This window comes from Latilactobacillus sp. VITA-14, from assembly GCF_046580785.1.
GTDB lineage: Bacteria > Bacillota > Bacilli > Lactobacillales > Lactobacillaceae > Latilactobacillus > Latilactobacillus curvatus.
This window is the reverse complement of record NZ_JBJKTM010000003.1, coordinates 1-57,671: the sequence shown is the minus strand read 5'-3', so window position 1 is coordinate 57,671 and position 57,671 is coordinate 1. Positions and strand designations below refer to the sequence as shown.

At 41.8% G+C, this 57,671-nt stretch carries 57 protein-coding genes and 1 riboswitch (1 of these 58 running past the window's edge); of the genes, 40 read left to right on the top strand and 17 right to left on the bottom strand.

The window, feature by feature from the left end; genetic code table 11:
- The 8 genes from ACF1X7_RS02225 to rfbB all read left to right on the top strand — a co-directional run.
- Positions 1-648 carry the 3' end of a YhgE/Pip family protein gene (locus ACF1X7_RS02225; RefSeq protein ID WP_411162391.1) on the top strand. It extends 2,277 nt beyond the left edge of the window, so the window shows 648 of its 2,925 coding nt (coding positions 2,278-2,925); its start codon lies off the left edge, out of view; it ends in the stop codon at positions 646-648.
- A 47-nt stretch (positions 649-695) separates the two neighbouring features.
- Positions 696-1,139 carry a MarR family winged helix-turn-helix transcriptional regulator gene (locus tag ACF1X7_RS02220; RefSeq protein ID WP_237023245.1) on the top strand — a complete coding sequence of 148 codons (444 nt, stop codon included), beginning with the start codon at positions 696-698 and terminating at the stop codon, positions 1,137-1,139.
- A gap of 125 nt (positions 1,140-1,264) precedes the next feature.
- Positions 1,265-2,122 carry a 4-(cytidine 5'-diphospho)-2-C-methyl-D-erythritol kinase gene (gene ispE / locus ACF1X7_RS02215; protein ID WP_039098098.1) on the top strand — a complete coding sequence of 286 codons (858 nt, stop codon included), beginning with the start codon at positions 1,265-1,267 and terminating at the stop codon, positions 2,120-2,122.
- A gap of 191 nt (positions 2,123-2,313) precedes the next feature.
- Positions 2,314-3,150 (top strand): pur operon repressor, encoded by an 837-nt coding sequence (gene purR, locus ACF1X7_RS02210; RefSeq protein ID WP_004270382.1) that lies wholly within the window; start codon positions 2,314-2,316, stop codon positions 3,148-3,150.
- Positions 3,151-3,290: 140 nt separating this feature from the next.
- Entirely contained in the window at positions 3,291-4,286 is a 996-nt protein-coding gene (gene dhaK, locus ACF1X7_RS02205; RefSeq protein WP_411162390.1) for a dihydroxyacetone kinase subunit DhaK, read from the top strand.
- Between the two features lie 12 nt (positions 4,287-4,298).
- On the top strand, positions 4,299-4,883 hold the full coding sequence (gene dhaL / locus ACF1X7_RS02200) for a dihydroxyacetone kinase subunit DhaL (protein WP_039098096.1): 585 nt from the start codon (positions 4,299-4,301) through the stop codon (positions 4,881-4,883).
- Positions 4,880-5,251: a dihydroxyacetone kinase phosphoryl donor subunit DhaM gene (dhaM, locus tag ACF1X7_RS02195; protein WP_039099616.1), complete on the top strand. Its 372-nt coding sequence runs from the start codon at positions 4,880-4,882 to the stop codon at positions 5,249-5,251. The genes dhaL and dhaM overlap by 4 nt, the downstream gene beginning before the upstream one ends.
- 245 nt (positions 5,252-5,496) lie before the next feature.
- On the top strand, positions 5,497-6,525 hold the full coding sequence (gene rfbB / locus ACF1X7_RS02190) for a dTDP-glucose 4,6-dehydratase (protein ID WP_411162389.1): 1,029 nt from the start codon (positions 5,497-5,499) through the stop codon (positions 6,523-6,525).
- 35 nt (positions 6,526-6,560) lie between these two features.
- Here the strand turns inward: rfbB and dhaS are convergent, their stop codons facing one another.
- Entirely contained in the window at positions 6,561-7,136 is a 576-nt protein-coding gene (gene dhaS / locus ACF1X7_RS02185; RefSeq protein WP_004270365.1) for a dihydroxyacetone kinase transcriptional activator DhaS, read from the bottom strand.
- A 48-nt stretch (positions 7,137-7,184) separates the two neighbouring features.
- Entirely contained in the window at positions 7,185-7,817 is a 633-nt protein-coding gene (locus tag ACF1X7_RS02180) for a L,D-transpeptidase (protein WP_004270357.1), read from the bottom strand.
- A 133-nt stretch (positions 7,818-7,950) separates the two neighbouring features.
- On the opposite strand from ACF1X7_RS02180, the gene glmU reads away from it, so the two are divergent.
- On the top strand, positions 7,951-9,339 hold the full coding sequence (gene glmU, locus ACF1X7_RS02175; RefSeq protein ID WP_064777459.1) for a bifunctional UDP-N-acetylglucosamine diphosphorylase/glucosamine-1-phosphate N-acetyltransferase GlmU: 1,389 nt from the start codon (positions 7,951-7,953) through the stop codon (positions 9,337-9,339).
- Positions 9,340-9,533: 194 nt separating this feature from the next.
- Here glmU and ACF1X7_RS02170 read toward each other — a convergent pair whose 3' ends face one another.
- The gene (locus ACF1X7_RS02170; RefSeq protein ID WP_039099613.1) at positions 9,534-9,872 is read right to left on the bottom strand and encodes a hypothetical protein; all 339 of its coding nucleotides are present in this window, start codon (positions 9,870-9,872) and stop codon (positions 9,534-9,536) included.
- A 274-nt stretch (positions 9,873-10,146) separates the two neighbouring features.
- On the opposite strand from ACF1X7_RS02170, the gene ACF1X7_RS02165 reads away from it, so the two are divergent.
- Positions 10,147-11,118, top strand: coding sequence for a ribose-phosphate diphosphokinase (locus tag ACF1X7_RS02165; RefSeq protein ID WP_004270350.1), 972 nt, complete (start codon positions 10,147-10,149; stop codon positions 11,116-11,118).
- Positions 11,119-11,215: 97 nt separating this feature from the next.
- Here ACF1X7_RS02165 and mscL read toward each other — a convergent pair whose 3' ends face one another.
- A complete protein-coding gene (gene mscL, locus ACF1X7_RS02160; protein ID WP_004270361.1) occupies positions 11,216-11,608 on the bottom strand; it encodes a large conductance mechanosensitive channel protein MscL in 393 nt (130 codons plus the stop codon).
- Between the two features lie 183 nt (positions 11,609-11,791).
- On the opposite strand from mscL, the gene ACF1X7_RS02155 reads away from it, so the two are divergent.
- The gene (locus tag ACF1X7_RS02155) at positions 11,792-12,532 is read left to right on the top strand and encodes a TerC family protein (RefSeq protein ID WP_221276320.1); all 741 of its coding nucleotides are present in this window, start codon (positions 11,792-11,794) and stop codon (positions 12,530-12,532) included.
- A gap of 51 nt (positions 12,533-12,583) precedes the next feature.
- On the opposite strand, the gene ACF1X7_RS02150 is transcribed toward ACF1X7_RS02155, so the two are convergent.
- The 4 genes from ACF1X7_RS02150 to ACF1X7_RS02135 are packed head-to-tail and all read right to left on the bottom strand — an operon-like array spanning position 12,584 to position 16,702.
- Positions 12,584-13,636, bottom strand: a complete 1,053-nt coding sequence (locus ACF1X7_RS02150) for a YdcF family protein (protein WP_039099610.1) — start codon at positions 13,634-13,636, stop codon at positions 12,584-12,586.
- 17 nt (positions 13,637-13,653) lie between these two features.
- The gene (yidA, locus tag ACF1X7_RS02145; protein WP_064777457.1) at positions 13,654-14,481 is read right to left on the bottom strand and encodes a sugar-phosphatase; all 828 of its coding nucleotides are present in this window, start codon (positions 14,479-14,481) and stop codon (positions 13,654-13,656) included.
- Positions 14,482-14,496: 15 nt separating this feature from the next.
- On the bottom strand, positions 14,497-15,846 hold the full coding sequence (locus tag ACF1X7_RS02140) for an HD domain-containing protein (protein ID WP_107504425.1): 1,350 nt from the start codon (positions 15,844-15,846) through the stop codon (positions 14,497-14,499).
- Between the two features lie 25 nt (positions 15,847-15,871).
- Complete coding sequence (locus ACF1X7_RS02135) at positions 15,872-16,702, bottom strand: biotin/lipoate A/B protein ligase family protein (protein WP_271260070.1); 831 nt, start codon at positions 16,700-16,702, stop codon at positions 15,872-15,874.
- Between the two features lie 165 nt (positions 16,703-16,867).
- On the opposite strand from ACF1X7_RS02135, the gene ACF1X7_RS02130 reads away from it, so the two are divergent.
- The gene (locus ACF1X7_RS02130; RefSeq protein WP_004270642.1) at positions 16,868-17,308 is read left to right on the top strand and encodes a DUF1934 domain-containing protein; all 441 of its coding nucleotides are present in this window, start codon (positions 16,868-16,870) and stop codon (positions 17,306-17,308) included.
- An 88-nt stretch (positions 17,309-17,396) separates the two neighbouring features.
- Positions 17,397-17,960 (top strand): DNA-directed RNA polymerase subunit delta, encoded by a 564-nt coding sequence (gene rpoE / locus ACF1X7_RS02125; protein WP_064777589.1) that lies wholly within the window; start codon positions 17,397-17,399, stop codon positions 17,958-17,960.
- An 83-nt stretch (positions 17,961-18,043) separates the two neighbouring features.
- On the opposite strand, the gene ACF1X7_RS02120 is transcribed toward rpoE, so the two are convergent.
- On the bottom strand, positions 18,044-19,000 hold the full coding sequence (locus tag ACF1X7_RS02120; RefSeq protein WP_411162388.1) for an ROK family protein: 957 nt from the start codon (positions 18,998-19,000) through the stop codon (positions 18,044-18,046).
- A 270-nt stretch (positions 19,001-19,270) separates the two neighbouring features.
- Between ACF1X7_RS02120 and ACF1X7_RS02115 the strand changes: the two genes are divergently transcribed.
- The 3 genes from ACF1X7_RS02115 to ACF1X7_RS02105 all read left to right on the top strand — a co-directional run bounded on the left by ACF1X7_RS02115 (position 19,271) and on the right by ACF1X7_RS02105 (position 23,043).
- Positions 19,271-20,863, top strand: a complete 1,593-nt coding sequence (locus tag ACF1X7_RS02115) for a CTP synthase (protein ID WP_039099603.1) — start codon at positions 19,271-19,273, stop codon at positions 20,861-20,863.
- 504 nt (positions 20,864-21,367) lie between these two features.
- Complete coding sequence (locus ACF1X7_RS02110) at positions 21,368-22,627, top strand: UDP-N-acetylglucosamine 1-carboxyvinyltransferase (protein ID WP_411162387.1); 1,260 nt, start codon at positions 21,368-21,370, stop codon at positions 22,625-22,627.
- Positions 22,628-22,779: 152 nt separating this feature from the next.
- Positions 22,780-23,043, top strand: a complete 264-nt coding sequence (locus ACF1X7_RS02105) for a type B 50S ribosomal protein L31 (RefSeq protein WP_004270647.1) — start codon at positions 22,780-22,782, stop codon at positions 23,041-23,043.
- An 81-nt stretch (positions 23,044-23,124) separates the two neighbouring features.
- Here ACF1X7_RS02105 and ACF1X7_RS02100 read toward each other — a convergent pair whose 3' ends face one another.
- Together ACF1X7_RS02100 and ACF1X7_RS02095 are read right to left on the bottom strand one after the other, a co-directional pair.
- The gene (locus tag ACF1X7_RS02100; protein ID WP_411162386.1) at positions 23,125-24,108 is read right to left on the bottom strand and encodes a chloride channel protein; all 984 of its coding nucleotides are present in this window, start codon (positions 24,106-24,108) and stop codon (positions 23,125-23,127) included.
- A gap of 4 nt (positions 24,109-24,112) precedes the next feature.
- A complete protein-coding gene (locus tag ACF1X7_RS02095) occupies positions 24,113-24,355 on the bottom strand; it encodes a hypothetical protein (RefSeq protein WP_411162385.1) in 243 nt (80 codons plus the stop codon).
- Positions 24,356-24,443: 88 nt separating this feature from the next.
- Here ACF1X7_RS02095 and ACF1X7_RS02090 point away from each other — a divergent pair, with 88 nt between their 5' ends.
- Positions 24,444-25,085 carry a TMEM175 family protein gene (locus tag ACF1X7_RS02090; RefSeq protein WP_411162384.1) on the top strand — a complete coding sequence of 214 codons (642 nt, stop codon included), beginning with the start codon at positions 24,444-24,446 and terminating at the stop codon, positions 25,083-25,085.
- A 1-nt stretch (position 25,086) separates the two neighbouring features.
- Positions 25,087-25,764: an Rnf-Nqr domain containing protein gene (locus ACF1X7_RS02085; RefSeq protein ID WP_056967022.1), complete on the top strand. Its 678-nt coding sequence runs from the start codon at positions 25,087-25,089 to the stop codon at positions 25,762-25,764.
- A gap of 166 nt (positions 25,765-25,930) precedes the next feature.
- Here the strand turns inward: ACF1X7_RS02085 and ACF1X7_RS02080 are convergent, their stop codons facing one another.
- A complete protein-coding gene (locus tag ACF1X7_RS02080; RefSeq protein WP_039099179.1) occupies positions 25,931-27,172 on the bottom strand; it encodes a multidrug efflux MFS transporter in 1,242 nt (413 codons plus the stop codon).
- A 26-nt stretch (positions 27,173-27,198) separates the two neighbouring features.
- Positions 27,199-27,933: an SMI1/KNR4 family protein gene (locus tag ACF1X7_RS02075; RefSeq protein ID WP_039099178.1), complete on the bottom strand. Its 735-nt coding sequence runs from the start codon at positions 27,931-27,933 to the stop codon at positions 27,199-27,201.
- A 145-nt stretch (positions 27,934-28,078) separates the two neighbouring features.
- Here ACF1X7_RS02075 and ACF1X7_RS02070 point away from each other — a divergent pair, with 145 nt between their 5' ends.
- The 10 genes from ACF1X7_RS02070 (at position 28,079) to ACF1X7_RS02025 (ending at position 37,295) form a co-directional block, all read left to right on the top strand.
- Entirely contained in the window at positions 28,079-28,642 is a 564-nt protein-coding gene (locus ACF1X7_RS02070; RefSeq protein ID WP_039099176.1) for a LemA family protein, read from the top strand.
- A gap of 13 nt (positions 28,643-28,655) precedes the next feature.
- Entirely contained in the window at positions 28,656-29,555 is a 900-nt protein-coding gene (htpX, locus tag ACF1X7_RS02065; protein WP_004270645.1) for a zinc metalloprotease HtpX, read from the top strand.
- A gap of 127 nt (positions 29,556-29,682) precedes the next feature.
- Positions 29,683-30,921, top strand: a complete 1,239-nt coding sequence (locus tag ACF1X7_RS02060; protein ID WP_271260075.1) for a DUF3114 domain-containing protein — start codon at positions 29,683-29,685, stop codon at positions 30,919-30,921.
- A gap of 122 nt (positions 30,922-31,043) precedes the next feature.
- A complete protein-coding gene (locus ACF1X7_RS02055; protein WP_056966363.1) occupies positions 31,044-32,423 on the top strand; it encodes a UDP-N-acetylmuramoyl-tripeptide--D-alanyl-D-alanine ligase in 1,380 nt (459 codons plus the stop codon).
- 250 nt (positions 32,424-32,673) lie between these two features.
- Positions 32,674-34,245 (top strand): DEAD/DEAH box helicase, encoded by a 1,572-nt coding sequence (locus tag ACF1X7_RS02050; RefSeq protein ID WP_004270638.1) that lies wholly within the window; start codon positions 32,674-32,676, stop codon positions 34,243-34,245.
- A 135-nt stretch (positions 34,246-34,380) separates the two neighbouring features.
- Positions 34,381-34,734, top strand: coding sequence for a holo-ACP synthase (gene acpS, locus ACF1X7_RS02045; protein ID WP_004270646.1), 354 nt, complete (start codon positions 34,381-34,383; stop codon positions 34,732-34,734).
- 4 nt (positions 34,735-34,738) lie between these two features.
- Positions 34,739-35,881 (top strand): alanine racemase, encoded by a 1,143-nt coding sequence (alr, locus tag ACF1X7_RS02040; RefSeq protein WP_411162383.1) that lies wholly within the window; start codon positions 34,739-34,741, stop codon positions 35,879-35,881.
- Between the two features lie 77 nt (positions 35,882-35,958).
- Positions 35,959-36,219, top strand: a complete 261-nt coding sequence (locus ACF1X7_RS02035; protein ID WP_004270625.1) for a hypothetical protein — start codon at positions 35,959-35,961, stop codon at positions 36,217-36,219.
- 21 nt (positions 36,220-36,240) lie between these two features.
- A complete protein-coding gene (locus ACF1X7_RS02030) occupies positions 36,241-36,606 on the top strand; it encodes a type II toxin-antitoxin system PemK/MazF family toxin (protein ID WP_004270641.1) in 366 nt (121 codons plus the stop codon).
- A 110-nt stretch (positions 36,607-36,716) separates the two neighbouring features.
- Positions 36,717-36,761, top strand: a riboswitch (PreQ1 riboswitch).
- A 6-nt stretch (positions 36,762-36,767) separates the two neighbouring features.
- Entirely contained in the window at positions 36,768-37,295 is a 528-nt protein-coding gene (locus ACF1X7_RS02025) for a QueT transporter family protein (RefSeq protein WP_004270765.1), read from the top strand.
- Between the two features lie 43 nt (positions 37,296-37,338).
- Here the strand turns inward: ACF1X7_RS02025 and cbpA are convergent, their stop codons facing one another.
- From cbpA to ACF1X7_RS02005, 4 genes are all read right to left on the bottom strand, one after another.
- Positions 37,339-38,016 carry a cyclic di-AMP binding protein CbpA gene (gene cbpA / locus ACF1X7_RS02020; RefSeq protein ID WP_039099627.1) on the bottom strand — a complete coding sequence of 226 codons (678 nt, stop codon included), beginning with the start codon at positions 38,014-38,016 and terminating at the stop codon, positions 37,339-37,341.
- 274 nt (positions 38,017-38,290) lie between these two features.
- Positions 38,291-39,670, bottom strand: a complete 1,380-nt coding sequence (locus ACF1X7_RS02015; protein ID WP_411162382.1) for a L,D-transpeptidase family protein — start codon at positions 39,668-39,670, stop codon at positions 38,291-38,293.
- Positions 39,671-39,806: 136 nt separating this feature from the next.
- Complete coding sequence (locus ACF1X7_RS02010) at positions 39,807-40,727, bottom strand: IS30-like element ISLsa1 family transposase (RefSeq protein WP_146955055.1); 921 nt, start codon at positions 40,725-40,727, stop codon at positions 39,807-39,809.
- A 153-nt stretch (positions 40,728-40,880) separates the two neighbouring features.
- The gene (locus ACF1X7_RS02005; protein WP_039099330.1) at positions 40,881-41,858 is read right to left on the bottom strand and encodes an L-lactate dehydrogenase; all 978 of its coding nucleotides are present in this window, start codon (positions 41,856-41,858) and stop codon (positions 40,881-40,883) included.
- Between the two features lie 229 nt (positions 41,859-42,087).
- On the opposite strand from ACF1X7_RS02005, the gene pth reads away from it, so the two are divergent.
- The 12 genes from pth to lysS all read left to right on the top strand — a co-directional run bounded on the left by pth (position 42,088) and on the right by lysS (position 57,157).
- Complete coding sequence (gene pth / locus ACF1X7_RS02000) at positions 42,088-42,645, top strand: aminoacyl-tRNA hydrolase (RefSeq protein WP_039099329.1); 558 nt, start codon at positions 42,088-42,090, stop codon at positions 42,643-42,645.
- A 154-nt stretch (positions 42,646-42,799) separates the two neighbouring features.
- On the top strand, positions 42,800-46,330 hold the full coding sequence (mfd, locus tag ACF1X7_RS01995; protein WP_146955054.1) for a transcription-repair coupling factor: 3,531 nt from the start codon (positions 42,800-42,802) through the stop codon (positions 46,328-46,330).
- Between the two features lie 22 nt (positions 46,331-46,352).
- Positions 46,353-47,945 (top strand): polysaccharide biosynthesis protein, encoded by a 1,593-nt coding sequence (locus tag ACF1X7_RS01990; protein ID WP_221276331.1) that lies wholly within the window; start codon positions 46,353-46,355, stop codon positions 47,943-47,945.
- A complete protein-coding gene (locus tag ACF1X7_RS01985) occupies positions 47,945-48,211 on the top strand; it encodes an RNA-binding S4 domain-containing protein (protein WP_004270760.1) in 267 nt (88 codons plus the stop codon). Before ACF1X7_RS01990 ends, ACF1X7_RS01985 begins: the two co-directional genes overlap by 1 nt.
- 155 nt (positions 48,212-48,366) lie before the next feature.
- Positions 48,367-48,753: an FtsB family cell division protein gene (locus ACF1X7_RS01980; protein ID WP_004270764.1), complete on the top strand. Its 387-nt coding sequence runs from the start codon at positions 48,367-48,369 to the stop codon at positions 48,751-48,753.
- A 131-nt stretch (positions 48,754-48,884) separates the two neighbouring features.
- Entirely contained in the window at positions 48,885-49,325 is a 441-nt protein-coding gene (locus ACF1X7_RS01975) for a S1 domain-containing RNA-binding protein (protein ID WP_004270775.1), read from the top strand.
- A 95-nt stretch (positions 49,326-49,420) separates the two neighbouring features.
- On the top strand, positions 49,421-50,791 hold the full coding sequence (gene tilS / locus ACF1X7_RS01970; protein WP_039099326.1) for a tRNA lysidine(34) synthetase TilS: 1,371 nt from the start codon (positions 49,421-49,423) through the stop codon (positions 50,789-50,791).
- 22 nt (positions 50,792-50,813) lie between these two features.
- Complete coding sequence (gene hpt, locus ACF1X7_RS01965; protein ID WP_004270773.1) at positions 50,814-51,359, top strand: hypoxanthine phosphoribosyltransferase; 546 nt, start codon at positions 50,814-50,816, stop codon at positions 51,357-51,359.
- Positions 51,360-51,447: 88 nt separating this feature from the next.
- Complete coding sequence (gene ftsH, locus ACF1X7_RS01960) at positions 51,448-53,544, top strand: ATP-dependent zinc metalloprotease FtsH (RefSeq protein WP_056966724.1); 2,097 nt, start codon at positions 51,448-51,450, stop codon at positions 53,542-53,544.
- Positions 53,545-53,617: 73 nt separating this feature from the next.
- A complete protein-coding gene (gene hslO / locus ACF1X7_RS01955) occupies positions 53,618-54,496 on the top strand; it encodes an Hsp33 family molecular chaperone HslO (protein ID WP_004270767.1) in 879 nt (292 codons plus the stop codon).
- An 88-nt stretch (positions 54,497-54,584) separates the two neighbouring features.
- Positions 54,585-55,574: a tRNA dihydrouridine synthase DusB gene (gene dusB / locus ACF1X7_RS01950; RefSeq protein ID WP_004270768.1), complete on the top strand. Its 990-nt coding sequence runs from the start codon at positions 54,585-54,587 to the stop codon at positions 55,572-55,574.
- 71 nt (positions 55,575-55,645) lie between these two features.
- A complete protein-coding gene (lysS, locus tag ACF1X7_RS01945) occupies positions 55,646-57,157 on the top strand; it encodes a lysine--tRNA ligase (RefSeq protein WP_039099321.1) in 1,512 nt (503 codons plus the stop codon).
- Positions 57,158-57,671 lie beyond the last annotated feature (514 nt).

Here is a 57,671-nt window from a genome sequence, read left to right as displayed (position 1 = left end):
CTTTCAACAGGTTCCGCAAATGTAGAACATTTCGTGCAACCAGTCAAAGATCAATTACTATCAGATACAAATCATGGCGCATTAATTAATACCTTCTCGCCATTAGTCTTAACACTTGTCTTCTTTGTTGGGGCAATGTTGACGCAATTAACACTTTATCGCTATGGTGAAACATTAGCACATAGTGGTCTTAAGCAACGGATGTTGGTTGTCGCTGGCGTAGTTGTCGCACAAGCCTTATTAATTGATATCTTTGCAAACCTTTTTGGATTGACGATTGCACAACCGTTCGCGTTCTTCGTCTTAAGCATGATGACGAGTGCGGTCTTTACCCTTGCATGTTTAGCATTGGATAAACTTTTTGGAACGATGGGAATTTTAATGGCCTTCGGGTTATTGTTCTTACAACTCATCATTACAGGGGGACTCTTCCCGAACGATATGTTATCAGGCTTCTATCGTGGCGTAGCAATCTTCTTACCAGGGACCTACACGATTAGTGGCTTTGAACAAGTCGTTAATGGTAACGGTGGTCAACTCGGATTAGTCTTGTTTATCTTACTTGTCTTTTGTGGGGTGTTCTTCGCAGGCCTATTCGGCGGAGAGTTAAAACAAAAGTTAACGCAAACACCAAATAGTCAAGCTTAAAGATTTGTGGTACAGTTAAGAAAATAAATAAAAAGGTGGGAAATATTGTGAAAGATAGTCAATTGTTGGATGAATACGTTGAACTTTACATGTCGTCAATTAAATATGTCGAAGACTTGGTTTCTGAACCAACGCAAGCTTACCAATTGTCTTTTGAACAATATCTGATTATGAAAGAGATTGCTGATGATAATTCAGTGAGTCTAATTGATATTGCTAAAAAACGAGGCGTAACACGCGGTGCAATTTCTCGACAGATTCGTGTTTTACTTAAATTAGACTATATTACACAAGAAATTGATCCCGATGATCGGCGCCGGTTGATTTTAAATTTAACGCCGTCTGGTCAAAAAACAGTTGAAGAATTAAATCCGAAGATCCATAATCGGTTTGCCTCATGGATGGAGACGTTTGGCAAGAAAAATGCCAAACAGATGCTTGATTTAATGAATGAATTTAGACATAAGATTATGGTAAAAGATAATCAATAATGTCGACTGAAGAGCACTGACAGATGATTGTCAGTGCTTTTTTGGATGCATTGTTAAAAGGTTGGTTTTTACAAGCAGATATGAGTATAATGAAACAATTAAATGCTAGGTAAAAGGTGAATGTGATGCAACGAATTGAAAAAGCACCTGCTAAAATCAATCTCAGCTTAGATGCACTCTTTCTACATGACGATGGGGAACCCGAGTGGCAGATGGTGATGACGTCGATTGATTTGGCAGACTATGTTCAGATAACATTACGCGATGATCCCGCAATTGAGGTCCGCACATCAAGTGGCTTTTTGCCAGAAGATCAGCGTAACCTGGCCTACAAAGCAGCTCAATTATTACAACACACCTATCAGATTCCAACCGGTGCTTTAATTGAAATTGATAAGCATATTCCAGTTGCGGCTGGCTTAGGCGGCGGAAGTTCTGATGCAGCCGCTGTTTTACGGGGGTTAAACGAACTATGGCAACTTGGTTTAACACGCGAACACTTGGCGCGATTAGGGCTACAAATTGATTCGGATGTGCCATATTGCGTATATGGAGAAACCGCCCTTGTCACTGGCAAAGGCGATCAGATCAAACCACTCGGATCATTACCGAATTTTTGGGTCGTTGTCGTGAAACCGGAAGTCAGTGTTTCGACGCCGCGGATTATTCGTGCATTGGATTGCGACCAGATTCAACAGCATCCACAAACTGAGGCGCTGGTTGCAGCCGTTGAAGCTGGAGATTTAAATGCAATGACTCGCAATATGGGGAATGTTTTAGCACCGATTACGACTGAACGTTATCCAGTTATCAAGCAATTAAGTGAGCGGTTATTGCAGTTTGGTGCGGATGTCGCTCAGATGAGTGGTAGTGGTCCAACGGTATTTGGTATCTGTAGTCAGTATTCACGGGCTCAACGGATTTATAATAGTACGTCCGGATTTTGCGCTGAGGTATATCTGGTTAAACCATTGAAACCATAATAAAACGCCGACAATCAAATGGTTGAGGCGTTTTTAATTGGCGTGGGAATCGCTTTAATGGGATAAAAGCGAACAATTAAGCTCTTTTTTTTTTAAAAGACTAGGATTTAACCGAAGATTTCTATATAATTGATTGGTAGACAGTTTTTTTCGGAAATAACAGTAAAGTAATATATAGAGGGGTATTCAACATGAAAGTTAGAAGAAGCGATCGATTAATCGATATGACACGCTATTTATTAGAAAGACCACATACGTTGATTCCATTGACATTCTTTTCAAACCGTTACGAATCAGCTAAGTCATCAATCAGTGAAGATTTATCAATTGTGAAGCGGACCTTTTTTAATCGTGGCACAGGGATCTTAGAAACGGTTCCGGGCGCTGCTGGTGGTGTGCGCTACATGCCAATGATTAAACAAGATGAAGCAGAAGCTTTTATCGCTGAGATGGCACAACGGCTTTCAGAAAATGATCGCTTATTGCCTGGTGGTTACGTCTATTTATCAGACTTACTTGGACGTCCAGAAGTATTACGGCAAGTTGGGCGTTTAATCGCCAACCAATATGTGGGTAAAGAAGTGACGGCTGTTATGACCGTTGCAACAAAGGGAATTCCAATCGCACAGAGCGTTGCGATGTACTTAAATGTGCCATTTGTAATTGTGCGCCGTGATTCAAAAATTACTGAAGGTTCAACGGTCAGTGTGAACTATGTTTCTGGTTCATCAGCCCGTATCGAAAAGATGGAACTTTCAAAGCGCAGTTTACCTGAAAATTCCAAAGTCTTAATTGTCGATGATTTCATGAAAGGCGGCGGCACCGTCAATGGGATGAAGAGCTTGATTGAAGAGTTTGATTCTGAAATGGTTGGCATTTCTGTCTTTGCTGAATCAGATTTCGAAGGCAATCGGATGGTTGATGATTACACATCAATCTTGAAGGTTGATAAAGTTGATATTGAAAATAAGACGTTAAGTGTTAGCTACGGTAATTACTTAACAAAGAATGCAGATCGCTTAGCTTAAACGATTTGATAGCACCCGGACAGGTTAATTGTGCGGGTGCTTTTTTTATTTGAAGTGCTTTCGGACAGTTTCCAAGCTTTGTCCGTTGCATAAATGACAGCGGTAACATAGACTGAAGTTATATTTAAGAGGAGGTTACTATGAAAAAAATAATGAATGATCCAAGCCAAATTGTAACGGAGATGGTCCAAGGTTTAGTGCGGAGTTATCCAGACCAACTCAAACAAATTCCAGGAACAGAAGCAGTGATGAAAATCGCCGATTTAAAACATCGGCCACAAGTCGGGATTGTCAGTGGGGGCGGTAGTGGTCATGAACCAACGCACGCTGGTTTTGTCGGCGATGGCATGTTGACTGCCGCTGTGTGCGGACAAGTCTTTACATCACCAACACCTGATCAAATTTATGAAGCAATTAAAGCAGCTGACGCGGGCCGTGGTGTGTTCTTAGTCATTAAGAATTATTCAGGCGATGTGATGAATTTTGAAATGGCGAAGGATATGGCAGCTATGGATGATATTGATGTCCGCTCAATCGTTGTTGATGACGACATTGCTGTTGAAAATAGTACGTATACGCAAGGACGCCGTGGTGTTGCGGGGACAATCTTCGTCCACAAGATTCTGGGTGCTTATGCCCGTCAAGGTGCTGGTATCGAAGCAATTGAAGAATTAGCGCACCAAATTACACCGAATATTAAGACAATCGGGGTCGCCTTATCTGGCGCAACCGTTCCTGAGGTCGGAAAACCGGGGTTTGAATTAGCGCCTGATGAGATTGAATATGGTGTAGGGATTCACGGTGAACCAGGTTATCGCCGTGAAAAATTACAAGATTCGAAACACCTAGCAACTGAATTAGTCGGCAAGTTAAAAGAAGCCCACCACATGACGGCCGGCGAACATTTTGCGGTCATGGTAAATGGCTTAGGTGCAACACCACTGATGGAACAATATGTCTTTATGAATGATGTCTTGGACCTCTTGGCCGCTGAAAATGTTGAAGTCGACTTCACAAAAATCGGCAATTATATGACCTCTTTAGATATGGCCGGTGTGTCATTAACAATTATGAAATTAATTGAACCTGGTTGGGTTGCTAAATTAGATGAACCAGTCACAACGATTGGTTGGTAAAGGAGAGATACCATGTTAACAGTTGAAAGTACATTGAAATGGCTTGAATTGTTTGATGCAAAAATCCAAGCTGAAAAAGATTATCTAAGTGAACTTGATACACCGATTGGTGATGGTGATCACGGTAATAACATGTCGCGGGGCTTGTTAGCTGTGCATGACGCATTGACCAAGCAACAGCCAACCGATGTACAAGGTATTTTGAAAACGACTGCGATGATGCTCATCAGCAAAGTTGGTGGGGCTTCTGGTCCACTCTATGGGACAGCCTTTTTAGAAATGGCAAAACTAAGCAGTACGACACTTGAAGTCGGCCCATTGTTGGCAGCCGGTTTAGAAGGAATTCAAAAACGCGGACATGCACAAGTTGGTGAAAAGACGTTGATTGACGTTTGGGCTCCCGTTGTCAAAGCGGTTGAAGATGGTACTTTAGATGTGGCTGCAATTGAAGCTGCCGTCGAATCGACCAAAGATATGCAAGCAACCAAAGGTCGGGCATCTTATGTCGGTGAACGCTCAATCGGACATGTTGATCCAGGGGCGGCTTCTAGTGGGTATTTATTTACTACAATGTTAATGGCGGGGGTATTATCATGAGTGAATATGGTGTTGTGATTGTTTCTCACGTACCAGAAATTGCGGCCGGTGTAGCGCGTTTAATTAAAGAAGTTGCCGCTGATGTTTCAGTAACGACTGCTGGTGGCACGGACGAAGGTGGTATTGGGACTAGCGCAATGAAGATTCAAAGTGCTTTTGAAGCCAATGCCGGGCAAGAATTGTTAGCCTTCTACGACTTAGGGAGCGCTAAGATGAACCTCGAATTGGCCCAAGAACTAACGGATAAAACGGTGCATCTATACGATGTTGCTTTAATCGAAGGTTGCTATACGGCAGCGGCATTGTTGCAAGCAGGGACGGATTTAGCTGCAATTGAAGCCCAATTAGCACCGTTGAAGATTAAATAAGAAGTAAAAACTGCTTAAAATGATGTCTGTTTTGGAGACTGAGTTTAAGCAGTTTTTTATATAGAATAATATTCAAAAGAAAAGATGATTTTTAATAATGTAACTAGTAATAACTTTAAAATATTGTTGAGGACGGTAATGTGATTTTAAAATACGGTAAGCTATGTATTAAATAGATATTGCTGTTATATTTAAATAAATTAAGAATGAATACTATGATTAACATATTATTAGGAGGATTCAGGTTGAAAAATATTATTGTTACTGGTGGGGCCGGCTTTATCGGTTCTAACTTCGTGCACTATGTGGTCAATAACCACCCAGAAGTTCACGTGACGGTTTTAGATAAATTAACTTACGCTGGGAACCGTGCGAACTTGGCCGGTTTACCCGCAGACCGTGTGGAATTAGTTGTTGGCGATATCTGTGACGCTGAATTAGTCGATAAGTTAGTTCAAAAGACAGACGCAGTGGTACACTATGCTGCCGAAAGTCACAATGATAACTCTTTGAAAGATCCTTCACCTTTTATTCAAACGAACATCATCGGTTCATATACGTTGATCGAAGCTTGTCGGAAGTATAATGTGCGTTATCATCACGTTTCAACCGATGAAGTATACGGTGATTTACCATTGCGTGAAGACTTACCAGGACACGGCGAAGGCGTTGGTGAAAAATTCACGCCTGAAACGCGTTATAACCCAAGTAGCCCTTATTCATCATCAAAGGTGAGCTCAGACTTGTTAGTCCGAGCTTGGGTCCGTTCATTCGGCTTACAAGCAACCATTTCAAACTGTTCAAATAACTACGGTCCTTATCAACATATTGAAAAATTCATTCCTCGTCAAATTACCAATACTTTAAGTGGGATTCGACCAAAACTTTACGGTTCAGGACAAAACGTGCGTGACTGGATTCATACGAATGATCACTCAAGCGCCGTTTGGGCAATTTTAACCAAAGGCAAAATCGGTGAAACCTACTTAATCGGTGCCGACGGCGAACAAAATAACAAAGATGTTTTGGAATTAATCTTAGAATTAATGGGGCAACCCAAAGATGCTTACGATCAAGTTAAAGACCGTCCAGGTCATGACTTACGGTATGCCATCGATTCAACGAAATTACGGGAAGAATTAGGCTGGCAACCAGAATTCACTGATTTTAAATCAGGCTTACAACATACCATCGACTGGTATCGTGACAATGAAGACTGGTGGCAAGCAGAAAAAGCAGCTGTGGAAGCCAACTACGCTAAGAATGGTCAATAAATATGAAATTAAATTTTGATGGGATTATCTTATAATTACCGTTGTTCATATAAGTGTCCTGTCCGTAATAATAAACCGTTAATTGTATCAGTTAATGTCATTTTTAGGGCAGTGATTACTTTTGAAACTGATTGGGGATGACGACTGCGGAGCCATTCAGCGGTGTAAGCAACTAATGCGTTGGAAAGAAAACTAAGTAAAAAGGCTTGGTAGTCGGTGGATAACGTAATGTGATGGGCGCTAGCAAGATCTTGAATAATCCGATTAATCAGTTGATGGACGTGATGAATAAAATGGCGTTCGAAGGCGTTTTGCCCTTCAATCGACAAAGCATTTTGATAGAAGGCGCGGTTAGCATCGAAGTAGTTAAATAGTTGCGCCAACACCTGTGTCCAATGGATATAGCTGAGATGCTCGTCGATGTAGACACCGATTTCTTGATCGTAAATCCAATCTAATAACGCATATTTATCAGGGAAATAATCATAAAAGGTTTGGCGTCGAATGCCAGTTTTATTCATGATGGTGGTGACGCTAGTTTTATTAAAAGGTTGTTCAACCATTAATTGTTTAAAAGCCGTGGCAATCGTTTGTTGGGTTGTCTGAGTCATCAGGGCATCTCCTTTTGAACGTTATTAAGTAAAAAGTCGTCATTCAAGCTAGTGAATGACGACTTTTGTATTATATGGAATTGCGGTATAGAACCATTGGGCATCAGCTACTGATAAACGGATACAGCCGTGTGAATTAGCTTTTTTGCCTAATTGCTCTGCTTCTTCTGGAATGAAATTGCCAGCTTCATCTGTGGGCACACTGTGAAAAAGATAAATACCATGATCTAGGAAAGAGCGCCAATATTTGGCACCTTCCCCGGAATTTGCATTGAAAAATGAGTCGCCGTGTTCAGCTTCGATATAGAAGGTACCAGTTGGTGTGGGTGACTCAGGGGAACCGGTCGAAGCATGCATTGTGTACAAAAGATCATTGCCATTTTTAAGGTAGACACGTTGCTGTGCAATTGAAACGTCGACCCATAAATCAGGTTGTTCGTCTAAATTAGGATATGGTTTGTTTTCGGAAGGCGCACGCCAGTCAATTGGTGTCGGGTGAGCCGCTTTTTTTGATTTTATCGATTGTTGCCTCGCATGCGATTGTGATTTGGTAGAGGACGTGACTGCGGCTTGGTGTGTTTGATGCCGAGCTGAGGTAGACCAATACCCACCAACTAGTAAGGCAATGGCAACAATGATGCTGCCGAGCATTAATCGAATGTTGTTTGTCAGTTTTGGCATGGCCGACTTCCTTCCGCAATAAAGTACCTCCAGTATACGGGATAAAGCGCTAAACTTCAATATGGATTAGCTTGCTCTAGCCTAGTATTTAAGCTAAAATAGACCAGTAATCACGAATGACGAGGAGCTTATGATGGTTAATAAAAATGCAATTATTTTAGCAGCGGGTAAAGGTACTCGCATGAAGTCAAAATTATATAAAGTATTACATGAGGTTTGTGGTCGACCAATGGTAGATCATGTTTTAACCCAAGTTGAAAGAACGCACCCAACCAATGTGGTCACAATTGTTGGGCACGGCGCTGAAAAGGTGAAAGATTATCTCGGCGACCGGTCACAATATGCATTACAAGCTGAACAATTAGGGACTGGCCATGCGGTTTTACAAGCTGAAGCTTTACTGAAAGATGAAGATGGCATTACGATTGTGGTCAGTGGCGATACGCCACTTTTAACCGCTGAAACGTTTGAAAAATTATTTGCATACCACCATGATAAAGGCGCAAAGGCAACGATTTTAACAGCAACGGCCCCAGACCCAACAGGTTACGGCCGGATTATCCGGAATGATATCGGGATTGTCGAAAAAATCGTTGAACAAAAAGATACTAATGATAAAGAAGCGGCTGTTAATGAAATTAATACGGGCGTTTATTGCTTTGACAACAAGACCTTATTCCAAGCTTTGCACGAAGTGACGAATGAGAACGCACAAGGTGAATACTACTTAACGGATGTGGTTGAAATCTTGAAGAAAAAAGGCGAAATTGTCGCTGCTTACAGAATGCCAAACTTTGAAGAATCAATGGGTGTTAATGATCGAGTTGCTCTTGCTGCAGCAACAAAAGTGATGCGTAAACGCATCAATACAGAACACATGCGTAATGGTGTGACATTAATTGATCCAGAAAATACTTATATCGAAGTGGGCGTTCAGATTGGTAATGATACAATTGTTGAACCTAACGTCGTCTTAAAAGGGAACACAACAATTGGTTCAGATTGTTTCGTTGGTGCTGGCTCAACTATTATTGATTCAACAATTGAAGACAACATTCAAATCACAAGTTCAACGATTGAATCAGCTATCATGCACACGGGGTCAAACATTGGGCCTAACAGTCATTTACGCCCAAACGCTGAAATTGGCGAAGACGTCCATGTTGGGAACTTCTGTGAAGTGAAGAATGCTAAAATTGGCGATCGCACGAAGATTGGCCATTTAAGTTATGTTGGCGATGCCACATTAGGCACTGATATTAATGTTGGCTGTGGCGTAGTCTTTGTTAACTATGATGGCGTGGCTAAACACCACGCAAATGTTGGCAGCCATGTCTTCATCGGTAGCAACTCAAACATTGTCGCACCGGTTGAAATTGCAGATTACACCTTCATTGCAGCTGGCTCAACGATTACGGATGATGTCCCAGAAAAGGCAATGGCCATCGCCCGTGCCCGTCAAACAAACAAAGAAAACTACTGGGCAAAACTACCAGTAGCAAATGACGAAGAATGGCAATAGAGTGCTGGCTGTGGCGGTTAGTAATTGAGCATTAATACGATGTTAGATTAAGCGGAAATTACGGTGACAAGAAGCACGTTTTGGATTAAAGTGTGTTTGTGACGATTAGCTTAGTGTTGTAAAGCACATCTTAAAATAAAAATCGTCCGTAATCTTATTTTTGAGATTACGGACGATTTTTTTGATACTTGTAGTTATTTTAAAGTTGAGAAATAATCGCGTATTAAGAAGGCGATTAGAAAAGCGGGCCAAATCCAAATTGAACCACTTGAAAATAAGATTAGAAGAAGTATGATAAGACACCCAACAGCGGTGGTTGCCCAGTCCATTTTTGTAATGCGATAATTTTTAGGATTATAGTTCGGGTGACTGGGGTAGAAAAAATGATACTGATAAATCAAAACGGCAACGAATAGAATAAGACCAAGAATAAAATAGGGCATGCTGAGGTGAAATAAGCGATCGGAAGTAATAATAATTACCAGAATTAAAAGATAGAGATTATTAAAAATAATGTATTTAAGGCGGGTCATAGTAACCTCCTTTTTCAATGAGTGTACCTTGTCTTGCGCTAAATGACAATTTAATCCATAATCCAAAATAAACAAGCATTTTTGGGGATATAATGGGATACTAAACGGGAGGTTCGATGGTAATCGCTATTAACTTTTTCTTTTTCTCTCACGTTTCTAATGAACAGCGCTTACTTTACAACATTTGTGAACTTTTTAAGTTTTAATCTTGATTTCCGGGGTGAAAATGCCTAAACTTTAAATAGGTACTAACATAAATTTTTTGGAGGCTGACATGTCTGAACAATATTTCGACCCTAAGTTGAAAATCTTTGCTTTGAACTCTAATAAGCCCTTAGCTGAGAAAATCGCGGCTGAAGTTGGGGTTCCTTTAGGAAAATCTTCTGTTAAACGTTTTAGTGATGGTGAAATCCAGATTAATATTGAAGAAAGTATTCGTGGCGACGAAATTTTCATTATTCAATCAACATCTGCACCAGTTAATGATAACTTGATGGAAATCATGATTATGATTGATGCATTGCGTCGTGCATCTGCTAAAACAATCAATGTTGTGTTACCTTATTACGGTTACGCACGTCAAGATCGTAAGGCTCGCTCACGTGAACCGATTACCGCTAAATTAGTGGCTAATATGTTAACGATGGCAGGGGCTAACCGAATTTTAGCATTAGACTTACATGCCGTACAAATCCAAGGGTTCTTCGATATTCCAGTGGATCACTTGATGGGTGCTCCTTTATTGGCTGATTATTTCTTGAGCAATGACTTGGCTGAAAATGCTGTTGTTGTTTCACCCGATCACGGTGGGGTTACACGTGCTCGTAAATTAGCTGATTTCTTAAAGACACCAATCGCAATTATCGACAAACGTCGCCCAAGACCGAATGTTTCTGAAGTGATGAATATTATCGGGAATGTTAACGGTAAACGCGCAATCATCATTGATGATATGATTGATACTGCCGGCACAATTACGTTAGCTGCGCAAGCATTGAAAGATGCTGGTGCAACAGAAGTATTCGCATGTTGTACACATCCAGTATTGTCTGGCCCAGCTATTCAACGAATCGAAGATTCAGTGATTAAGCAAATGATTGTTACAGATTCAATTAACCTTCCAAAAGAAAAATTAATCGATAAAATGGTACAAGTTTCTGTCGGGCCACTTATTGGGGACGCCATCAAACGAATCCATGAAAACAAACCAGTCAGTCCATTATTTGAAAACAGATTTAAAAGATAAGCGTGCTAACTTGAACGGGTTAGCTTTGGGGAAGCACATTTCAATAAGCTAACAATTAAAAACGCCTGAACAATTTGTTCAGGCGTTTTTTGTGGCTTTATTTTTCTTTGTTAGCTAATAAATCGCGAATTTCTTTTAAATAAACTTCTTCTTTCGTTTCGACTACTTGTGCTTCTTCTTCTTCGGTCTTCTTGCCCATGTCACGGAGCTTGTTGAATCCTTTGACGATTAAGAAGACAACAAATGCGATGATTAAGAAGTTAATCACATCGTTTAGGAAGTTCCCGATTTTAAAAACGGCCTTGGTGCCTGGAATGGTAAGCGCAATACCGGATAGATCAACTTGTCCAACGAATAATGAAATGATTGGATTGATTAAGTTCTTTGTTAATGAGTCCACGATGCTTTTTAAAGCAGCCCCCAAAATAACCCCGACAGCCATATCTAGCACATTACCACGCATAATAAATTCTTTAAATTCTTTAATCATGAAAACGACCTCCATTAATATTATTAATTATTGCTACAAAAAGTATACCGTATTTCCAGAGCCTATAAAATAAAAATGCTGTGCTAGTTACATAATTAACCAATAAATTTGTTATTTTCATGAAAAATCGTTAAGATAGTCACAGGAATTAAATAACAGAAATTAGAGATAGAGGAACCTTAGATGAATTGGATTGTACAATTGTATCAACCATTCTTTGAACTGAGTAATTGGCAAACTGTCATTACGTCGTCCGAAGATTGGCTTTTAATTTTAACGTTAGTGATTATGGAATGCTTACTCTCAGTAGACAACGCTGTTGTATTAGCGGCACAGACACAAACATTACCTACAAAAATTGAGCAAGAAAAGTCATTGGTGTATGGCTTATGGGGCGCTTATGTTTTCCGCTTCATTATTATTGGTGTCGGCACCTATTTAATTCATTTGTGGGAAATTAAAGTTGCCGGTTCATTGTATTTAATTTACTTAGTCATTGCTTATTTCAGAAAGAGTGGGCATCCGAAGCAGGCTAAAACACCGGAGGCGGGTTCTAAAATCAGTAGTCCGCATCGGTTCTGGCGCACAGTTGCTTCGATTGAATTGATGGACATTGTTTTTTCAATTGATTCCGTATTAGCGTCTTTAGCGATTTCTAGTAATCCGGTGATTGTTTTAATCGGGGGAATGATTGGGATTATCTGCATGCGGGGGATTGCCCAATTCATCGCCCAATTGATGAAGAAAATTCCGGAATTAAATCCGATGGCTTACATCTTAATTCTTTTCATCGCGATTAAATTATTCTTGTCGATTCCAGCCATTGACTATGAAATTCCTAGCCTAGTGTTTGCTGGGATTGTGTTTGGCGTTATTCTACTGACGCTCATCATTCATTATGTCCGTGCAGCACGGGCTAAATAGGCATCATAAAAAAAGCCGTTGTGGACAATTTGTCCACAACGGCTTTTTACGTTACATATGATTGAGTAAAACAGTTAAGGCTGCAAATGCGACACTTGCAAATGCGACTAAAATGAATTGATGCTGTTTCATTTTGAGAATTGCAATGAATTCACGGATGATTGCATTTGGTAAGAAGTAACGCGATGTTTTAGCGCCAATGCCATCTGCTTTCAAACGGGCTTGCTTTGCAAAAAGCCCAGCGCGGAATGTGTGGTAATTATTGGTTGCAAAAATAATTTTAGGATTCGATTTAGTGGTATCAGCCATGATAATGTCTTTTGAAAATTGCATGTTTTGTAAAGTGTTGACTGATTTTTCCTCGGTGAGGGTGTCTTTAATCGGAATCCCTTGCTCAATGGCGTAACGTTGCATGGCAACTGATTCAGGCAGCTTCTCATCCGGACCTTGGCCGCCAGAAAAGACCAGTTTTGGTGCAGGGCGGCCTTTTTTGACTTGTTTATCATAAAATCGAATGGCGCGATTAATCCGACTGGCCAGTAACGGTGGGACGAATTGACCATCGATTAAACCGCTACCCAAGACGATGATGTAATCTTGTTGATAACGGGGGCGGTTGAATTGATAGATAATCAGTGAAGTTAGATATAAATAGAAGAACAATGGAATATACAAAAGAAAAACCGATACAATTGTGCTGACAAATAATTTAACATCGGCGGGAATGTGTAACAAGCGCGTGATGATTGGGATGAAAAATGAGCCAATGATGGCTAACACAATGAGGAGGGTCAGCATGTTGGATAACGTGTGACTTTCTTTTTTCCAGACAATATACGCGTTCCACAGCAACAAGACAATACCGAATAAGTAGAAGAACATGACGATTAGAACGACAACAATTGCAGCAGCAATTGCAATGTTATTCAGCGTTTCGTTATTGAGGCGAATCACAATGAGCGCAGCATCCATTAATGCGCTGAAGAGGAAAAAGTTAAACACAATGCCGTTGATTAATTGGCGTTTTTCAAATCGCTGTAAACCAATGAATAAAATCAAAAAGAAAAGGGGTGACGCGTAAACGAGATCAATTAACGTAGTCATAATAACTCCCCTTATGATTAGGCTTGGCTTTCAAAGGCGTATGTTTCAATGGCGTATGCCACGCCATCTTGGCCTTCATGGTTACTCTTAGTAACAACCTTAGCAATTTTTTTCAATTCAGGAATGGCATTATCCATGGCAACTGGGAAGCCGGCGTATTCTAGCATTGATAGATCGTTACCTTGATCACCAATGGCCATTACTTCAGATTGATCAATATTTAAGGCATTTGCTAAATCGCGCAAACCATTTCCTTTACCGGCGTTCTTGTTGAGTACTTCGAGAAAGTAGGCTTCACTTTGAACAAATTGATAACGATCGAAAAAATCAGCAGGAATCTTGGTTTTGGCTTCAGCTAAGACGGCGGGTTCGTCGATTAACATCACTTTTGAAAAGGCCTTGTTAGGTGTGATTTCATCGACATGGCGGAAACGAATAGGCATGTTGACGAGGGCACTTTCACCGACTGTGTAAGGGCTGATATCGCGATTGGCGGTGTAGATGAATTGATCGTCTTCAGCGTGTAAATGAGAACCGATTTGGCGGGAGAGGGTTTCAAGTTCAAGATATTGGTCATGCGTAAGAGTGTGACGCACTAGAATTTCACCAGTTGCCGTATTTTGAACCAAAGCACCGTTGAACGTAATCACATAGTCAGTGGCTTCAGTTAAACCCAGTTCTTTTAGAAAAGGCGTGACCCCGGTGAGTGGTCGCCCAGTACATAGCACAACTTTAACGCTATGTTTTTTAGCAGCTTTGACAACTTTGATTGTTTTAGGGCTAAGGATGTTATTTTCATTTAATAGGGTGCCGTCCATATCGACAGCGACAAGTTTGATTGACATTATAAAAACTCCTTTTTAGTGGTTAGGATTGATTGCACCGTTACGCAAGTATGCTTTGAACTGGCGGTATATTGGTGCGAAGACTTCGATATCATTTTCGTTGAGCATTTCTTTAGGGAAATAGAAGCGTTCATCGCCGCTAAAACGGCCTGAGATGGCGGCCACCAAGTCACTTAATGATGATAACTCTTCAAGTTGACCATCAGATTGTATAATTTCAATCTGAGTTTTGGGTGATTTAGCGGAGGGATCATAGGCGTCATACGGCAAATCGAAACTGTTATTAACAGCAGTGTAATACTCACTGTTATAACCAGCTTGCTCGGTTAGCGCCCGTAATTCTGGTAAAACACGTTGGGTCTGTTGGCTAAAGGCAACCGATTTGAGTGGGCGGCGGCTTAAAAAGCGGTCGGCCAAATCATTGAGCACTGAATCCGGATAGTCTAACCAGTATAGAAAATAGGTATTCAAAACGCCATCATCTAATTTTAAATAGTCTTGTAAGGTGAAGTTCTGTTCGAAAAATGGAATCAATAATTGCGGTGCGAGACTCTGATGATGGTCAGGCTGTTGATAAAGAAATTTCGCACGTTGCAAGAGCTTTTGCAAGATAACTTCCATGCCGCGTGAAACAGGATGAAAATAAACTTGTTGATACATCTGGAACCGACTGACGATGTAATCTTCAACGGCGTGCATCCCGTTTGCTAAAAAGGCAATGCCCTTATCGTAAGGCCGCATGACTCGTAAAACACGCGTCAAATCGAATTCTCCGTATTTAGTCCCAGTATTGTAAGCATCCCGTAATAAGTAATCCATACGATCGGCATCAATCTGGCTGGAAATCATCTGGACAACTTGTGGATTCGGATAAGAATGATCGATTACACTAGCGACTTTCGCAGGAAAATCATCCGCAACTTGGGTTAAGACGCGATTAATGGCTGTCTCCGGGTTGGTGATAATTTGGCGCGTAATCAATTCATGATCAGTATTGAAGATGTGTTCGAAGGTATGTGAATAAGCGCCATGGCCGATGTCGTGCAATAAAGCTGCACATAAGGCGACTAACCGTTCATCATCGTTCCAAAGTCCATCACCGGCAACTTGACTAGGGTAGTTAAGTTGGAATTGATCACAGATCTGGCGTGTGATTTCATAAACACCTAATGAGTGGGTGAAGCGGGAATGTTCAGCGCCTTGGAAAACAGAGGAAGTCGTGCCAAGCTGTTTAATCCGCCGAAGATGTTGAAATTCGGGGGTGTCAATTAAATCGAGAATCACTTGATACTCGACGCGAATGTAGTTATGCACAGGATCACGGAATACTTTTTCACGCGATAGTTTAATAGCGGTGTTAGTCACAATATAATCTCCTTTTTGAGGCCCGTTAAACTTGATAACGGTGGAGTGCTGTTTGGTTTTTAAGTAGTAGTTGTTGATAAGCTTTCGTTTGTAATTGTGGTGTGAGGTCAACTAGTTGTGGTTGTTGAACCAATCGGCTAAAAGCGGTCTGTAGGTGCGTAATGGCTGTTGCAACAGTCATTGGTTCGTTTAATAGATCAGATAGGTTGGCCATGGTGTCCGGGATGACCACTGGGAAAGTCCACCGCGTTTGGCTTTGTGCTTGGCCAGCAGTGTAAAAACTGTGCATGAGTTTGCCACGTGCCTGTTGCTTGCCTGTAATGCTGGCGTATAAGAGTACGGCAATTCCGTTTTTGGCACGGCGTTGGGCAATACCGGCAAATTTTTGACCATTGATGCTGAGATCGTATTCGCCAGGGCAATAGGAGTGAGTGACTTCGAAATGGTCAATCGTGACGGGATAGTCTGCAAAGGCAGTTGTGAACAATTGGTGCATGAGCGCGTAAGCGGCATTAATGCTTAGGTGATCCGCCATATCAGGAAGATAGAAGCTAACGTTCAAAACGCCGGCATCCGTCACAATCCCCAAACCACCAGCGTTACGCACGAAATGGGCATAGTGTGCAACCTCTAATGTGGCAACCGCTTGTGGATAAGCAGGTAACTTTGTATCCATCATGCCCAAAATAACATTGTCAGCAAGCGTCCAAAAATGAATAATAGGTTGTTGTAATTCGCGGCTCAAAGCTAAGAGGCTATTAGCATGAGCAAAAGCGAGTGGTCCAGCCGCTTTTTCAAAATGTTGGGTTAAAATAGCCCATTCTTGATTGGCAGATAAAGTCGCTAAATCATCCATGGTAATCACCTCCGAAAATTAAAAACTCTTCTTAATTATAGCGTAAATTCTAGGCGCTGTCTGCAATCGGTACGTTGGTCAAAGAGAATTGGCGGATTATTCTGGCGCTCAAATTTTGAATGGCTTATAATAGAACTACTTAATTAAAATTAAAGGAAGTTATTTATGGCAAGTCAAAGCGGAATTCCGGTCAAGGTACACCTTGAAACGCAAATTCAACAAGATGGGCAACTTGAAAAACACGTTTTCGATGAGGATGGTCAAGTTGTCAAAATGGGAGAGTCACTTTACTTACGTTATCTGGAACACGGTGGTGAACAAGCCACCGCGGTACGGTTTAAATTGGCTGCTGACGGTCAAATTCAATTAACGCGGGGCACAGAAGAAGACGAGACGCAATTGCGGTTGTACTTTAAGCAAGGTGAAGACCTCGGATCAATTTACCAAACAAAATATGGCAACATGCCAGTGCTCACAACGACAACCCATTTATTATCGATGGTGAAGGAACAACCGTTATCAGGTGAAATTACGGTTCATTACCAACTTGCCATCAATAATCAAGCCGTGGGGGATTACAAATTACGATTGATTTTTACAGCTTAAGCTAGTATGATTAAGGATAGACTGTTGAAAGGACGTGTACTGGTTGAAATTAGACGTTTTTAAAGGCCAAAATAAAGAAGAACTATCAATGATTGAAGTCGCACATGCAATTTTAGAAGAAAAAGGCGACACGATTGCATTCGCTGACTTAACGAATGAAATTCAAAACTATTTAGGCAAAAGTGATGAAGAAGTGCGTGCACGCTTATCACAATTTTATACGGATTTAAATGAAGATGGTAGTTTCATTTCTTTAGGCGAAAACGTTTGGGGCCTCCGTTCTTGGTACCCATATGAATCTGTCGATGAAGAAGTTAACCATCCAGAAGATGAAGAAGACCAACCAACTAAGAAGAAACGTCGTAAGAAGGTTAATGCATTCTTAGCAGATGTTACCGACGATGACGATGTGATTGATTACAGTGACGATGATCCAGAAGACGAAGACTTAGATGCTGATGATGATGTTGATTTAGCAGCTACAGATGACGTTGCTGGTGATGACTTAACTGAATACAAAGCTGACTTACAAAACATCGGTGACGATGACGATGATGAAGACGACGATGCCTTAGAAGACGGTATCGAAGGTCAATTATCTGAATTTAGCGATGATGATGAAGACGACGAAGACGAAGATGACGAGCTTTAATTAGACGTTTCCGATTCGTTGCCATAAAAAAAGACGCCAAAGTTAACTTTGGCGTCTTTTTTTTTGCGTTTAATATTTTTAAGCTAATCCTCGTCGGATACCCGACTTACGACACACTCTCGTTCAAGAAAATGGTAAACCGCGCCGATTAAGTTGGCGTCTTGGTTGAAGTGACAAATTTCGATGTGTGGCACAGGAATAGGGGTGGTTGCCCCTGCACGGCGTTGCCAGTAACGATTAATACTACTATTGTCATTGGCTAAAAGTGCGTCAATCGCAGCGTTTAATTTTGGTAGTAGGTCAGTTCGCTGACTAATGCCACCACCGACACCAATAATCTCGGGCGTGTAAGCAACGTTTAAAAAGAGCATGATTTCCGCAAGGGCAGCATACATCTGTGTGACTTCTTGGGTGGCAATCGGATCCCCTTGATCGGCAAGTTCGAAGACGGTTTTGCCATCGATTGTATTGGGGAGTTTAAAATTACGGAGGGAGACAGTCTTGCCAATTTGGACGGGTGAGACTTTTGAATTGTTGAGTGTTTTAATGGCATCTGCGATGAATTTTTCGAAGTTATCGATTTTATCAGCAGTGGTTTTGAGAATGGTCCCATTTTCGATAATGGATAAGCCAATCCCAGAACCAATTATTGTGAATAAGGCGCTCAGATGACCTTGACCAATCCCAACTGTCATCTCAGCGAGTGCTGCACTGTCGGCATCATTTTGGAGAGAGACGGGCAGACCAAGGCGCGTTGCAAATTCAGTTTGAAATTCACCGAGGTGCAAAAATGGCACATAACTCATGCCATGGATGATGCCAGTCTGTTCATCTGGATCACCAGGACAACTCACCGCAATCCCGGTTAAGTGAAAGTCGGTCGCAAATTGATCACGTAATTGTTCAACTTCTGAATAGAAGCGATTGCGTGTTAGCGGTGTAGGGAATTGCGCTTGTTTAATTAGTTGGTGTTTCGTCCAAATCCCATATTTGACGGCAGAACCGCCGATATCTAGAGCTAGTAACGCGTCTTGTAGCATGGTGGGCCATCCTTTCAAAGTAGGTCATGCAAATAGTGTAGCATAGGCGATTTAAAATCGGCGCAGAAATGACTAATTTTTTTGCTTGACGCTAATTGCCATTTCTTGTATTATATTCATTGGGCGCTTTGCAGTTACTTTAATTGCGAAGCCAGAATCGGTTAACAGGCTCCCTGTTCATTTTGAATAGGGAGCTTGTTTTTGTTTTTGGTTGTTTCCCAAAAGCATGAATGTTTAGCGTAATGCTGAGAAGAAAAGGAGAATATTTATATGACCAAATATGTTTTTGTAACAGGTGGCGTTGTTTCTTCACTTGGTAAAGGAATTGTTGCGGCTTCACTTGGTCGTTTGTTAAAGAATCGTGGATTAAAGGTAACGATTCAAAAATTTGATCCATACATCAACGTGGATCCCGGTACAATGAGTCCTTACCAACATGGTGAAGTTTTCGTAACAGATGATGGTACTGAAACTGATTTAGATCTTGGCCATTACGAACGTTTTATCGATAATAATTTAAATAAATATTCTAACGTGACGACAGGTAAAATTTATTCAGAAGTTTTACGTAAAGAACGTAAAGGTGAATACCTTGGCGCAACTGTTCAAGTCATTCCACACATCACAAACATGATTAAAGAAAAAATCATGCGTGCTGCTACAACGACTGATTCAGATATCGTGATTACTGAAATCGGTGGGACTGTTGGTGATATTGAATCACTACCATTCTTAGAAGCACTTCGTCAAATGAAGGCGGATGTTGGCGCAGAAAACTGCATCTACATTCATACGACATTAGTACCTTATTTGAAGGCTGCCGGTGAAATGAAGACCAAACCAACACAACACAGTGTTAAAGAATTACGGAGCATCGGGATTCAACCAAACGTCTTGGTTTGTCGGACTGAAAAACCAATTCCTGATGACATGCGGAACAAGATTGCCCAATTCTGTGACGTTGAACCAGAAGCCGTTGTTGAATCACGCGATGCTGAATCAATCTACGATATTCCATTGTTATTGAAGAACCAAGGCTTAGATGATTTTGTCTTGAACCACTTCAAGATGACAGCACCAGAAGCTGACATGACAGAATGGATCGATATGTTACACACAATCAAGAACCTTGAAGGCACGAAGAAGATTGCCTTGGTTGGTAAATATATCGAATTGCAAGATGCTTACATTTCAGTGAACGAAGCATTACGCCATGCCGGTTATGCTTATAACACCGATGTTAAAGTGACACCAATCCAATCAGAAGATATTACGAAAGAAAATGTTGCTGAAACATTAGCTGGCTTTGATGGGATTATCGTCCCTGGTGGTTTCGGTGATCGTGGTTTAGAAGGGATGATCCTTTCAATTCAATATGCGCGTGAAAATGATGTACCATATCTTGGTATTTGTTTAGGGATGCAAATGGCAAGTATCGAATTTGCCCGTAATGTTGCTGGCATCACAGATGCAACAACTGGCGAAGTGCACCCAGATGCAGAACATAAATTGATTGACATCATGTCAGATCAAAAAGATTTAGAAAACATGGGTGGGACACAACGTCTTGGTTTATACCCATGTAAATTAAAACCAGGTACAAAGACTGCTGCTGCTTATGATAACCAAAGTGTTATCCAACAACGTCACCGTCACCGTTATGAATTCAATAACGAATACCGTGAATTGTTGACAGACAAAGGCTTAGTCTTTGCCGGGACTTCACCTGACAATCGTTTAGTTGAAGTGATCGAAATTCCAGAAAACAAATTCTTCGTGGCAGCCCAATATCACCCAGAATTCCTATCACGCCCCAACAAACCAGAAGGCTTGTTCAAGGCATTTATTGGCGCAACAATGTAGAGTGCTGACTCGAACGGGTTGGCTTTGAGGATTAGCTTAATCAGGCGGATTATCGACAAGGTCGGTAATATGACTGATGTGGCTAACCGGAATATGGAGCACGTTTCATAAAAGATGCTACTAGTCAGCACGACAAAGTAGCGTCTTTTTGTATGCCGAAAAATAGTTGTGAAAATGGAGATGATCCGTTTTGAAAAGCCTTACATTTTTAGACTTCTATAGCCCAATTGAATGCGATGATTAGCTTTTACTAAGTATGAAAATTAAAAAGTAAATGTTATCCCTAAATGCCTTGTAATTTATGTGCTGATTAATTATTATTATACATGTATGACTAATTATCAACGGCATTGAGTAGATTGGAGCCGTTTTCCAATTTTAAAAAATAAAACTAAAAAATTAAAAAACTTAAAAATATCAAAAGCGCCTTCTGGTTTAAACCACAGGAGAAGTGGGAAACTGAAGGCGGTTCTTTTGTTGCAGAGCGAACGGGGAAATCTAAAAATGAAAAAAATGTTAATTCAAGGTGGCAATCTCTTATCTGGAGAGGTCACAATTGGCGGTGCAAAGAATAGCACGGTTGCGATTATTCCCGCTGCTATTTTGGCGGAGTCGAAAGTCGTTTTAGACTGTGTGCCGCACATTAAAGACGTCAACAGCCTACTATCCATTCTAGAAGATATGTCTGTCTCATCTACTTTTGCTGATGACACGGTTGAAATTGATCCAACCCACATTATTTCGACACCACTTCCAAGCGGGAAGATTCAAAGTTTACGCGCCTCATATTATTTCATGGGGGCTTTATTAGGCCGTTTTGGGGAAGCAATCGTTGGGCTTCCAGGTGGCGATGATATTGGTCCACGACCAATTGATCAACATATTAAAGGGTTTGAAGCACTTGGTGCGACAGTGACTAATAACCACGGTGCTATCCAAATTAAGGCACCAAACGGCTTACACGGTGCTAAAATTTATCTTGATATGGCATCAGTTGGCGCAACGATTAATTTATTATTAGCCGCTGTCCGTGCTGAAGGACAAACTGTCATTGAAAATGCAGCACGCGAACCCGAAATTGTGGATATCGCGACATTCTTGAACAACATGGGTGCTAAGATCCGCGGTGCTGGGACTGACATTATCCGCATTGATGGGGTTGAACATCTGTATGGGCGCAATACACACACCATTATTCCCGATCGGATTGAAGCGGGAACTTATTTAAGTATGGCTGCAGCCATCGGGGATGGCGTGAACGTCAAGAACATCATCAGTGAACACATGGACGCTTACCTCGCTAAGTTAGAGGAAATGGGCGTTAAGATGGATGTTAAGGAAGATAGTATCTTCGTTTATCCATCACCTAATTTAAAAATGGTTCAAATTAAAACTATGCCATATCCTGGATTTGCAACGGATTTGCAACAACCACTAACGCCGCTCTTATTAAAAGCGCAAGGTGAAGGCATTGTGGTTGATACCCTTTATCCTAAACGAACACGCCACGTCCCAGAATTAATTCGGATGGGTGCAAATATCTCAATCGAAAATGATGTGATTATTTTACATCATGCCGACAAGTTACAAGGTGCCGAAGTATCCGCCGATGAAATTCGGGGCGGTGCTTGTTTAATGATCGCTGGCTTAATGGCCAATGGTGTGACAACGATTGATAACGCAAGTAATATTTTGCGAGGCTATGACCGCGTTGTTGATAAACTAACGGGTCTGGGCGCAATCGTCAAAATGGTTGAAGAATAAGTTAACCATCTATTGTTTTTTGTTAGCATTCATGCTAATATTTAATGGTTATGTAAACAAATATCTCTGACATAGTAAATATCTCAGGGCAAGACTTAAGTTGTGCATCTGAATTGATGCAGATAACTTTAGCAAAAAGGAGCGGAAAAGACATGAAACAAGGTATTCATCCAGATTATCACAAGGTAGTATTTATGGATTCATCAACTGGCTTCAAGTTCATCTCAGGTTCAACTGCTAACTCAGCTGAAACTGTTGAATGGGAAGACGGTAACACATATCCATTAATCCGTGTTGAAATTTCGTCAGATTCACATCCATTCTACACAGGTAAACAAAAGTTTACTCAAGCAGATGGTCGTGTCGATCGTTTCAACAAAAAATATGGTTTTGCAGACAAGAACGCTGCCAAATAATTATTTTGAAACCGGGGAATTTTTCCCTGTTTTTTTTTGCCTTTTTTTCCATAAAAATAGCCGATTGCAAACGGCAATCAGCTATTTAATCAACATTTTTTGAATTCGATGACTAGCGAGACACGCTAGCAAAATGACTGGGAAAAATTGAATCGGGAAAAGAAAGAGTAACAAAGTAGCAGTGACGTACGGTTGCGCCACGATCACCGTACAACTGACAGCGACAACCGTGGCAACCAGGAGGCCGGGAGTGTATGGCAATACAACGGCGAGACTTAAACCGATTGCCGCACTTGCAAAGATGGCTGGGAAAATTTTACCGCCCCGCCAACCAAAGGCAAATAGCAGATTAGTTAGAACGGTTTTTCCAAGCCCGATTAAGAGTAAATAAATGAATAATTGATCTAAAACGGATTTGGTAAAGGTGAACAAGTAGTGTTCTCTAGAAAAGAGTAAATAAGGCGACAATAGACCACAAGCACCCAAGAACACACCAGCGATCATTGCAAGTAAGACCGGCCGCTGAATCGTATCAAAGAGCCACTGGCACCATTGTTCTATTTTTAAGAATAGATTGCCAAAAACTAAACCGATAATTAATGCTAAAATAAGAAGTGGCCAAACTATTAATGTCCAATGAATGATTGGTGTGTGCAGTGTAAATGGACTTTCTTTGGGGAAGAGTTGGTTGACCAAGGCGAAACCAAGAATCCCAGTTGCGGTTGTGAGAATGTATAATAGAACTTGATTGAAGTGTGATTTGAAATGATCGCGCAAGGAGGTCGTCTCAATCGCCTCACCAACACCGGCTAGCGGTGCGTGGAAGATGGCCGCTAGTATGGCACCAATCCCCATCGTCAAAAACGTTTCTTTTTGCTGAGCGGTTAGTTTAAGTCGATCGCCCAACCAAGTGATTAGGCCGCCGACGATGGTCGAGAGCGCGGCTTCAGGGCCAAGGCTAGCGCCGCAGGCTAATATAACTAAGGCGGCGATAATGTTTTTACCGACTTGCTGTTGGTAGGCAACGGAACCGGTTTGTTTAAATTCGCTGAGTGTTTCATGCATTGTTTTAGGATAAGGTCCCCCAATAACGTCGCATTAAGCTGACGAGTAATCCGCCAAATAGACCAACAAGCAACGGATAAAATGGCTGGTTGAAATGCGAATAACCGACTTGCCAAATTAAGTGTGTACTGAAATTAATGAGGGCTAAAAAGGCGGCCCCTATGCCACCAATCAACAATCCTAAAAGTAAGCTATATAAAACAAAAATAATTTTAAACTGCGTGGCTTTAGTGGTAGGTGATGACATAGAGCCTCCTAGTTAAGGGAATTATTTATGAACTATTATGCACTACCCACGCTAGTTTGACCATAGTCGAATTGTGAGGGAAAGAATAATGAAAATCGATCGATTACAAGCATTTAGCGATGGCGTTTTTGCCATTTTATTAACACTATTAGTGTTAGACTTTAAAGTGCCGGACTATCAAGCAGGGCATTTGAGTCAAGCGGTGATTGCACAGTGGCCAACTTTGGCTGCCTATGTACTATCCTTTTTTTATGTGGGGACATTATGGTTGTTTCATCACGATTATTTTGCGAAAACAAAACAAACTAACTGGCAGTTAAACGTGATCAATCTCAGTATTTTATTTGCAGTGACACTGATTAATTACCCAACTAGTTTGTTGTCGGAATCGATTGCTCAACAAAATGGCGCTGATATTCGATTTGCTTTTACATCGTATGCGATTGTTGCATTAGTCATCTCAGCTTTGTTTTGGGTATTATATCGGTATATGGCACTGCATCATGAACTAATGCGTCAGTATGAACAGCGACACGAGGAATTTTATCAAACGATTAAAAATGATCCCTTACGAAGTGTCTTGATTTACGCCATTGCCATTGTCGGAATTCAGATTAATAGCTGGCTAGGGGCACTGTTGATTTTGCTGGGCAATATCTTTCATTTCATCGCATACTTGCGACTTAGTCGGAGTGTCACGCTGTATCATTTGAATGGAAAGGATGAATAACATGGCAAAACAAAAAACAAATTGGCGGTGGGTAGATTGGCTTTATGTCTTCACCATTGTGAGTCAATTAATCTATATTGGTTATTACTTAGAACAAATGCTGACTAACCCAAAAGACAACGGAACATTGTCTTTTGCCGTTTTACAAGTGGTTGCAGGCCTGGTGATTGCGACCTTACCTATTATCATTGAACGCTTTATGCCATACCGGTTTCCAGAGATTCTATATGCAGTTTATTTAATCTTTGTATACTGTTCGATTTTATTGGGGACGGGATTACATTTTTATAGTCGCTTATACTACTGGGATAAATTCTTGCATGTCTTGAGTGCCGGGTTATTGGCGGGCTTAGGGTATACGGTCTTTAACGTATTGATTTCAAAACAACTCCGTCAAACCATTTCAGCCTTACTCATGAGTTTGTTTGCGGCAACGTTTGGGAGTACGATTGGTGTGTTGTGGGAATTCTATGAATTTACCGGCGATAGTTTGTTAGGCTTAAACATGCAACGTTATATGGCAAAAGGTCACCTTTTATTAGGCCAAGCAGCCTTGTTAGACACGATGGGGGACTTACTAGCGGATGTCTTGGGATCATGTTTAATCGCCATTATCGGCTATTTCTGTATTAAACATAACCGGGACTGGTTAGATAAACTGACGTTTACCAAAAAATAGAGTGCGTTTGTGGCGCTTATATTTTGAGCATTAACTGGATTTGACGAATTGGCGATTGTAATCACCGATTTGGCAAATTCTGTTAAGCGCAGAAATATGCCACAAAAAGCACGTTTCAACAAAAAAGTGGTGTCGCTCTGAAAATGAGCGACACCACTTTTTTGTATTATTTTTGTATTTCATGTTCTTCGCGTAAGACTTTTGTATTCTGACGCACCCAGAAGAGGTTGACGATTACTAAAACGGTTGTCGATAGGAAAACCCCGCTGTAACCGAATAGGCCAGAAACGCTGGAACCAATTAAAGGTCCGGCGACATTCCCCATTGCTTGGAAGGATTGGTTATAACTGAAAATCCGTCCGGCGGAACTATGGGGTGAGTACTTCGCAAGAATCGTTTGAACTTGCGGTAACAATGCGGCATCGGCGACCCCAACCAGCAGACGCAGGGCACCGAGTTGCCAAACATTTTGAACGAAAGCTTGCGGAACGTAAACGAAGACGGCGAAGATCAAGCCACCGAGTAAAATTTTCTCGGAACCGATCCGATCGCCAAGTGCACCAAAACGCGGCGCGGCAATTAAGGTTGCGATCCCTGGAGTAGCCGCGACAACTCCGCTGACTAACGCTACGTTATTGCCATGATGCATTAATTGACGGACATATAAACTCAACAGCGGGCTAATTGAGTTGTTGGAGGCTTGAATAATCATTGTGGTGACGAACATGCCGATAATTAAATGCGGGTATTTCAATTCATGAATCAGTTGCCGACCGGGTACTTGATCGCCTTTTTCTACTGGCGTGAAGTCTTCGTGAACGAAAACCAGACAGAGGATAAAGACGATGAACAAGATGGTACCGGTAATGAAGAAGGTTGTTCGATAGCCGGTTGCTTGGGCGATAATCCCACCCAACAACGGGCCTAATAAGGTTCCGGAAACACTTCCGGTGGTCAGGGTGCCTAAAGCTTGACCACTTTTTTCTTGTGGTGCTGAAGTGGCAATTAAGGCGTTTGAATTACTGATATAACCCGAGAAGAAGCCTTGTAATAGTCGCAAACCAATTAATTCATAAATATTTTGGACTAAGCCCATCGCACCCAGGACAATCGCTAGTCCTAATGAGGCACGGAGTAACATTAATTTGCGACCACGGCGGTCAGCAATTTTGCCCCACCATGGTGAAATCAGAGCGGTAACCAAGAAGGTAATAGAATAGGTCACCCCACTCCATAAACTCAGTTGGGCCGTTGTAAAGTTGCCAAGTGTGTCAATGTATAACGACATAAATGGCATAATCAAACTAAAAGCAACCCCGGCCATGAAATTACCAAACCATAAAACGACGAGGTTCTGTTCCCATTGTGCGCGGCGTCTGAATAAACGTTGACGAATGTTAGTCAACATGGTGTCATCATCTCGATTCTAAAAAGTTAAAGCGGCGACCACGTTTGCTGATGTGCGTGGTAGGCGTCTTTTAAGTGTGGGAGTTGTTCAAAGAGGGCAGTCAGTTGCGCATCTTTAGCTCGTGGCAGCTGGTGTTTAAAGTACAACCGCTGAGTGTCGTAGGCAGTCAATGCGCTTGCTTGTTGGGCTGGTGTACCGTGTTCGGCAAAATAGAGTAGCCAATCAAACAGCCATTCTTTATCAGCATCGGCTTCATAACGGGCTAGCAAAGTGTCTAGCTGTGCTCCCTGTGCCACTAACAAGTAATGGTTACGCTGCAAAGGGGTTAACTCATTATCTGGATTTAGATCAATTACTTTGGGACCTAATTGTTCGAGAAAACTATCCAGCGAATCAGCAACGGTTAACCATTGATCGACCTCAGTATCTATGTAGCGAATCGGTGGTTCAGCTGAGGCTTGTTGGCAATCAAATACAAAGTACTGCTGTTGATGCTGACTAAAAGGGACTAAGTAATCGGGCAAGTCGGGGGCTTGGATGACTGCTTCACCGTTGTGAGCAATCCCAGCTAAATAATGACACTCAACGTCGGCGAGACCATCACTTGTTGGCTCACTCGTAGGAAGGCTAAAGTTAGTCAAAAAACCGCCATTGGTTGTTTGACAAAGTGCCCGATAACTCATGGGAATCCGAGGGTCATCGACAATCATCCGTGGTGCAGTTAAATCAACATTCGCAATTGCTGGCTGTGCAGTAAACATGCAAGTATCCCTCCCAAAATTGGTAACTCTTTAATTTTACCATTTATGTCAAACCAAGATTTTGTTAAGGTTGGCAACCTATTCTTTATTTGTTGTAGCGAGTCTGATAATATGAAGACAACATTAAAGAAAAGAGGATACGCGTATGTTGTGGTTTATTATTATCATTATTTTGTTAGTGGTTGGCGCGGTTGGCTTCTATATCAGCACCTACAATAACATGGTCAAGAGTCGGAACTGGACAGATGAAGCATGGAGCCAAATCGATGTACAACTCAAACGGCGGAATGACTTGATTCCAAACTTAGTATCGACCGTGAAAGGTTATGCTAAGCATGAACAAGACACGTTGGAAAAAGTCATCAAGATGCGGAATCAATTGGTTGAAATGCCAGCTGATAATCGGCAAGCAACAATGGCGGCTTCTAATCAATTAACGGATTCATTGAAAAGCGTTTTCGCCTTGTCAGAAAGCTATCCAGATTTAAAAGCGGACGCAGAATTTACGAAGTTAATGGAAGAATTGACGAATACGGAAAATAAAATTGCGTATGCACGTCAATTGTTTAACTCAAGTGCTACCCGTTACAACAACCAAATTCAAACTTTCCCTGGTAATATTTTGGCAGGTGCTCACAATTTCCAAAAGACAGCTTACTTAGAAACGCCAGTTGAGGAAAAAGCAGCACCTAAAGTTTCCTTTGAATAGGGTGTGATTGGGAATGTTATTTGAACAAATTCAACAGAACAAACGTAAAACGGTATATGTGATGATTGGCTTTTTTGCTTTAGTATTGGCAATTGGGGCTGCATTAGGGTATCTGTTTATGCGTAATTTGATTAGTGGTGTCGTGGTGGCGGCTATTTTAGCCGCCGTTTATATGGCGATGATGATTGGAAACTCAACCAACGTTGTTATGCAGATGAATCATGCGACCGAAGTCCATGATGCTAGCGAATATCCTGATTTATGGCACATTGTTGAAGACATGGCGATGGTCGCCCAAGTACCGATACCCCGGGTTTTCATTGTTGACGATCCTAGCCCAAACGCGTTTGCAACAGGCAATGATCCACAACACGCTGCGGTGGCGGTCACGACTGGCATCATGGCGCGTTTGAATCGGGAGGAACTCGAGGGGGTAATTGCTCACGAAGTCTCCCATATTCGCAATTACGATATTCGGTTACAAACGATTGCCTTGGCACTTTCTGCGGTGATTTCAATGCTCGTGAACATCGGCAGCAACATGTTATGGTGGGGCGGCGGCCGCAGTCGTGATAACGACCGTGAAGAAGGTGCAAGTAATATCATCGGTTTGGTTTTTTCGATCCTATTGTTGATATTGGGACCTTTGGCGGCTAGTATTGCACAGATGGCGTTGTCGCGAAATCGGGAATACTTGGCTGATGCATCTGGTGTCGAATTAACGCGGAACCCACAAGGTTTGATCAATGCGTTATTAAAGATTTCTGACAGTGAGCCAATGCAAGCTGCGGATCCATCAAGCGCAGCTTTGTATATCTCAGATCCATTTAAAGGACTTAGTCGGTCGGGTGCTCATTTATTTGATAGTCATCCACCGATTGAAGAACGAGTCGCTAAATTAAGAGCGATGTAATGTTTTAAAGACATAACGCATCAGCTGTAGGTAATAGTTGATAGAACACGTTTTATATAGAGGGAGGCAAAATTCATTTTTGTCCCTCTCTTTTTTTGTATAATAAAGGAAAAGAGGAGTGATCAGTGTGCGATTATCCCCAATCCAGCAGTTAATGGCGTTACAATCTACTCTAATAATGCAATTGAATGAGACACCGAGCAAACAGATTACCATGATTGATTTACCGGTTGTGCGTGGGCAATTATTATTGGCATTGCATGCGCGTCACCAGCTAACATTATCGACGCAACAACGCACAATGATTCAACGCGCCATCATCACAACGCTGGCAACTAAAACGGATGGCACTCAATTAATGGATCTTTGGCGGCAAACACTACCGCAGCGGTATCGGATTGTTGATCAGGCAGAGGTGGTGGCCCATTTTGAACAGTTAGAACGCGCTAATTGGGACGTTGCGAGTTTACGCGCTTATGCAACCCATTTAACGGGACAACTTGCTGCGCAACCAACAGCGCTTAAAAGGATTTTGCAACACAATTGGCAAGCATTACATCAAGTAGGCTCAGCACTTTATCAAATGCTTTTTGAAGCATACGGGGACCGAACTGCACAACCAGTAATTAATTACCAGCGGATCAATTTAGTGCTCACGCATTTAGGGGCGCAGTTGGATGAGCATGCGTTTTTGCAATTAACAGCACGTGATTATCAACTTGACCCGCAATTAGCACCAGATGCGCCTTTTTTAGCAACCTTTGCGCAAAGTGTGCAACGTGCATTTGTCGGTCGAGTTTTAACCGATAAACGGATTCATCAATTCAGAATGTATTTAGATCGGCAGAATCTACGCTATATCCGCCATTATTTTCAACACTCTGGTGAAACAGATGAACAAGCCTTAGCGCGGTTTGTGCGAAAACGACAAGCGACCCAGCCACATTATTGGCTGCGGCGTGAACCAGCTCGGCTCCATAATAAATACCGCAACGGACAGCGCCCAACAACGCATTGGAATCGAAAACGACTCACGCCGGATTTTCATAGTGAATTTATTCTAGCACCATCTGGAGCATTTATCAGTCAATGGCAAGTGCTTAAATTAAAGGCTGATGGTCTGATTGATAGTAATCCTGACCATTACCAGCTAGATGATGGCACACTCCGGCAACTACTAAACGGTGAATCGTTTAATTATGCTAATCGGAATGATCGGCAACACGCCCGGTTAGATAGCCAACCACCGCTGCAAAATGATCATGCACTACGCAAAACAGCTTTTAAAGGGTGGCGGAGTCCGACTAAGCAACAATATCGACCAAATGATAAACAGGTTGATGACTATTCACGGTGGTACTCTTAATTGGTGGTCAATCATTTTTGGGGCTTTTTTGAAACTATGGTACAATATTGCGTAGTATTTTAAGCCATAACTAAAAAAAGCGTGCGTAAAAATGCACACAGAGTAATAGGAGTTATTGAGATATGAAAATGCAGTTGGGTGAAATTGCACGAGTCACTGGGGCTAAAAACGATATTGAACAATGGGCAACCATTGAAGTGACGAATGTTGCGTTTGACGCACGTCAATTAAATGCGGGCGCTTTGTTTGTACCGTTAGCTGGTATGCGTGATGGTCACGACTTTGTTGGACAAGCTAAGGAAAATGGGGCAGTGGCAACTTTTTGGGCTGCCAATCATGATGCACAGCCAACTGATTTTCCTGTATTAGTGGTTACAGACCCACTAGCGGCTTATCAGAAGTTAGCCATGCATTATCTCCAAAAAATTAATCCCAAAGTGGTTGCGATTACCGGTAGTAATGGTAAAACAACGACGAAAGATATGACAGCTGCTGTTTTAGGTAGTCAGTACAATATGCACAAGACACAAGCTAACTTTAATAATGAAATTGGTGTGCCACAAACGATTTTATCGATGGAAGCTAATACTGAAATTTTAGTGATTGAGATGGGGATGGATCGCCCAGGTCAATTAAAAGCGCTCAGTGAATTAGCCATGCCAGATGTCGCAGTCATTACGATGATCGGGGAAGCCCATATCGAATTTTTCAAGACGCGTGATAAGATTGCCGATGCTAAGATGGAAATCACAGATGGGCTCAAAGAAGATGGTCTATTAATTTACGCTGGCGACGAACCGCTATTGACTGAACGGGTTGGCGAACTCACAACCGAGACATTCGGTAATTTGACGACCAATGACTTATATCCCTTACAAGTCCGTGCAGGTGAAACTGAAACGTCATTCAAGTTGAATGCTTGGCCAGAGATGACGTTTACTATTCCAATGATGGGTGCTTATAATGTCAATAATGCGTTGGCCGCAATTTTGGTTGGGCAACGGTTCCACATTAAACCAGAATTAATGAAAAAAGCCTTGGCGAATTTTGAAGTCACAAGTAATCGGACAGAGTGGCTTGTTGGTCAAAAGGGTGAACGGATGTTGAGTGATGTTTACAATTCAAACCCAACGGCTGCCAAAGAAGTTTTACACAATTTCAGCCATTTTGAGACTGACGGGCGGCGGATTGCCGTCTTAGGCGACATGTTGGAACTTGGTACTGCCAGCAAGAAATTACACGAAAGTTTGGCCCAAGAATTAGATCCCACGATGATTCAAGAGGTCTTCTTGTTCGGGGATGAAATTGAACCATTATATGTGACGTTAAAAGAGCGTTATGCACCAGAACGCCTCCATTACTTTAACCGCCATGAACAAACGCAATTAATTGCTGGCTTGCAAGCGCAGGTACAACCTGACGATTTAATCGTTTTAAAGGCAAGTCATGGCTTACATTTAGAAAAAGTAGTCGCTGCTTTACAAGATACTGAAGTTAATTAATGATTAGCAATTGACAGACAACTGCACAGGCACGCTGTTTAGCGATTGAAGCTATGGAATTAGATTAACAACTGGAGCAATTCCGTTTGCTAATTAAGTTGTGGCATGATAAGCTATTAAGGAGCTTTTTTAATGAAAAAGGCTTTTGAAAACAATTATATTACAAGACAGATTTTTGAAAATGGTGCAATTGACGAAGTGGACCTGTTTTGTAATGGCATGTTTTTTACAAAACAAGGAGGAACACTATTTGAAATTCGCAGAATTAGGTTTATCAGAACCAATTATGAAAGCCATCGAACGCGCTGGCTTTGAAGAAGCAACACCCATCCAAGGCGAAACAATCCCATTGGCATTAGCTGGTAAGGATGTTATCGGTCAAGCACAAACTGGTACCGGTAAGACAGCCGCTTTTGGTTTACCAATCTTACAAAACTTGGACTTAGACAATCCTAACATTCAAGCATTAATCATTTCACCAACGCGTGAATTGGCAATCCAAACACAAGAAGAACTCTATCGCTTAGGTCGCGACCGTAAAGCGAAAGTACAAGTTGTATACGGTGGGGCTGACATTCGTCGCCAAATCCGTTCATTAAAAGATCACCCACAAATTCTTGTTGGGACACCGGGTCGTTTATTGGATCATATCAACCGTCGCACAGTTAAATTAGACCACGTGAAAACATTGGTCTTAGATGAAGCTGACGAAATGTTAGACATGGGCTTCGTTGATGATATCGAAAGCATCATCAAACAAGTGCCAGACCAACGTCAAACACTTTTATTCTCAGCAACATTACCAGCACCAATCATGAAAATCGGTAAGAGCTTCATGACTAACCCTGAAATGATCAAAGTGAAGTCAAAAGAATTAACGGCTGACTTAATTGATCAATACTATGTGCGGGCAAAGGACTTCGAAAAATTCGACATTATGACGCGTTTATTCGATGTTCAATCACCTGAATTAACATTAATCTTTGGTCGGACAAAACGGCGTGTTGATGAATTAACACGCGGTTTGAAGGCTCGTGGTTACAATGCTGAAGGGATTCACGGTGATTTATCACAACAAAAACGGATGAGCGTCTTGAAATCATTTAAGGCTGGCCGTTTAGATATCTTAGTGGCAACAGACGTTGCTGCTCGTGGTCTTGATATCTCAGGTGTGACCCATGTTTATAACTACGATATTCCTCAAGATCCTGATAGTTATGTTCACCGGATTGGCCGGACAGGTCGTGCCGGTAAGTCAGGCGTTTCAGTTACTTTTGTAACACCAAACGAAATGGAATACTTACACATCATCGAAAACTTAACGAAGAAACGGATGTTACCATTACAACCACCTACAGAAAAAGAAGCCTTCAAGGGCCAATTAGCTGCAGCGGTTGCAGACATCAACTCAATGATTGAAAAAGGCCAATTGGCTAAATTCAGCGAAGAAGCTGAAGAATTATTGAAACAATTCTCTGACGTTGAATTAGCTTCAGTGCTTTTGAAGACAATCAGCAAGGAATCAGTTCCTGTTAAGATAACACCAGAACGTCCATTGCCTTCACGTAAAAAAGGTGGCAATCGTAGCGGCAACCGGAATGGCGGCGGCAATCGTCGTGGCGGTAACGGTGGCGGCTATCGCGGTGGCAATCGTCGTGGTAATGGCGATGGCAAACGTCGTGGTAATGACAACAAAGACGGTCGTCGCAACAGTGGCAACGGCGATAGCAGCAAACGTCGTAGTAATGACAATCGTGACAACCGTAAGAAGACTGATGGCCGTTCAAAACGGAACTTCACAATTCGTACAAACGATAAATAAGACTTTTTAAAAACAGCGGGCGGCCAACTTGGTCGGCCGCTGTTTTCATATAGTCAATTGTGACAGAGATGTAAGTTCAGTCTCTGTCTTTTTTGTGGTAAACTAATTAAAAATAGGGTACTAGGGGCGAAGACGATGATTGCTGGATTAGGCATTGATTTAGCCGAAATTGATCGATTTGAAAAAGCACAGAGTAAGAATAGTCATTTTGCTGAAAAAGTATTAACAGCTAAGGAATATGAACTGTTTAAACGGTATACGGGGCGCCGTGCGTTAGAATTTTTAGCGGGGCGCTTTGCAGTGAAGGAAGCTTTTAGTAAAGCTTATGGGACTGGTATTGGACAGGTACAACTGCAAGCGATTGAAACGTTAAATGATGCAAAGGGCAAACCCTACATCAAACAAGATTTATTTGAGGGAACTGTCCACGTATCACTTTCGCATACAACGACGTTAGTGATGGCAGAAGTTATTTTGGAAAGAGGTTGAGACGATGACAGTCGGCTACTTACGACCAACACGCATTCTAGTTGATCAAAACGCAATTTATGAAAATATTCAAAATGAACTAAAGGATTTAAAAGGCACAGATGCAGTGATTTTCCCTGTCTTAAAAGCAAATGCTTATGGGCATGGCATGATTCCTGTTGCAGAAGCGGCCCAAGCGGCTGGTGCTGCAGGATTTTGTGTGGCTATTTTAGATGAGGCCTTAGCTTTACGGCGTGCTAACTTTACGGAACCCATTTTGGTGCTAGGGATTACACAGCCCACCGAAATCGAATTGGTGATTGCCAACCAAATCTCCATTACGGTCGGCTCACTCGAATGGTTGCAAGCTGCTTACGAAATTGCCCAACAAATACCTTATCCACAACCAATGCACATTCATTTGAGTGTGGATAGTGGTATGGGGCGAATTGGTTTTAGAGATGCGACTGAATTACTAGCAGCAGCCACATTTATCAAAGCACATGCGAAATATTTTGATTTAGAAGGGATTTTTACCCATTTCGCAACTGCGGATGATCCCGATGATACTTATTTTAAAGAACAAAGTGCCCGGTTTAATGAACTAGTAGCCGTGTTACCAGAACGTCCACGATTTGTGCATGTTTCGAATTCAGCCACGAGTTTATGGCACTCAGCTTGCAATGAGAATTTAATTCGAATGGGAATTAGTATGTACGGATTGAATCCTTCAGGGAATGCGATTCCTGAATTGCCTTATGCATTGAAACCGGCGCTAAGTCTTGAATCAGAATTGGTCTTTGTTAAGCAAGTTGAAGCCGGAAGTAAGATTGGTTACGGTGCGACTTATGAAGCGAGTGAATCTGAATGGATTGGGACGATTCCAATCGGTTACGCCGATGGTTGGTCTAGACGGATGCAAGGCTCAACCGTTTTGGTGGATGGACATCGGTGTGAAATTGTCGGTCGGGTCTGCATGGATCAATTGATGATTCGGTTACCTAAGCAATATCCAGTGGGGACCAAAGTAGTTTTTGTTGGTAAAAGTGGTGATGACGAAATTACTTTACAAGAGATCGCAGATTATGCAGGGACGATTCACTATGAAATTATCTGTGGTTTATCTGATCGGTTACCACGGGTTTACAGTGGAATTGATGAACATTAAGGATTAAGAATTTGATTATCGCCAGTTCTGTGGTAGGATGAATAAAGGTTAAAGTGTTGATTCGGAGGTTGATGCAGATGAAAGCTAACCGTGAACAACTATCCGTTAAATTAGACGTTGAGTTGGTCCAAGCAATTAAGCAGTATTGTGAGGTGTATGCCCTTGATGAGAATGATTTGATTCAAGATGCGCTTCACGAATTCATGGCGACCAGACAGTCAAAAGTAGATAACGTCATTAACGGGTACGCTGAGATGGCTAGCATCAACAGTCAAATTGCGGCTGAATTTAACGCTTGCGAAAGTGAGGCGTACGCACACATTCGCGTAGTTGATTGATCCTAATTGGAGGGAGAACAAGTGGGAGAATTAATACAGCGTGGCGATATTTTTTATGCGGATTTATCACCAGTGGTCGGTTCAGAACAAGGGGGCATGCGTCCTGTTTTAATCATTCAAAATGATGTGGGTAATCACCATAGTCCAACCGTAATCGTTGCCGCGATTACAGCAAAGATTCAAAAACCGAAATTACCAACACACGTTGGGATTACGGCCAAGGATAATGGTGTCGAACGCGACTCCGTGATTTTATTAGAACAGGTACGAACGATTGATAAACAACGCTTGAAAGATCGCGTCACACATTTAGTGGCGGATAAGATGGCACAAGTCGATCGGGCGCTCACCATTAGTGTTGGACTTAAACCGGTCTTAAATCCTTAATACATAAATACCAAAAAGAAAGAATGAAGAGAACCCGCTTATAAAAGCGGGTTCTCTTTTTTTGACCTTTATCAACAGCCGGTAAATATGATATGATGGTAGCTGTTCGAAAAAACGTGGTTCGTAACCATCCCACGCAAAAAAACTAGGAGGATTCAAAGATGACGAATCAAAGTCGATTAAAAACGGTGATTCTAAACGGGTTAGTGGCAGCATTATACGTTGTTTTATCGTTATTCCCAGGTATGTTGGGATTTGCTTCAGGAGCCATTCAATTTAGAATTTCGGAAGGCTTAAACCATTTAGTGGTCTTCAATAAGAAATATCTATGGGGTGTTTTCGGTGGGGTATTAGTGTTCAATTTCTTTTTCAGTTCTGAAAACAAGTTACTCGATACGCTTTTTGGTGGCGGGCAAACTTTATTGGCGCTGCTTGTATTAACGCTTGTGATGCCCTATTTAAAACAAACTTGGCAAAAAATGGTGGTCAATATTCTCTTGTTCACCGTTTCGATGTGTATGATTGCGTGGATGATTGTGTTAACCGGTTCTACTGCTAGCACACACATTCCATTCTGGCCAACGTATATTTCGTTGGCACTTTCAGAAGCAGTCATCATGGTGATTACCGCACCAGTAATGTATGCTGTGGATAAAGTTGTGCACTTTGATGCACAAATGAAATCATAAGGATTAAAAAGGGCAGTCCTAATTAGGACTGCCCTTTTTTACGTTAAACTAAATTATCAAGTTTGGAGTCATCACGGAGCGCCTTACCAGATTGTAAATCATCGATTTCAGGAACACGATAGCCTTTTTTCTCGAGCTTATAAACAATCTTTTTCAAAATCTCAAGATCAAGTCCAGCAGGCAAGGTGAAAAGGGTGCGTCGTACGAATTCATCTTGCTTAGCATCTAAGGTGATGCAGCTGGCGATTGAGGTATATTTAGTGATAATCTTCGACATGGCAACCAAATCACCTTGTTCACCAGAAGAAAGCACAGTGAGTACATAGCTACTTAATTCGAGATTCCACGCTTCAGAAAGCATATTTAATAACGTGCTATGCGTGAGAATTCCGTAAAAATTGCTATCTTCGTCTAATACGGCGATGTATGGCAAATCTTTAATGTTGAAGAATACTTTGAAAAACGGTGCGTCAACTGGAATATACTTGGTCATATTCTTCAATAAACTGGTCACGGGAAGCTGCATATCGCCCCCTTGAGACTTATGACGGTAGATGTGCATCTTATAGATGTTACCGCGGAAAATCTTGCCGCTAGCATCTAGGACGGGCACACAACGGTAACCAGACTCTTCTAGTAGCTGTAATGCCTCTTCTAAGGTCACCGATTCAACAATTGTGGTGAGACGTTCTTTAGGTAAAACTAGGGATTTAATGAGCATAGGCTTTCTCCTTAGATTAAAATTCTCTCATATACTAATGTAATCATAGCATACCACCAAGCAGATTAAAATAACTAGTTTTTCGACTCAGCGAAAACTTGATTAGTAATCGATGAGAAAGAACGTGAAATCTAAGCAATAAAAAAGCAGGGATAAAAGTTAATTTTATCCCTGCTTTGTATTTAATCGTTGAGCTTACTTTTTCTAAACGAATTCTGTAGGTCAGCTACCTCTGGTTAATCCGTAGAGGAGAGGTGTTGCTAGTACACTACGTCTAAATCACTACAACTGGAATGCCTTCGCTAACAGTATCGTAAAGTTTAGCCATTGTGCCAGGTGGGGTATTGATACAGCCGTGTGAGCCGTGTTCTTTATACCAGTCACCACCGTACTTAGGTTGCCATGGCGAATCATGAATCCCAACGCCAGTTTCATCGATTGGCATCCAGTAATTAACTGGGCTTGCGTATTCGCTGACCCCATCAAAGTTCTTCCCCTTCAATGTGGCATTGCGTTCTTTCTTCCAAACGCTCCAAACACCGGTTGGGGTGACTTGTGGTGGACGTGCTGAAACGATATCAGTGTCAATTGTGGCCTTACCATCTTGATAGAGCCACATATGTTGGGCTTTTAAATCAATTTCGATGTAGGTTGAACCGACACTACGCGTTTTCTGATCAGTTCCGGAACCACGAATAACAGCTGTTCTTGAGAAATCTTTGCCCTTAGGCACTTCTGTCATTAAGGCGTTGATTTCATCGGCAGGAGAGATACTCCACCCATAAATTCCAGCTGGGACAGTGACTGTGCCTTCTTTTGTAGAATTGAAGGTCAAATCTTTGTCAAAAGTATCATACTTTGCCTTTAATTGATAAACGTATTTGGTAACGGCAGCTTTATCTAGACTAATTGTACCGTTGTTATACGTTAACCAACTTTGGATGTCTTCTTTAGGAACTTGGAAATCATTACCATTAACTGAATAGCTGATTTTTTCATTAGCAATCGTCTTCAATTGATCGGCAGTTTTTTTCAATTGCTTGTCCGTAGATTTCACTTCAGGTTGCGCATAATCGTTTTTTAAGTCGATTGTTGCTTGACCTTGGTTAATACCGTGGGCAACTGCTTTTTTGAACTTAGCGGCATCAATTGTGTTCCCGTAGACTTCTTTTACGAGATCGAACTGATGATTCTCGAGGTTAATGTGGGCATTCTCTGAAGGTTTGCGATCAGCGTTGACTTTTTCGAGGGTTTCCGTTGAGAATTTGTCAAAACCAGCGGCATTTAAAATGAGTGCGTCTTCTGATTTAGTTGTTTGTTCACTGGCAAAAGCGTGGCCTAGCCAAGACCAACCGTTTTGGCTTTTTTTAATCTTTTCCAATAACGGTTTAAAATTATGGCTAAAGCCAGCTTCTTGACCGCTAAAAGTTAGCAATGTTTGATTGTTATCCTTTAGCGTATATTTTTGACGATTCACTTTTTTTAAGAGTTCTGTGTTAGCGTCTGCGACTGATTGGCCACTAATGTTGACACCGGCAACGGTCGTATGTGGCAAGAATGCTTTTTGATAATGAAGACTGACTGCCGAGTAACCTCCAACAAGGATAACGGCTGCTACGCCAAGGGCGACGTAGGCTTTCTTCGTAAGTTTCACAACCTCAACTCCAATCTCTGCATAGGTTAATCATACCCCAGTATCACATAAAATACAAAGGCGTTAACTAATAGTTAGCATACAAGATATGCACCCAAAAAGAAATAAAAAAGTATTATTTTGGTAAATTACAAGTTTAATCCGAACAAGCCCGGAATCTTTCAATGGCAGTCTGTTGATGATGTATTTTTAATGGTCGTTGATTAATTAGTTCAAGTGCTGCTAGGATCTCATCAGTCGTTACTTGTCTAAAATTGGTCTTTTTCGGGAAGAACCAGCGTAACCGTCTATTAAAATATTCATTGGAACCTCGCTCCCATGGTGAATATGGATGGCAAAAATAAACTTTGATCTGATAATCCTGTTCTAAGGCCTGATAATTGGCAAACTCTTTACCATGATCAACAGTAATGGATTTTACTTGGGGACCGAAGGCCCCCATAAACTTGCCAAAGGCGGTGTTTAGAGCCTTAGCCGTTCTATTAGGGGCTTTGATGGCCCATAGAAGTCGGGTCTTACGTTCTACGAATGTAACCAGACATGATCGTGACTCACTTCGACTAGAAAGCACCGTATCTACTTCCCAATGACCAAAAGCTAACCGTTGATTAATAGTTGTTGGCCGTTGTTCGATGGAAGTCCCACTTGTAAATTTCCCACGATTTTCGCTCACTCGGTGCTGGCGGACATTCCGATTGGGTAGATCAGTCAATTTGAAGGGGAGCCAGCCACGATTAAGCCAATTATAAATTGACGCAGTGCTCAAGTTATAAGCGGCCGCAATGGTTTCTGGTGACCAGGTTAATCGTAAGTGATTGGTAATTAAAGTCGCTAATGCTGCCGTCAGCATCGAACGACGACCGCAATTCCGCCTTTTGCGATCTGCATCTTGCTGAGCTAATTCTGGATCATAAGGTTTAACCCGGTCCAACTCATAGCTAATCGTAGCTTTGGCGACGCCTAAGGCGTCAGCCATTACTTGGTAAGATTTATTCCCCTCATTGACCAGTTGTGCTAGTGCGCCACGTTGAAAACGTGATAAAGTAGATGTACCCAAAGTAATCACTCCCTATATTGGTTGGAATTAGTTACTACCATTGTAAGTGATTGCTTTGGGCTTTTTAATTTCTGTTCGGATTAATTATAGAATTTGCCACCATAAAAAAACGACTCTCATTAAATGAGAGTCGTTTGACCAACAGCAAAGAGCTTATTGGCGAGTTTCAATATCTAATTCAGCAAATGCTTTTGTAACGATATCTTTTAATTGTTTTGCAGAACTGTGCATGCTTTCCATTTCGTGGTCTGTCAATGGAATTTCAAGGATGCTTGTGATACCTGAGCGGTTAATAACAGCAGGTGAACCGATAAAGATATCGTTCAAGCCGTATTGGCCTTCCATGTATACAGATAATGGTAAGACAGCATTTTCGTCGTCTAAGATAGCCTTAGTAATACGAGCTAATGCAGTACCGATACCGTAGAATGTAGCACCTTTTAAGTTAATGATTGTGTAAGCAGCGTCACGAACACTTTCGAAGATCTTAACAAGTTCTTCTTCTTTAACTTCTGGATGAGCTTTAACCCATTCAGAAATCTTGATACCACCGATGTTAGCGTGTGACCATACAGGGAATTCTGTATCACCATGTTCACCCATGATATAAGCATGGACCGAACGTGTGTCAACGTTAACCATTTCAGCGATGTCTTTACGGAAACGAGCTGAGTCAAGTGATGTACCTGAACCGATAACGCGTTCTTTAGGGAAACCTGATAATTTCCATGTAGCGTATGTCAAGATATCAACTGGGTTAGCAGCAACTAAGAAGATACCGTTAAAGCCAGATTCAACGATTGGGTCAACGATTGTCTTCAAGATTTTAAGGTTTTTACTTACTAAGTCTAAACGTGTTTCACCTGGTTTTTGTGGTGCGCCAGCTGTGATAACAACAACGTCAGCATCTTTTGCATCTGAGTATTCAGCAGCATAGATTTTCTTAGGAGAAGTGAAAGCTAATGCATCAGATAAATCGATTGCATCACCTTGTGTTTTTTCTTTAAAGATATCTACGATACCAACTTCTTGTGCAATACCTTGTAAAGTTAATGCATAAGCGTAACTAGAACCTACAGCGCCGTCGCCGACGAGGATAACTTTTTGGTGATCTTTTTCAATGTTTGCCAATATAATGACGTCCTTTCTGTAAATCAATTCTTCATTTCGAAAACCAGTATAGCATAATTTACACCAAAGTTCGCGATTTTTGGTTAAATTTTCAGAAAACTATTTCTTTCACAAAGAGAGAAATAAACTGAATATGGTATAATGGACCTTAATATCAACTGGCGACTGGGGAGAATTAACTGCTCAGAATTTTTGCGTGATAGCGCCAGTCAAAAAGAGGACGTTAATAATGAAAATGATTGTTGGCTTGGGAAACCCAGGCAGTAAGTATGCAAAGACAAAACACAACATTGGTTTTATGGTGATTGATCAATTATGCGAACGGTTTAATGTGACCTTAAACAAGCATGATTTTGAAGCTGAATACGGGAGCTTTAAATATGAAGGGGAAACGATTTTCTTAGTGAAACCACTAACGTTTATGAATGATTCCGGTCGTTCAGTCGGGCCTTTAATGAAATACTACCAAGTTAACCTAGATGAATTAGTAGTTATCCAAGATGATATGGACTTAACGCTAGGCAAGTTGCGCTTACGGCAAAAAGGTTCAGCGGGAGGCCACAACGGCATTAAGAGTATCATCGCAAGTGTCCAAAGCTCAGAATTTAAGCGTGTCAAAGTTGGGATTCAACATCCACAAAAAAGTACAGTCGTTAACTGGGTCTTAACGCCGTTTGACAAAGGCAGCGCACCAATTATCAATCAAGCACTAGACCAGGCATGCGAAGCACTAGAAGACTGGTGCCAAAACAACGACTTCATGAAAACGATGAATAAGTTTAATTAGAGTGCGCAGTAAGCCGGTTATCCCCTGAGGATTAACACAGAATGGCGAATGACCAACTTGTTAGCCGTTTGGCAGACGCAACTAGACAAAAAAAGTTGCCGTAAAGAGCACGTTTCTTCGCGCCATTATAATAAGAAAGTAAAGGAACTTTTACATGGATTTAATGACAATGCTGGGGCAGACCAAACAGGTGCAATCCGTTTTAAAGAATCAACGACCAGGGATTAAACAACTACTTACAGGGCTTTCGGGATCAGCGAAAACCCTGTTTTTGGCGACGATTTATAAACAACAGCGACAACCCTTATTGATTATTGAGAGTAATACGTTCCAAGCCAATCAAGTTGCTGATGATTTGAGTAATTTACTCAATAGTGATCAGATTTACACTTTCCCAGTTGAAGAAGTGATGGCGGCTGAAATGGCAGTTAGTTCACCTGAGTCCAGAGCGGAACGTGTGCGAACGTTGAGTTTTTTAGCAACAGGCAAAAAAGGAATTGTGATTACATCGGTCGCGGGCATGCGGCGGTTATTACCTACAGCGCGTCAGTGGCAAGATAGTCAACTCACAATCAATACCGATAGTGAAGTTGATCCCCAGGCACTTGCTGCGCAACTTGGTGAAATGGGTTATTTCCGAGATAAGTTGGTTGGTAAACCTGGTGAGTTCGCAATGCGGGGGGATATTATTGACATTTTTTCACTGGATGCGGAAAATCCGGTCCGGATTGAACTCTTTGATACTGAAGTGGATTCACTGCGTTCTTTTGAAGCAGATACGCAACGGAGTATTGAGAATTTAGATAGTGTTCAAATTATGCCGGCGACTGACTTATTGGCCAACACAGCACAATTGGAAATGGCTGGTGAGGCATTACAAGCAGCTTATGAGGCGGTTGCGGCCAAAATAACGGATAAAACTGAACAAAAACAATTGGCGACAAACTTTGAAACACCGATTGAACGGTTGTTGGCCGGTGAACGCGTTGAGAATTTGGCGTTGTTTGTTGATTATCTGTATCCAGATCAATCAAGTCTGATTGATTACTTTAAAAAGAGTGGCTTAGTGATTTTTGATGACTATCCGCGCATTTTAGAAACGCAGCGGATTTTGACTGAAGAAGCGGCCAACTGGCAAACCGATATGTTGGAAACCCACCGCATGTTGCCAGACCAACGACTCATGATGGATGCCCAAGCGCTCATCAAAAAAGATACACATGCGCATCTCTATCTATCACTGTTCCAAAAGGGAATGGGGAAGTTAAAACTCGATGCACTCAACAATTTACCCACGCGGACGGTGCAACAATTCTTTAGCCAAATGCCGCTTTTGAAAACCGAGATTGCGCATTGGCAAAAGCAAAAACAAACGGTCATTGTGCTCGTGTCTGATCCTAAACGGGTCAAGAAGATTGATCAGACGTTCCACGACTTTGAAATTGATGCCGTCATCGCCAATAAGACTCAGTTGGAGACGGGGCGGACACAAATCATTCAAGGGTCACTTCAAAATGGCTTTGAATTACCGGATTTAAAACTGGTGGTCTTAACTGAAAAGGAACTGTTCAATACGGCGCCGAAGAAAAAAGTCCGGCGGCAAACATTGGCCAATGCAGAACGGTTAAAGAGTTATAACGAATTAAAACCAGGTGATTACGTGGTCCACGTCAATCATGGGATTGGCGAATACGTCGGCATGGAAACCCTGGAAGTCGATGGGGTTCATCAAGACTACATCACCATCTTGTATCGGGATAATGGGAAGTTATTTATCCCAGTCACTCAACTCAATATGGTGCAAAAATACGTCTCTGCCGAGGCCAAAACACCGAAGATTAATAAGCTTGGCGGTGGCGAGTGGCAAAAGACTAAGAGTAAAGTTTCGGCAAAGATTGAAGATATCGCCGATGATTTAATCGAACTTTATGCGCAACGGGAGGCTGAAAAGGGATTTGCCTTCCCAAAAGATGATCAATTACAGGCTGAATTTGAAGGCCAGTTCCCCTATCCTGAAACAGATGATCAATTACGCAGTACCGCTGAAATCAAGCATGATATGGAACGCGTCCGTCCAATGGATCGATTATTAGTCGGGGACGTTGGCTTTGGGAAAACGGAAGTCGCTTTGCGGGCGGCTTTTAAGGCTGTTGAAGCCGGTAAACAGGTGGCCTTTTTAGTGCCAACAACGATTCTGGCGCAACAACATTATGAAAACATGCTGACACGCTTCGCAGATTTTGCGGTCGAAATTGGTTTACTGTCACGGTTTAAAACGCGCAAAGAAGTGACGGCAACGCTCAAAGGCTTAGCAGAGGGCAAAGTCGACATCGTGATTGGCACCCACCGCTTGTTATCGCAAGACATCAAGTTTAAAGATCTTGGCTTGTTGATTGTCGATGAAGAGCAACGCTTTGGTGTAAAACACAAAGAACGACTTAAGCAGTTGAAGGCACAAGTTGACGTGTTAACGTTGACGGCAACGCCGATTCCACGGACGTTACACATGTCGATGCTCGGTGTGCGTGATTTATCTGTGATTGAAACGCCACCGACTAACCGCTATCCTATCCAAACGTATGTCATGGAACAAAATGCCGGTGCGATGCGCGAAGCGATTGAACGGGAATTAGAACGGAATGGTCAAGTGTTTTACCTCCATAATCGAGTGAGTGACATTGAACGCACGGTCGATGAGATTCAAGCGCTGGTTCCTGAAGCAACGGTTGGGTTCGCACATGGTCAGATGACCGAGGCACAACTAGAAGGTGTCATCTACGACTTTGTCCAAGGTAAATACGACGTCTTGGTGACAACCACGATTATTGAAACCGGGGTTGACATGCCTAACGTCAATACGATGATTGTTGAAGATGCTGATCATTACGGTCTTTCACAGCTCTATCAATTACGCGGCCGGATTGGACGTAGTAGCCGGATTGCTTACGGTTACTTTATGTATAAACCCGATAAGGTTTTAACGGAAGTTAGTGAGAAACGACTTCAGGCCATCAAGGACTTTACCGAATTAGGGTCCGGGTTTAAAATTGCGATGCGTGATTTATCGATTCGGGGAGCTGGTAATTTATTAGGTAAGCAACAACATGGTTTTATCGATTCTGTTGGGTTTGACCTATACTCGCAAATGTTGGGTGAGGCCGTCGCTAAGAAACAAGGGAAGCAAGTCGTTGCTAAAACAAATGCCGAAATTGATCTTAAACTGGAAGCTTACTTACCAGACGCGTATATTAATGATCAACGCCAAAAAATTGAAATTTATAAACGGATTCGCCAGATGGATTCAGAAGCGGCCTTTGATGAAATTCAGGCCGATTTAATTGACCGGTTCGGTGATTATCCAGATCAAGTCGCTAATTTATTAGCGATTGGTCAGTTGAAGATGAATGCAGATGAAGCGTTAATCGAAACCATCAAACAAACGAAAGAAATCATTCAAGTCACCTTATCGGCGAAGGGCAGTCGCCTTGTTTCAGGTGAACAAATTTTTGAAGCGTTATCGATAACCCGCTTGAAAGCAACGGTCGGGTTTGAACAAGAACAATTAAGCGTGAAACTCGTAATCCAGCCGAAGATGCAACCGGCAGATTGGTTGAGTGAAGTGGCAACTTTTGTTACAAGTCTCTTGAAGATAGAACAAAAGCACACGGAACAACCAACGGATTAGGCACGCTAAGTGGAGGCCAGGCATGCAAAATAAACAGATGCAACATCTGATGAAAGGCGCGGTCGTTTTATCAATTGCGTCGTTTATCGCGAAGGTATTAAGTGCCGTTTATCGGATTCCATTTCAAAATATGGTCGGTAACACCGGCTTTTACGTGTATCAACAAGTCTATCCAATCTATGGCATTGGCATGACGTTTGCACTTAGTGGCTTTCCAGTTTATATTTCGAAACTGGTTGCTGAACAAGTCAATCCGGAGGAACAAACGCAGCTGTTAAGACGCTCATTTGTACTGTTAGGCATCTTTGGTGCTGCAATCTTCATTTATTTACAGTATCAAGCGCCGAAAATTGCGGGGGCGATGGCGGACCCAGCATTAACACCGCTGATTGAAATGGTATCGTTTATGTTTTTATTGATGCCGTTTCTAGCGGTGACGCGGGGGTATTTCCAAGGAATTTTCAATATGGTACCGACGGCGGTTTCACAAGTTGCTGAGCAACTCGTGCGGGTCGTGGTCATCTTGGTGGCAGCGTGGCTATCTTTGAAACTGCACTGGTCAGTGTATGAAATGGGCACATGGGCGATGTCAGGCGCCTTCTTTGGCGGCTTGGTTGCAACCTATATTTTATTACGGCCAGCAGAAACCGTCTTTCAACTCAAGGCGCCACACCGTGGTGCCATCGATTTTAAGGCGTATCAACAATTGGCAAAACGCTTAGCGATTGAAGGCGGGTCAATTTGCCTCTTTGCTTCATTAATTGTGTTATTACAGCTGGTTGATTCCTTCACAGTTAAAAAAGGGTTGGTCCTCAGTGGATTATCGGAAGAACTTGCTAAGAATATGAAGGGGATTTTTGACCGTGGGCAACCACTTGTCCAGCTGGGATTAGTCGTGTCACTTGCCTTCTCATCAACGTTGATTCCGAGTCTGTCACAAGCGCGGCAACGGCGGCAACAATATCAATTTCAACAAGTTGCTGAAGCGCTGATTCATATCAGTTTAGGTTTATCGGCAGCAGCAACCACCGGCCTAATGGTTTTGATGCCGCAGATTAATTATTTCTTATTCGGGGATGCTGATGGTAATCAGGCATTGGTTTGGTATATGTTGAGTATCGCAATCATCGCGCTGATCAATGCTTGCAACTCGGTGCTCCAAAGTCTTGATCAGTTCCATAAAACAACGGCAGCCTTAATTGTTGGGTTAATCGTTAAAGTAGCAATCAATCAATGGCTTGTGCAACACTATCAAATTGTTGGCGCGAGTGTCGGGACTGTTATCAGCCTCGGTGTTGTGTTAGCCTCAATTTTACGGCAATCACCAGTGATTGTACGTCAAGCGCTTGGTTTGCAACGCTTTACCGGTAAGTTACTTGCGATTTGTGCAGTGATGTGGCTGGGTGTTAAGATTGCGCTACAGTTTGCACCACAATCACTTAGTTCCAGAGGACATGCAATTTTAGGGACGGGCCTTGGCGTACTCGTTGGTGTACTCCTATTTGGCGGATTAGCATTACGGTGGCAATTATTCTCGATTCGAGAATGGCTGACGATGCCAGGTGGCCGGCAACTATTGCGCCTTTCTAAAAAAATAAAAGGTAGGACAAAATAATGCGCTTAGATAAATTTTTGAAAGTATCACGAATCATTAAACGACGTTCAGTTGCGAAAGAAATTGCAGACAAGGGTCGAATCATGATTAATGATCGCCCTGCAAAATCTTCAAGCAATGTCATCGTGGGTGATAAACTGGAAATCGGATTTGGTAATAAAACGATGGTCGTACGCATCACACAGATCATCGAAACTACGAAGAAAAGCGATGCAGCTGAAATGTATGAAATTTTGGAAACAAGACAAGCTGAAAACTTTGATTAAGGAAAAAGCGCTGGCCGAATTAATATGGGCCGGTGCTTTTTTTTGTGACTTTGTTGAGCATCTTAATAAAAGTCATTAAGAATCTGGGATCTTAGTTGACGACCTTTTTGTGAAATTGCTATAATGAACTTAATTCCGAGATGGGGGGCTTCTAAGTGAGTCGAAAAATTGCGAAAATCGAGAATGCATTTACCCAGCAACAAGCAGCCCAGAAAATCGTGCAAGACAAGGCAGCCCATGTTAAGCGTGTTCATAAACGCCGCTTATGTGGCTTGGGGATTGTTGCAGTATTAGTCGTCTTAATTTGTGGTGTGCAGATTTTCCAAACCCATCATTCATTGGCCGAGATTAGAGAAACAACGGCAGCTAAAGAAAAGACATTAAAAAAAGCTAAAGCAACTGAATCTGATTTAAAGATTCAAGTGCAACAGCTGCATGATAATGATTACTTGGCCAAATACATTCGGTACAAGTATTACTATTCTAAAGACGGTGAAACCATCTTCAGTTTGCCCCAGGACAAGGCGCCTAATTTAAATTAGCAACAAAAATAATTCAGAATACGACCTTGTTTCAAGGGCAAAGCGTGCTATACTTATTTTATTAAATATCACGCTTAAGTGATTAAAAGTTTGACGAGTTCAAACGACCATTTAGGAGGACGTAGTTTTATATGGCAGTTGAAGTTGGTTCAAAAGTTGCTGGTAAAGTAACGGGCATTACGAATTTTGGTGCTTTTGTAGATTTAGGTGAAGGCAAAACCGGGTTGGTACATATTAGTGAAGTGTCCGATAGTTATATCAAAGATATTCATGATGTTTTAACCGTTGGTGATGAAGTCACGGTGAAGGTTATGTCAGATCAAAACGGTAAGATTGGTTTATCAATCCGCAAAGCCGTTGATCAACCTAAAGTGCAAGAACATCCGCGCCCTCAAAGTCGTCCAAATAATAATCGCGGTGGATATCGCAAACCAGAGCATTCAAGCGCACCTAAAAAAGAAGGCTTTGATGATTTATTATCAGGGTTCTTAAAAGATAGTGAAGATCGCTTATCAACGATTAAACGGAATACAGAAGGTAAACGTGGTGGCCGTGGCGGCCGTCGCAGTTAATAGAACAAATTGATAAAGGTTGGCTTGAAAGTTTAGTGATAGACTTTCGGGGCAACCTTTATTTCATTTCAAGTCTGTGTTGGAGAGGAATCGGTATGTTAGAACAAGCATTTCAAACACATCTTCAAAAAGAGCAGTTCTGGCAAGCCGGCGACAAGGTTGTGGTGGCAACGTCAACGGGAGTCGATTCAATGGTTTTATTGTGGTTATTGACTCATCTGCCCCAAAAACAACGACCCCAAGTCGTTGTGGCTCACGTTAATCATGAATTGCGTGCGCAAAGTACGGCTGAAGAAAAATATTTAACCCAGTTTTGCCGATTGCATGCCATCCCGTTACGCATTCAACATTGGCCAAAAGCGAGTCATCCTGAAACAGGGGTTGAAGCGGCGGCACGTCAATTTCGCTATGCTTTTTTTGATCAAGTCATGCGAACCGAATCGGCGCATTACTTGGTGACCGCGCATCACGGCGACGATCAACTAGAAACCTTGCTCATGAAATTAGTTCGTAGCGGTGAATTGCATGAAATGCGGGGGATTCGGCAAGTCAGACCGTTTAAAACGGGGACGTTAATTCGCCCGCTATTACCTTTTAGTAAGCAACAACTGCGTGATTACGCTGATCAGATTGGTTTGAGGTATTACGAAGATCAAACCAATCAGGAACAAACTGTTCTTCGTAATCGGATGCGACATGCGGTGGTGCCACTTTTAAAACGAGAAAATCCACACTTGATTCAAAATGCCAATCGGTTCAGTCAAAGTCTGACCCAAATGGTGGCACACCAAGATGATCTAACCGCGGCGTTACTGCCATTGTTGGCAATCAAAAAACAGCCGGCGGCAATTGAAGGGCGTTTAGACCAACTCGATGGCTTGAACCAGACACAACAAAGGGCGCTCTGGCAATTGGTGTGGCAGCGATATTTTAAGACTTTACCGGCGTTAAAGGCAGCCCAGTTAATGCAAGTGCAACAATTGTTGGCGAACCCGCAGAAACCGCAAGGCCAAGTGGCATTGAACAATGGCATCATTTTTGAAAAGCAGTATCGGTGTTTTCGGATTGGTGTCCACCAAATAGTGGATTCTTTGGTCAAAACACGAACATTAGCGATTAATGAATGGCTGCGGTTAAAAAATGGCGAACAAATTGGTGTTTTCGATATCGACCATCTACCTAATCAAGTTCAACGGCAACAGGTCGTTTGGTTAGCACCAGAAGAATGGCCACTGCAACTCAGGGCGCTACAAGCAACAGATCGAATAATGCTTGATAAGGCACACCACAAAACCATTCAACGGTTATGGATTGATACTAAAACCCCACAGGCAAAGCGCCAAAATGCATGGGCGGTTTGGACCCCAAATCAATTGCTTGGCCGGCCGGATTTACGGATTTCGGCGTTGTTTAATCGCGAACAAACTGGTAAAATACGGTACATACTATGTTATTTAGATGATTAAGCAAATTACGGAGGCTGGCACAATGTTAGAAAAAGATATTGAACGCGTATTATATTCAAGAGAAGACATTCAAAAGGTTAATCAGCGCTTAGGAAAACAAATTACAGCGGATTATCAGGGTAAAAACCCGTTATTAATTGGTATTTTAAAGGGTGCGATCGTCTTCATGACAGATTTGATTCGCGAAATTGACCTCCATGTTGAAATCGACTTTATGGATGTGTCAAGTTATGGTGCTGAGACCATCTCGTCAGGTGAAGTTAAAATCATCAAAGATTTAGATACGAGTGTTAAAGGCCGCGACATTATCATTATCGAAGATATTGTAGATACTGGGCGCACGTTGAATTACTTAATGGCAATTCTTAAAACACGTCAAGCAAACTCAATTAAAGTCTGCACGTTAATGGACAAACCAAGCCGCCGAATTGTGCCAGTTCATTCGGATTATGTTGGGATGGAAGTCCCAAATGAATTCGTTGTGGGGTACGGATTGGACTATGCCGAACGATACAGAAATATGGGAACAATTGGCGTTTTGAAACCTGAAATTTATTCGGGTAAATAAATGGTCAATAAAAGTCAGATATGTTATAGTTTAACAGTGTCAAAAGGACACTGTGTCACAAATGATGAGAAGCTTCAGGAGGTCACGTATGAACAACAAAAAGAATGGACTGTTTAGTAATAGTCTGTTTTACATTATTATCTTAGTGGCTTTAGTCGGTGTGTTCTCGTTCTTCATGAACGGTAACGCTGGATCAGAGTCTAAGGAAGTTCAATCAAGTACATTTTTAAGTGAATTGAAGACCAATAAGGTCAAGTCATTCTCAATTCAACCAACGAATGGTATTTATAAAATTTCTGGAGAATATCGTAAAGCACAAAAAACAGAACAGCCTAAAAAGAATCTTTTAGGACAAAAAACAAAAGCAAGATCAGTTAAACACTTCACAACAACCTTATTACAAAGTGATTCACAAGTTGGGGCAATGACCAAGTTAGCTGACAAATCAGCAACCAAGGTTGAAACCCTTCAAGAACCACAATCTGGTTGGTGGGTAAGTATTTTAAGTCTTGTATTGCCATTGATCATCATGTTTGGTTTATTCTACATGATGATGGGCCAAGCGGGTCAAGGTGGCGGTCAAGGCGGTCGGATGATGAACTTTGGTAAGTCCAAAGCTCAAAAAGCCGACAAGAAAGCTAATAAAGTACGTTTCTCTGATGTCGCTGGTGCGGAAGAAGAAAAACAAGAATTAGTCGAAGTTGTTGAATTCTTAAAAGATCCACGGAAGTTTGCTGCATTAGGGGCTAGAATTCCAGCGGGTGTTCTTTTAGAAGGACCTCCAGGTACTGGTAAAACCTTATTAGCTAAAGCCGTTGCCGGAGAAGCAGGTGTGCCATTCTTCTCAATCTCTGGTTCTGACTTCGTTGAAATGTTTGTCGGTGTCGGTGCAAGCCGTGTCCGTGATTTATTCGAACAAGCCAAAAAAGCAGCCCCATCAATTATCTTTATTGATGAAATTGATGCTGTTGGTCGCCAACGTGGTGCCGGCATGGGCGGTGGGCACGATGAACGTGAACAAACATTGAACCAAATGTTAGTTGAAATGGATGGGTTTACGGGGAACGAAGGCGTCATCGTCATCGCTGCTACTAACCGTTCAGATGTCTTAGATCCAGCGCTTTTACGTCCAGGTCGTTTTGACCGGAAGATCCTAGTTGGTCGTCCAGATGTTAAGGGCCGTGAAGCCATCTTGAAAGTCCATGCTAAGAACAAACCTTTAGCCGATGATGTTGATTTGAAAGAAATTGCGCAACAAACCCCAGGGTTCGTTGGTGCTGATCTTGAAAACTTATTGAACGAAGCTGCTCTAGTAGCCGCTCGTCGTAGCAAGACCGATATCGATGCTTCTGATGTTGATGAAGCTGAAGATCGTGTGATTGCGGGTCCTGCTAAGCGGGATCGCGTGATTAATCCTAAAGAACGTGAAACCGTGGCTTACCACGAAGCTGGTCATGCGATCATTGGTTTAGTTCTTAGTGATTCTCGTGTTGTTCGGAAGGTAACAATTGTCCCTCGTGGCCGTGCTGGCGGATATGCCATCATGTTACCGAAGAATGATCAGTTCTTAATGAGTAAGAAAGAATTAACCGAACAAATTGTTGGGTTACTTGGTGGTCGGACAGCTGAAGAAATTATCTTCAACTCACAATCAACTGGTGCATCTAACGATTTCGAACAAGCAACGGATATTGCCCGCGGGATGGTTACTCAATATGGGATGACTGATAAGCTCGGGACAGTGGCCCTTGAAAAAGAAGGTCAACCATTCGTTGGGGCAGCTTACGGTCAAGGCCCAGCCTTCTCCGAAACAACTGCGGCTGCAATTGATAGTGAAATTCGTCGGATTATTGACGAAGCACATCAACAAGCCCACGAAATTATTGAAGCGCACCGTGAACAACATAAGTTAATTGCGGAAATGCTCTTGAAGTACGAAACATTAAACGAAAAAGAAATCTTGAGCTTGTTCAATGATGGTAAGATGCCAGAAAAGAACGCTGAAGAATTCCCAAGCGAAAAAGCAGCTACTTTTGAAGAAGCTAAGAAGGCGCTTGAAGCAAAAGAAGCCGCAAAAGAAGATTCAGAAAAAGAAACTGATAAAAAGGATGTGACAATCACACCTGATGAAGATGATCAATCGACACCAGCTGAGGATAATCAACATCCAGACGATGAAGCATAAATTGTTACACCAAAAAGGTCGACACGATTAGTGGTCGACCTTTTTGCATCAATCCATAAAAGAGGTTATTTAGATGACAGATTATTTAATTAAACAAATTTCAGAAGATGGCCAACTTCGTGCTTATGCAGTGAACGCAACTGATGTTGTAACGGATGCGCAAGAAAAACATGACACATGGTCAACTTCATCAGCAGCGTTTGGGCGGACGATTGTCGGCACCCTTTTATTGAGTGCCGCTGGCTTAAAAGGTGATACGAAGATGACAGTCAGAGTTGAAGGTGACGGCCCAGTCGGGAAGATTGTTGTCGATGGGAATGCGCAAGGCACAGTTAAAGGGTATGTGACGAATCCACACGTTAACCTACCATTGAACGACAAAAATAAAATTGACGTTAAAGGTGGCGTTGGGACAACTGGTACGTTGAGTGTCACGAAAGATCTTGGCTTAAAAGAACCGTTTACCGGTCAAGTACCATTGGTATCAGGAGAATTAGGTGAAGACTTTACTTACTACCTTGCTAAATCAGAACAAACACCATCTGCAGTTGGCGTTTCAGTCTTCGTTAATGAAGATAACTCAATTGGTGTCGCTGGGGGCTTCATGATTCAAATTCTCCCAGGGGCGGATGACCGGTTAATCGATATCTTAGAAGCGCGGCTGAAAGAAATGCCGCTGGTGTCTGAATTACTCCAACAAGGGATGAGCCCAGAGGAAATTATCACTGAAATTGTGGGCGAACTCCCAATGAAGACGTTAGAAAAAATACCTGTTAAATACGAATGTGATTGTTCAAAGGATCGGTTTGCAAAGGCACTCAGTTCTGTTGCGCCAGCGGATTTACAACAATTAATCGATGAAGACCACGGTGCTGAAGCGGTTTGTCGTTTCTGTGGCAAGCAATATCAATTTACAGAAGCAGAACTAAAGGCAATTTTAGCCGCGCAATAGAATAGTCGCAAATTTTTGCCTGAATACTATTTTTTTGCTATGATAATTTGGATATTGTCGGAAGACACGAAGGGAATGGGTTGGCATTATGACATGGCAAATAGGAGACGTGACGATTCCAAATCAAGTAGTCGTCGCACCAATGGCTGGTATTACAAACGCAGCATTTCGCGTAACTGCAAAGGAATTTGGCGCAGGTTTAGTGGTCTGTGAAATGATTAGTGATCGCGGAATTATGCACAATAATCAAAAGACAATGGGGATGATGTTTGTTGATCCGAACGAACATCCAGTTAGCATCCAAATTTTTGGTGGTTCAAAAGACACCTTAGTGGAAGCCGCTAAATTTGTGGATCAACATACACAAGCTGATATTATTGATATCAACATGGGTTGTCCAGTGAATAAAGTCGTTAAGACAGATGCTGGCGCGCGTTGGTTATTAGATCCAAACAAGGTTTATGAAATGGTCTCATACGTGACAGACGCCGTGAAGAAGCCAGTAACGGTTAAGATGCGGACAGGCTGGGATGAAGATCATATTTTCGCTGTTGAAAATGCACTTGCTGCCGAACGTGCTGGTGCTTCAGCACTTGCAATGCACGGTCGGACACGGAAACAAATGTACACCGGGCAAGCAGACTGGGACATTTTAAAACAGGTTAAATCTGAATTAACGATTCCATTTATGGGTAACGGTGATGTCCGGACACCACAAGATGCTAAACGTATGCTAGACGAAGTGGGTGCCGATGCTGTCATGATTGGCCGGGCTGCGCTCGGTAATCCATGGATTTTAAGCCAAGTGGAAACCTACTTACGAACAGGTGAATTGATTGCTGAACCAACCCCATGGGAAAAAATTGCAACGGCCAAGTTACAATTACACCGTTTAGTCGAACTTAAAGGTGAAAATGTGGCTTGTCGTGAATTTAGACAACAAGCTGCCTATTACTTGAAAGGGATTCCTCGTGCGGCTAAGACCAAAGCGGCGGTTAACGAAGTGGAAACGGAACAAGCCGTTGGCGATATTTTAGACCGCTTTGTAGAAGAAACCGAAGCGAGAATGGCAAATTAGGTTCCTTATGTTGGTGTTTTCGTGTTAAAATCAACATTAGTAGATAATTGAATGTATGGAGGAATTGTCAGTTGGGACAAAAAGATAATCAAAGAGAAATGAACGACCAACTAAAGGTCCGGCGTGAAAAGTTACAATTGTTAAAAGATGAAGGAATTGATCCTTTTGGTAGTCGTTTTGATAGAACACATATGGCTGCGGAATTACACAGTGAATTCGAAGCAATTGAAAAAGACGATTTAGATGCTAAGAATCTAGAAGTCACAATTGCAGGACGGATGATGTCTAAACGGGGGAAAGGGAAAGTTGGCTTTGCTGACATCCGTGACCGTTCAGGTAAAATCCAAATTTACGTGCGTAAAGATGAAGTTGGCGAAGAAAACTATTTAATTTTTAAAAAGGCTGACTTAGGTGATCATTTAGGGATTACTGGGCAAATTATGAAGACTGACATGGGTGAGTTAACTGTTAAAGCAACGCACCTGACTTTCCTTTCAAAAGCATTACGACCATTGCCAGATAAGTTCCATGGTTTAACCAACGTGGAACAAATCTATCGTCAACGTTACTTAGATTTAATCGCAAATCCAGAGAGCTTGGATCGGTTCACGAAACGCAGCAAGATTATTTCTGCTGTTCGTGAATATTTAGATAACAATGGCTTTACTGAAGTTGAAACACCTGTCTTGCATGGTCAAGCTGGTGGTGCATCAGCACGACCATTTATTACCCATCACAATGCGCTAGACATCAACTTGTACTTACGGATTGCGCTTGAACTTCATTTGAAACGATTAATCGTTGGTGGGATGGAACGTGTCTATGAAATTGGCCGCGTATTCCGGAATGAAGGAATTGACACGAAACACAATCCTGAATTTACAATGCTAGAAACGTATGCTGCATACTTTGATTATAAAGACGTTATGGATGAAACAGAAGGGATCATCCGATTTGCAGCGCACAAGGTGTTAGGAACTGGTCAAATTTCATATCAAGGACAAGCGATTGATCTTGATGGTGATTTTGCACGAGTTCACATGGTCGATGCAATTAAGGAAAAGACGGGTGTCGATTTCTGGCAACCAATGACGGTTGAAGCAGCGCGTGAATTAGCTGATCAACACCACGTGAAGTATGAATCATACTGGCAAGTGGGGCACATCATTAATGCGTTCTTTGAAGAATTCGTGGAAGATACATTGGTACAACCAACCTTCATCTATGGTCATCCAGTTGAAATCTCACCATTGGCTAAGAAGAATGCTGAAGATGATCGTTTCACAGACCGTTGGGAATTATTTATGCACGGTAACGAATATGCAAATGCCTTTACTGAATTAAACGACCCTATCGATCAACGTGAACGGTTTGAAGCACAAGCTAAAGAACGTGAAAATGGGAACGATGAAGCCGAAGGAATCGATGAAGATTACATCGAAGCATTGGAATACGGAATGCCACCGACTGGCGGACTTGGAATTGGGATTGATCGGTTAGTCATGTTACTGACAGATGCCGCATCAATTCGAGATGTCTTATTATTCCCAACAATGCGTCCAGACAACAATAATAACGATTAAGATTAACTAAAGCCCGCAAACAGACGATTTGCTTGCGGGCTTTTTTTATTGAAAAAATTGGGATTATAAAAAGTTTTTTTAGTGTATTTTGTGGGTGAATAAGCTTCAACTTTCGGTATATTATGTTGTTTGCGCGAGTTGTTCGTTTAATAGTTCATTTATTTGCATAAATTGCGGATACTAGCGACTGTTTAGATTATGAAAGTTCATAAATAACAGTTGAGATTAATAGTTGACGAAAGGCTGTAGAGCTGATATAGTAGTCTATGTTGTCAGCGAGATAAAACATTTTTGCTAACGAGTCAGGTAATTAAATCAGTTTGAATATTTATTCAAAAAGTATTTAAAAACGCTTGACAGTGTTCGTTAGAAATGATATATTAATTAAGCTGTTTCAACACAGTAGATCTTTGAAAACTGAACAAAGTTTCGACAAACCAAATGTGTAGGGTCGCCCTTCGGGGCACAAAACATATTTGCAAAGTCAATTTCGCTAGCAAATAAATTAAGTAAC

Excerpts from the sequence above, each read along its gene's own strand:
- ACF1X7_RS02130 (WP_004270642.1), top strand. The coding sequence starts at position 16,868 with ATGGCAAGTCAAAGCGGAATTCCGGTCAAGGTACACCTTGAAACGCAA.
- htpX (WP_004270645.1), top strand. The coding sequence starts at position 28,656 with ATGTTATTTGAACAAATTCAACAGAACAAACGTAAAACGGTATATGTG.
- ACF1X7_RS02150 (WP_039099610.1), bottom strand. The coding sequence starts at position 13,636 with ATGACTACGTTAATTGATCTCGTTTACGCGTCACCCCTTTTCTTTTTG.
- ACF1X7_RS02180 (WP_004270357.1), bottom strand. The coding sequence starts at position 7,817 with ATGCCAAAACTGACAAACAACATTCGATTAATGCTCGGCAGCATCATT.
- mscL (WP_004270361.1), bottom strand. The coding sequence starts at position 11,608 with ATGATTAAAGAATTTAAAGAATTTATTATGCGTGGTAATGTGCTAGAT.
- ACF1X7_RS02100 (WP_411162386.1), bottom strand. The coding sequence starts at position 24,108 with ATGCATGAAACACTCAGCGAATTTAAACAAACCGGTTCCGTTGCCTAC.
- dhaL (WP_039098096.1), top strand. The coding sequence starts at position 4,299 with ATGTTAACAGTTGAAAGTACATTGAAATGGCTTGAATTGTTTGATGCA.
- ftsH (WP_056966724.1), top strand. The coding sequence starts at position 51,448 with ATGAACAACAAAAAGAATGGACTGTTTAGTAATAGTCTGTTTTACATT.
- mfd (WP_146955054.1), top strand. The coding sequence starts at position 42,800 with ATGGATTTAATGACAATGCTGGGGCAGACCAAACAGGTGCAATCCGTT.
- ACF1X7_RS02165 (WP_004270350.1), top strand. The coding sequence starts at position 10,147 with ATGTCTGAACAATATTTCGACCCTAAGTTGAAAATCTTTGCTTTGAAC.
- ACF1X7_RS02075 (WP_039099178.1), bottom strand. The coding sequence starts at position 27,933 with ATGTTTACTGCACAGCCAGCAATTGCGAATGTTGATTTAACTGCACCA.
- ACF1X7_RS02070 (WP_039099176.1), top strand. The coding sequence starts at position 28,079 with ATGTTGTGGTTTATTATTATCATTATTTTGTTAGTGGTTGGCGCGGTT.
- yidA (WP_064777457.1), bottom strand. The coding sequence starts at position 14,481 with ATGTCAATCAAACTTGTCGCTGTCGATATGGACGGCACCCTATTAAAT.
- cbpA (WP_039099627.1), bottom strand. The coding sequence starts at position 38,016 with ATGCTCATTAAATCCCTAGTTTTACCTAAAGAACGTCTCACCACAATT.
- ACF1X7_RS02085 (WP_056967022.1), top strand. The coding sequence starts at position 25,087 with ATGGCAAAACAAAAAACAAATTGGCGGTGGGTAGATTGGCTTTATGTC.
- ACF1X7_RS02055 (WP_056966363.1), top strand. The coding sequence starts at position 31,044 with ATGAAAATGCAGTTGGGTGAAATTGCACGAGTCACTGGGGCTAAAAAC.
- ACF1X7_RS02135 (WP_271260070.1), bottom strand. The coding sequence starts at position 16,702 with ATGGATGATTTAGCGACTTTATCTGCCAATCAAGAATGGGCTATTTTA.
- ACF1X7_RS02170 (WP_039099613.1), bottom strand. The coding sequence starts at position 9,872 with ATGACCCGCCTTAAATACATTATTTTTAATAATCTCTATCTTTTAATT.
- pth (WP_039099329.1), top strand. The coding sequence starts at position 42,088 with ATGAAAATGATTGTTGGCTTGGGAAACCCAGGCAGTAAGTATGCAAAG.
- dhaM (WP_039099616.1), top strand. The coding sequence starts at position 4,880 with ATGAGTGAATATGGTGTTGTGATTGTTTCTCACGTACCAGAAATTGCG.
- glmU (WP_064777459.1), top strand. The coding sequence starts at position 7,951 with ATGGTTAATAAAAATGCAATTATTTTAGCAGCGGGTAAAGGTACTCGC.
- dusB (WP_004270768.1), top strand. The coding sequence starts at position 54,585 with ATGACATGGCAAATAGGAGACGTGACGATTCCAAATCAAGTAGTCGTC.
- ACF1X7_RS01975 (WP_004270775.1), top strand. The coding sequence starts at position 48,885 with ATGGCAGTTGAAGTTGGTTCAAAAGTTGCTGGTAAAGTAACGGGCATT.
- ACF1X7_RS02155 (WP_221276320.1), top strand. The coding sequence starts at position 11,792 with ATGAATTGGATTGTACAATTGTATCAACCATTCTTTGAACTGAGTAAT.
- ACF1X7_RS02035 (WP_004270625.1), top strand. The coding sequence starts at position 35,959 with ATGAAAGCTAACCGTGAACAACTATCCGTTAAATTAGACGTTGAGTTG.
- ACF1X7_RS02115 (WP_039099603.1), top strand. The coding sequence starts at position 19,271 with ATGACCAAATATGTTTTTGTAACAGGTGGCGTTGTTTCTTCACTTGGT.
- dhaK (WP_411162390.1), top strand. The coding sequence starts at position 3,291 with ATGAAAAAAATAATGAATGATCCAAGCCAAATTGTAACGGAGATGGTC.
- ACF1X7_RS02025 (WP_004270765.1), top strand. The coding sequence starts at position 36,768 with ATGACGAATCAAAGTCGATTAAAAACGGTGATTCTAAACGGGTTAGTG.
- purR (WP_004270382.1), top strand. The coding sequence starts at position 2,314 with ATGAAAGTTAGAAGAAGCGATCGATTAATCGATATGACACGCTATTTA.
- rpoE (WP_064777589.1), top strand. The coding sequence starts at position 17,397 with ATGATTGAAGTCGCACATGCAATTTTAGAAGAAAAAGGCGACACGATT.
- ACF1X7_RS01985 (WP_004270760.1), top strand. The coding sequence starts at position 47,945 with ATGCGCTTAGATAAATTTTTGAAAGTATCACGAATCATTAAACGACGT.
- ACF1X7_RS02080 (WP_039099179.1), bottom strand. The coding sequence starts at position 27,172 with ATGTTGACTAACATTCGTCAACGTTTATTCAGACGCCGCGCACAATGG.
- ACF1X7_RS01990 (WP_221276331.1), top strand. The coding sequence starts at position 46,353 with ATGCAAAATAAACAGATGCAACATCTGATGAAAGGCGCGGTCGTTTTA.
- hpt (WP_004270773.1), top strand. The coding sequence starts at position 50,814 with ATGTTAGAAAAAGATATTGAACGCGTATTATATTCAAGAGAAGACATT.
- tilS (WP_039099326.1), top strand. The coding sequence starts at position 49,421 with ATGTTAGAACAAGCATTTCAAACACATCTTCAAAAAGAGCAGTTCTGG.
- ACF1X7_RS02120 (WP_411162388.1), bottom strand. The coding sequence starts at position 19,000 with ATGCTACAAGACGCGTTACTAGCTCTAGATATCGGCGGTTCTGCCGTC.
- ACF1X7_RS02110 (WP_411162387.1), top strand. The coding sequence starts at position 21,368 with ATGAAAAAAATGTTAATTCAAGGTGGCAATCTCTTATCTGGAGAGGTC.
- alr (WP_411162383.1), top strand. The coding sequence starts at position 34,739 with ATGACAGTCGGCTACTTACGACCAACACGCATTCTAGTTGATCAAAAC.
- ispE (WP_039098098.1), top strand. The coding sequence starts at position 1,265 with ATGCAACGAATTGAAAAAGCACCTGCTAAAATCAATCTCAGCTTAGAT.
- ACF1X7_RS02105 (WP_004270647.1), top strand. The coding sequence starts at position 22,780 with ATGAAACAAGGTATTCATCCAGATTATCACAAGGTAGTATTTATGGAT.
- ACF1X7_RS02095 (WP_411162385.1), bottom strand. The coding sequence starts at position 24,355 with ATGTCATCACCTACCACTAAAGCCACGCAGTTTAAAATTATTTTTGTT.
- acpS (WP_004270646.1), top strand. The coding sequence starts at position 34,381 with ATGATTGCTGGATTAGGCATTGATTTAGCCGAAATTGATCGATTTGAA.
- dhaS (WP_004270365.1), bottom strand. The coding sequence starts at position 7,136 with ATGACTCAGACAACCCAACAAACGATTGCCACGGCTTTTAAACAATTA.
- hslO (WP_004270767.1), top strand. The coding sequence starts at position 53,618 with ATGACAGATTATTTAATTAAACAAATTTCAGAAGATGGCCAACTTCGT.
- ACF1X7_RS02090 (WP_411162384.1), top strand. The coding sequence starts at position 24,444 with ATGAAAATCGATCGATTACAAGCATTTAGCGATGGCGTTTTTGCCATT.